Origin of the sequence: Massilia sp. IC2-278 (assembly GCF_020708045.1) — a bacterium.
Classification (GTDB): Bacteria; Pseudomonadota; Gammaproteobacteria; order Burkholderiales; family Burkholderiaceae_D; genus Telluria.
Genome location: NZ_JAJFES010000001.1, coordinates 1 through 57,030 on the forward strand (window position 1 = coordinate 1; position 57,030 = coordinate 57,030).

A 57,030-nucleotide genomic window follows, 5' to 3' on the forward strand; every position below is an offset into this window, starting at 1 on the left:
CAAACAGCGTGCGGCCAAGCATGAGCCGCAAGGGCAATTGTTGGGATAACGCTGTCGCAGAAAGTTTCTTCTCAAACCTCAAAAACGAAGTGATGTACGACCGCCTCTTTGCATCAAGGGACGAAGGCAAGGCCGTGGTCGGTGATTACATCGAGAAGTACTACAATACGCGGCGGTTACATCAGACCTTGGGCTACCAAACGCCTGCCGCCGTCGACGCTGCATACCGTGTGCCTAAATAACTGTCCAGGATATCCGGATCACCTCAGGTCTGACATTCGGACACGACCTCGGCTGTAGTCCTGTTTTTTCATTCCTATTAAGAAGCGACTGGGGCAGGCGTTACGTGGAGAATCGGTGGACAAGCTTCCGAAGGCAGAGCTCGTGTCCGAATGTCAGACCTGACCCTGGCTGTTTCACGCTTCAGCCCAGAGCCGTTCGCCGGTGTGCTCCATGTGCGTCAGGTAGAGGCGCAGGTCGAGCTCGAACTGGTGGTACTGCGGCTCCATCCAGCAGCACAGTTTATAGAAGGCCTTGTCGTGGTCCTTCTCCTTCAGGTGGGCCAGTTCGTGCACGGCGATCATGCGCAGGAATTCCAGTGGCGCGTCACGGAAGACGCTGGCGATGCGGATCTCGTGCTTGGCCTTCAGCTTGCTGCCCTGGACGCGCGAAATCTGCGTGTGCAGGCCGAGCGCATGCTGGACCACGTGGATCTTGCTGTCGTAGGCCACCCTCGACACCGGCTGGGCGTTGCGCAGGTACTCAATCTTCAATTCCTGCACGTAGTCGTAGAGCGCGCGGTCGGTGCGCAGGCCGTGGGCGCGCGGGTAGCGCGAGCGGAGCAGGGCGCCGAGGCGGTTTTCGCCGAGCAGGCCGGCTGCCTGCTGGCGCAGATGGTCGGGGTAGGCGGTGAGGTACTTGAGTGCTTGCATAGGGACGCGAATGTAGCACAGGCCGGCGCGGCGTGCCGGCCGTGGCCGGTTGGCCTGGAGCATGCGTGCGCCGCCGCGCACCGGCGGCTTTTATCCTTGTTCGTTCGATTACCAGCATCAGGAGAACAAGATGGAAACACTGGATTTTCAAAGCTGTATCGACGCCTGCAATGCCTGCGCGAATGCCTGCGACCATTGCGCGGCCTCGTGCCTGAAGGAAGAGGACGTCAAGATGATGGCCAGGTGCATTGCCACCGACATGGACTGCGCCCAGGTCTGCCGGCTGGCGGCGAGCCTGATGGCGCGCGGCAGCGAGCATGCGGCTGCGTTCTGCCGCCTGTGCGCCGAAGTGTGCCGGAACTGCGGCGACGAATGCGGAAAACACCAGATGGACCATTGCCAGCAATGCGCGGCAGCGTGCAAACGCTGTGCGGAGGCATGCGAGAAGATGGCCGCGTAATACCGTCGTAACGCTTGCAGACAAACCCGGCCGCATGAAGAACCCGGCCGTACGAAGAACCCGGCCGCATGAAGAACCCGGCCGCGCGGCCCGCCGAAGCAGCGAGACCGCGCGGGTACGTCAAGCGGGCAGACAAGGTCCGCCCGCCTTATTCCTCCTTGCTCCCCTGACGGTTGCCGGCTGCCTTGGCCGCGCTGGCGGCGCGGTTGGCGGACTGCCGGCTTTCGCCGCCCTTGCGGCCGATGTCGGCCATGTGTGCACGGTTGCGGCTGACTGCCTCACCGCCTTTCTGCCCCGCGCGGCGCGCTTCTTCGGAATCGAACTCGTGCGCCGTGCCCTTCTGGTGGGCGGCCTGGCCACCCTTGCTGGCAATTTCGCGCTGCTGGTTCTGGTCCATTGCCGCGAAGCCGCGCTTGGCCGGCCCGCTACCACTGCTGCTGCCGCTGCCGCTCTTCTGGGCGCTGCCGCCGGAGCTGCCCGCGCTCTTGCCGCTCTCCTTACTCGTCGCCATGTCGCTCTCCTGGTTGCCCTGCACGTGAATGGGAGTCAATCGCAAGCGCCGCATTGCCGCGCTCGTGCGGTTAGAGACACCACGGTCCCGTTAGTTCCTTCAGTCCGGCGCGCGCGGCGGCAGGCGCATGCCGGCGTGCGGTTCCATCGCGTCGATGACATCCGGCGCCTCGTTCAGGTCTTCGTCGAGCTCGCGCCGGCGCGCCTGCATCTTGCGCCCCAGCGCGGCCAGGTCGATGCCCGAGCTGCGCGCGGTGTCGAACATGTCGCTCTCTTCGATCGCCACGTGGTGCTCGACTTCCTCGGCCAGCACCGCGACCGTGGCCTCGAAGTGGTCGTCGCCGGGGTACATGACTTCCAGCTGGCTGATCAGCTCGCGCACGCCGGCGTGCTCGACCTCGGCCTCGTCCATCATCTCGTCGTCCTCGGCGGCGGCGCGCAGGAGCGGGTAGAACAGTTCTTCCTCGACGATAGCGTGCAGGGCCAGTTCGTAGCAAATCTCGTCGACCAGTTCGGCCTTGCGTTCGTCTTCGTCCTCGATGCCGCGCAGGCCCGCGAATTGCGCGAACAGCTGGCGGATCCTGTCGTGTTCGTGGCGCAGCAGCGCGAGCGCGTCTGCCGGCCGGTCCTGGCGTTTGCCGGATGGTGCCATGGGAGCCTCCGTTCGGTAGCAGTGGAAGGGGCGTCAGCGGACCGGCGCGTGCGCCGCCTTGCCGTCGGGTGCGGCGCCGCCACTACCGGCCTGCATGAAGCTCTCGGCGCCGCGCGCGGCCTGCCAGCTGCTGTTGTTGGCGTCGCGCGCCAGGGTCGCGGTGCCGGCGCCCAGCACTTTCATGAGTTCGCCCTGCCAGGCGCGCAGGTGCTCGACCGTCGGCTGCGTCTCGCGCATGGCGACGGCGCCCATCTGGAACGGGTCCTTGCAGGCGGCCAGGGCGCGGCCGAAGCGGATCGAATCGTCGAACATCTGGCGCATCATGCGCAGGTTGAGTTCGCCGATCTGGCCGGCGGCATCGACGGCGTGGCGCGACATTTGCGTGAACAGGTCGATCTGGGTGTCGAGCTGGGCCTGCAGGGCAGGATGATCGGTGGGGAAGGTTGGCATGCTGTCCTCGAAGTGAGCGGTGGGTTGGAAAGAGCGTCGAAGTAGACGCTCCCAGGCCGCACAAGTTCAAGGAGATTGCACGCGCCCTGAAATGGGTCAAGGCGCGTGCGGATACAGCGGTAAGGCTACAGCTTAGGCGTCCGCGACTTTCAGCACCAGCTTGCCGAGGTTCTTGCCCTCGAACAGCATCAGCAGGGCCGATGGGAAGTTCTCGAAGCCTTCGACCACGTGCTCGCGCGTCTTGAAGCTGCCTTCGCCCATCCAGCGCGCGATCGTCGCCACGCCTTCCGGGTAGCGCGCGGCGTAGTCGGTGACCAGCATGCCTTCCATGCGCGCACGGTTGACCAGCAGCGACAGGTAGTTGGCCGGGCCTTTCACGGCGCTGGTGGCGTTGTACTGCGAGATGGCGCCGCAGATCACGATGCGCGCCTTCATGTTGATGCGGGTGAGCACCGCGTCCAGGATGTCGCCGCCGACGTTGTCGAAGTAGACGTCCACGCCCTGCGGGCAGTGTTCCTTCAGCCCGGCGTGCACGGGGCCGGCCTTGTAGTCGATGCAGGCGTCGAAGCCCAGTTCCTCGACCACGAAGCGGCACTTGTCCTCGCCGCCGGCAATGCCGACCACGCGGCAGCCCATCTGGCGCGCTACCTGACCCACCGTCATGCCGACCGCGCCGGCCGCGCCCGACACCACCACGGTCTCGCCCGGCTTAGGCTGGCCGACGTCGAGCAGGCCGAAGTAGGCCGTCATGCCCGGCATGCCGAGCGCGTTCAGCCAGGTCGGCAGCGGCGCCATCGACGGGTCGACCTTTGCCAGCATCGCGCCCTTGTCGTCGGCCGGGCCGCTCCAGTAGCGCTGCACGCCCATCACGCCCATTACCGTGTCGCCGGCGCTGAATTTGCCCGACTTCGATTCCTCGACGATGCCGATGCCGCCGGCGCGCATGACTTCGCCGATGTTGACCGGGCGCACATAGGATTTGCCTTCGTTCATCCAGCCGCGCATGGCCGGGTCGAGCGAAATGTACAGGACCTTGATGCGTACTTCGCCATCCTGCAGTTCGGGCAGGGGCGGGGTGGCGCGCATCCAGTCGCTGTCCTTCGGCACGCCGACCGGGCGGGCGGCGAGGAGGAATTGGTCGTTCGCGGTGTGGGTCATCTTGTTGTCTCCGTTCAGGTTGGGTTGTCCGACGTGCTCGAAACACTATACCGAAAAAACAAACGGTCGTGCGTTTTCTCGCGTGGCCATTTTTGCAAGCACATGCGACAATCGAACGACCTTTGTCTTTATCTGCCAACTACTGCGAGCCGCCCACCATGACGCATCCGGAATACATCCTGACCCTGTCCTGCAACGACCAGCGCGGCATCGTGCTGCGCGTGGCAGGTTTCCTTGCCGAGCACGGCTGCAACATCATCGACTCGGCCCAGTTCGGCGATCCGGAGTCGCACCTGTTCTTCATGCGCATGCACTTCGCGGCCGAAGACCCGTCCGTGGGCGACGCCGATCTGCGCGGCGCCTTTGCCGCCCTGTGCGAGGAAACCGGCATGCGCGGCCAGCTGTACGATGCGCACGCCAAGCCGCGCGTGCTGATCATGGTCTCGAAGATCGGCCACTGCCTGAACGATCTGCTGTTCCGCTACAAGAGCGGCCTGCTGCCGGTGGAAATTTCGGCCATCGTCTCGAACCACATGGACTTCTACCAGCTCGCGGCAAGTTACAATATCCCGTTTCACCACTTGCCGCTGGCAACCGGCGCATCGGAAGACGCCAAGCTGGCCCAGGAAGCACGTGTGATCGAGCTGCTCGACATGCACAAGATCGACCTGGTGGTATTGGCGCGCTACATGCAGATCCTGTCGCCGGGGCTGTGCGAGGCCCTGAAGGGCAGGGCGATCAATATCCACCATTCCTTCCTGCCGAGCTTCAAGGGCGCGCGTCCGTATGCGCAGGCGCACCGCCGCGGCGTGAAGCTAATCGGCGCCACCGCCCACTTTGTCACCGGCGACCTGGACGAAGGCCCGATCATCGAGCAGGACGTCGAGCGTGTCGATCACGCGATGACGGTCGAGGAGCTGACGGCAATCGGTCGCGACGTCGAGTGCGTGGTGCTGGCGCGGGCGGTGAAATGGTTCGTGGAACATCGGGTTCTGCAGAATGGCGACAGGACCGTCGTCTTTAAATAATTTAAGTAGAGTATCAATGGCGCTGAAAGCAACGATTTACAAGGCAGACCTGCAAATCGCGGACATGGACCGCAACTACTATGCGGAGCACGGGCTGACCATCGCCCGCCACCCGTCGGAAACCGACGAGCGCGTGATGATCCGCGTGCTGGCCTTTGCCCTGCACGCGAGCGAATCGCTCACCTTCACCAAGGGCCTGTTCGACACCGACGAGCCGGACCTGTGGCAGAAGGACCTGACCGGCGCCATCGACACCTGGATCGAGATCGGCCAGCCCGACGACAAGCGCCTGCTGCGCGCCTGCGGCCGCGCCGAGCACGTGTTCGTGTACAGCTACAGCGCCACCAGCAGCATCTGGTGGAAGGGCATCGCCAACAAGGTGGATCGCGCGCGCAACCTCACCGTTATCAACATCCCGGCCGAGGCCAGCGCCGGCCTGGAAAAGCTGGCCAAGCGCGCGATGCAATTGCAGTGCACGATCCAGGACGGCCAGGTCTGGCTGACCGACAGCGTCGACACCGTGCTGGTCGAGCGCGAGACGCTCAAGGCCGGCGCCTGATTTATAATCGCCCGATTATCCCTTTCGTTAGCTGCCCATGAACCGACACCTGATTGCCTCCCTGGCCGCCGGCCTGTTCGCAACGAGCGCGCTGGCGCAAGTGACTGTCACCGAGCCCTGGGTGCGCGCCACCGTGCCGGCCGCGAAAAGCGCGGGCGCCTTCATGCACCTGCAGTCGGCCACCACCGCGCGCCTGGTGGGTGTGAGCACGCCGGTCGCCGACCGCGCCGAGATCCATGAGATGGCGATGGAAAACAACACCATGCGCATGCGCGCGGTGGAGGGGATCGACCTGCCGGCCGGCAAGCCGGTGCACCTGGCCTCGGGCGGCTACCATTTGATGTTCTTCGGGCTGAAGCGCCAGCTGAAGGAAGGCGAGACCGTGCCGGTGACCCTGACCGTGCAGGACGCGGCGAAGAAGCAGACCAGCGTGACGGTGCAGGCGCAGGTCAAGCCGCTGACGTATGTGGCGCCGGCGATGCAGGGGCATCACGGGCATTGATTTGACGCTGTTAATGTAACGGCGGTTTTCGCCCCTGCGGCAGCTTCAACCGTACGGTGGGCACCCCGTGCCCACGCGGAATGGCGCGTCATGTTGGCTTCTGTCTGGCCGTAAGCGACGAGGATCGGCGGCGCATCCCACAGCATCACGTTGGCTCCGCATCCACGCTCAGCGCTGCGGAGCGAGTATTCCCGGCCATGAACTCCCGGACCGGCACGTAACCGCGTGGGCACGGAGTGCCCACCGTACGGTTGCGGTTTCGACTCCGATCACCGTGCCGACGCACCCACCCGCCTGACTTCCCCCGACCCCGCCACCGACTTGCTCACCTGCGGATCGCCGTAATACTTCACATCCCCCGACCCCGCGATCGACACGCCCAGCCGGTTGCGTGCCGCCACCACCGCGTCGCCCGATCCCGCCACCGACACGCTGGCGCCTCCGGCCTGCACGCGCCCCAGGTCGACGTCGCCCGAACCCTTGATCGACACCGACAGCTTGTCCACGTTCCCGCCCGCAGCCTCGACGTCGCCGCTGCCGGCCAGCGATACCGACAGCGTCCCGGCGTCGACGCCTTTCAGCCGGATCGAACCCGAGCCGCCGACGTCGATGTCGAGCCCGCGCGTGCGCAGCGGGTCGGCGTGGATGCTGCCCGAGCCGCCCAGCGACAGGCGCTCGATGGAACGCGCCTGCACCACCACGCGGATCGTGGTGGCCTTCAGGGCGAGGTTGCGGCGCGCCGGACGGATCTTCAGCACGCCGTCCTCGACCACGGTCTCGATCAGCGGCAGCACGTTGTCGTCGGCTTCGACCGTCACGCTCTCGCTGTTCCCGATGCGCAGCTCGACCCGGCCCGGCGTGCCCAGCGACAGGCCGCTGAAGCCGCTCACCTGGCGGTCCTGTTTGACGATGCGCCCGCTGCCCTGGACCTGTTCGCCGCCCCAGGACCAGGACCCGGCCGTTGCCAGGCCGGGGCCGGCAAGGCAGGCGGCGATGCAGGCGCCGAGCAGGGCGCGGCGGGCGAAGGAAGATGCGGCGGGCTTGATCATGGTGTGCTCCTCATGGCTGTCGATGCTGTGACTGTAGCGAAGGACAGCCGGCCTGGCGCCCCCTTTGCGACGAACTGCAGGTGCGCGCGGCCAGGATGCAGCCGGACGCGCATGACCGGCGCCTGCGCCGATGGAACTCTGCGGCGCGCCGGGGTCTAACAAAAACCGGCACGCCCACGCGTTCTCGCTGCGGCGTACCGGCCAATCCAGGCCAATACCGGCCAAACGACAAACACGCGGAGGAAAGCATGGCGACCGTAGCGGGCGATCCCGGGCATGGCGGCAATAGCGGCAACAGCGGCGGCAACAGCATCGGCAATAGCGGCAGCGGCGCGATGACCGTGTCCGGCATGGCCAATGCCACCGATCCAGGCCCGTTCGACAACGATGCCACCCTCGATCTGGCGCGCCGGGTGCGCGCCGCCATGGCCAGGGAAAGCATCGACGTCGCGAGCGGGGCCGCCGAAGGTGCGCGCCTGAGTCCGGACGCCTACAAAGACAAGCTTGCCGCCGCCCTTGCCGATGCCGTCATGGGCTGGCTCGCGGCCGACGGCCGCAGCGCCGTTCCCGGCCTGCGCGCCGACTCGCCCGCACCTGCCAACCCGCGCGCTGCCCCGGAACGCAATGCCGGGAACGGCGCCGCGGCCAGCCAGCCGGGCGATGCCGGCAGCCGCCCACGCGGGGTAGAGGGCGCGGCGACGTCTCCGGCGGCCATCGGCGGCCACGTCGAACTGTCCGAAGCGGTCAAGTTCATCGGGGACCCGCAAGCACCCGCCGCCGGCGGCGCGGCCGGCGTCGGCAAGCTGGGCGAGATGCTGCGCGGCTGGCGCAAGGAACGCCTGCTGCCGGACGTGGAAAAGGCGGTGCGTCCGGAAATCGCCATCGGCCGCGACGAGTCGCTCGACGCCGCCTTTCTCGAACTGCTGGCGAGCCGCCGGCGGGCGGTCGGGATCGTCCGCACCCGAGGCACGGCCTACAACGGCAGCTACAGCGAGGCCTGGAGCGGCACCTGCTCGCTGGTCGCGCCGAATATCCTGATGACCAACCACCATGTCCTGAACTCGCCGGACGTCGCGGCCGCGGCCGAGGTGGCGTTCGACTTCGAGGTGAGCGCCCAGCAGCTCGCAAGCGGGAGCAACACGCCGCCGGCGCCCGGGCGCAGCTACCGGCTGCGTCCGGAGCAGCTGTTCGTCACCAGCCCGATCGACGGCGGGCTCGACTATACCTTCGTCTGGATCGACGAGGCCGCCGCGACGGGCGCCACGCCGCTGAGCATGGAGCGTGCGGCCTTTGCCATCGAACCGGGCGAGAAAGCCTTCATCATCCATCACCCGAACGGCAAGCCCAAGCGCGTGTCGCTCGACGACACCGACGTGGTGGCGGCGCATCCCGACGGCCCCCTGATCCACTACACGACCGATACCGAGCCCGGCTCGTCGGGCGCGCCGGTGCTCGACCGCAGCGGCCGCCTGATCGCCCTGCACCATGCTTCGCGCCGCAACCAGGAGGGCCTGCGCACGCCCGACGGCGTGGTGCCGGAATACGTTAACGAAGGCATCAAGCTGGCCGCCATCGCGCTCGATCTCGAGTCGCGCCGCGCCGGGGAGGCCAGCGCCATGATCGACATGGTGCTCGGTGAAATCTACGGCTCGGATACCCTGACCGGCTTTTTCGGCGCCGCCGGACGCGAAGTCGATTCAGCCCGGCCCGGGGCCGCGCGCGTGGCCGAACTGTACCGGGCGACCGGCCAGGACATCGACGTCGGCTTCTGGAACCTCGCCTGGTTTGCCGGCCGCTACGCGGACCTGGCAGGCGACGCCGCCGCCAAAATCGTCGACCTCGGCCTCGACGTCTGGGCGCTGGGCGGCAGCCCGCCGGCCGCCACCGCGGCGCTGGTGCAGGCGATCAAGGACAAGTTCGGTCTGGAGCTGAAATGCCTGTCGCTGCCGGCCGGGGCGCCTGACGCGGAGCAGACCGGCGCCGTGTTGTGGAATCCGGAAACCGTGGAGGGGCGGCAGCTTGCCTGGCCGGAGGATGTCGGCGCGCTGTTCCGGCTGCGCGGCGAAGACTTCGCCGGCGCGACGCAGCCGGCCCCGGCCCCGGGTAGCATCTTCATGCGCCAGCCGGCGCTGTTCCAGGTGCGCGGGCGTGGCCGCCTCGCCTTCAACCTGGTGCCGTTCGACCTCGGTGCGGCCGCCTCCGATGGCGCACGGCGCGGCATGGCCGCGCGCATCCTTGCCCGCGCGGTACAGGACATGATCGAACGCCACGGCGCCAGCCAGGACTGGCTGCTGGGCGGCGGCTTCGATGCCGAAGGCACGAACGCCAGCTTCGCGGCATGGGCCGGCAGCGGCTACACGCCGGCGTCGGCGCAGGACGAGGCGGGTGCGGCCCTGAGCTACCTGAAATGCCCGGGTTCGGGCGTTGGTCATGTTTTCCTGTCGCCCAACCTGTCGCGCCTCTATGGGCAGCAGGACGTGTTCCTCGTCGCCAGGGAGAAAAGCCAGGCCGACTACCTGAACCGATTCGGCGAGCACCGCCCGCTGCTGCTGCGCCTGTCCGCAAAGGGCGGCGGCGCGCCGGAAGCGAACATGGGGCAGGGGCCGGAATTCAACGCGCGCATCGACGCGGCGCTGCGGCGCGCACGCGCGTGAGTCAGCCAGCCCGTTCCACAACCGGTTCTGCCGCACCATGCACGCGTGCCGGCGGAGCTGCTCGAGGCACTGCTCGGCGATGCACCCGGCGTCAAGCGGCTGCTGCCGGGCCGTACGCTCGAATTTGTGCCCGATCCCAGGCCGCCGCCAACGGCCCCGGTGTTCAAGACCGACATCAGCACGCTGGGCGGAACCGGCGGCGGGCCGCTGGTCGAGCTGGTCAGCGGCCGGGTCATCGGCGTGCACTTCGCGGGCGAGTGGGACAACGAAAAAGGCAAGTTCAGCTCGTCCGAACTGATTACGCCGGAACTCGTCAAGGCAATCGCAGAGGCTCTCAAGCCGGCACCGGATGGGCCGGGTGTTCAGCCTGCCGCTGCGCCTGCCACTAGGCCTGGACCGGCGCCCCCACCGGCGCCACGCTGAATCTTGCAGCACACACGCTTGCCCGAATTGCACGCAGCACCGCGACATCCACTACAATCTCGCCCTTTTGACTCCGGCCCGGCCGGAAAGGAAGTGGAAGATGAATGCGGTCCTGTTTCTCCTGGCTTTTTGTGTCGGGCTCTTTATTTCGGTGCAGGCAGCCGTCAACAGCCAACTGGCCAGTGCGCTGCATGCCAACTCGGTGGTGGCGGCCTGGATCTCGTTCACGGTCGGCACCGTGGTGCTCGGCATTGCCGCCTTTGCCCGTGGCGGCGTGGGTGAAGCCCTGGGCGCCCTGGTGCACCAGCCGCTGTGGAAGATGAGCGGCGGCCTGCTCGGCGCGGCTTTTGTCTTCGGCACCGTATTCCTGGCGCCACGCATCGGTTTGCTGAACCTGGTGGTGCTGGTGATCGCCGGCCAGCTGATGATGTCGATGGCGATCGACAACTTTGGCTTGGTCAACATGGCTGTGCGCAAGGTCTCGGGCATCCGCCTGGCCGGCGCGCTGGTAGTGGTGGCCGGCGTGGCCCTGACCCTGTTCGGCGACCGGATCGTGGCAGCGTTGGAACGCTAAACAATTTCTAGCCAGCAGATGTATTTTCTGCGAGGCATGGTTTTATAATGGTCGAACTTGTCTGAACGACACTTCGATTGACCAAAGAGCCACGCCAGATGGAACATCACCAGTCCTCGCAAATCCCGACGCTGACCTATATCGAGAACGAAGACCACCCGGTCTTCGGCACGCTGGTCGAGCAGATCCTGCACCTGCTGAATTCCCGCCTGGTGTTTTCGGACATCATCATCCACCAGAACAGCCCGCTCATGCTGCGCCAGCCGAAGGGCCTGGTGGCGGTCACGGATTCGCCGATCACGCGCGAGGAACTGGAAGAATTCTTCGACGTCATCGAGCCGAACTGGGCCGAGCGCATCGCCGACCGCGCCTTCGATCGCTCGATCGACCTGCACACGGCGCGCATCCGCGCCAACTGCTTCAGCTTCCAGGGCAAGAAGCGCTGGGGCTGCGTGATCCGCCGCTTCCCGAAGGAACCGCTGCCCTTGGCCGAGCTGGGCCTGCCGCTCGACGCCCAGGAATTCGCGCAGCTCACCAGCGGCCTGGTGCTGATCATCGGCGACACCTGCCAGGGCAAGTCGACCACAATTGCTTCGATGATCGACGAAATCAACAAGCGCCGCTCGGGTCACATCATCACCATCGAAGACCCGGTCGAAACCCTGATCCCCCAGCGCAAATGCATCATCACCCAGCGCGAGGTTGGCAAGGACGGCGACGTCGAAAGTTATTACCTGGGCGCGCTGGACGCGCTGCGCGAGCGCCCGGACGTGATCGTGATCGGCGAAATCCGCGACGCCCAGACCGCGCAGGAAGCCCTGGCCCTGGCCGAATCCGGCCCGCTGGTGCTGGCTTCGCTGCACGCGCGCTCGACCGAAATGGGCCTGCAAAAGATGCTGCGCCTGCTCGGCAACGCCGAGTCGCAAGCCCAGGCGCTGGCGCATGCGCTGCGCGGCGTGCTGTGCCAGGCGCTGCTGCCTTCGCTCGACGCCAACCGCTACCACCTGGCCACCGAATGCCTGGGCAATACGCCGGCGGTGGCGCGCCTGATCGAGGCGGGCGACCTCGGCGCGCTGCGCGCCCACATGAACAGCGGCCGCGATCCCGGCTCGCACACGATGAACGCCTCGCTCGAGCGCCTGCTGGCCGGGCACAAGGTCAGCGTCGAGGATGCGCGCAACGCCACCACCGACCGCGTCGGGTTCGCCGAGCTGGTCTGAGTCCTAGTTCAAGCCCAGGTCGAAGTCGAAGTCGGTATCGGTATGGGTGTCGGAGGCCAGGCGTTTCGCGAGCAGGGCCGAAACCACGGCCTGGATCACGTGCACGGCCCAGCGCTCGGTCGCCTTGCGCGGGCCAGCCTTCACTTCGCCTTCGGTAATCCCGAGCACAGGCGCGATGCAGCCGATGTTCACCGCGTACAGGGCGGTGCCGTACAGCGTGCCCAGGGCGACCGGCGACAGCGAGGGCAGCAGTTCGCGCAGCTTGGGCAGGGCCGCCGCAAAGGCGGCCGAAGCGCCGAGGTGATTCGCGAATTCGACCACGCTGGTGCCGGTGTCGCCGATCATCGCGCGCGAACCGGTCAGGTCATCGATCCAGTCGACCGCATCGCGGTCCAGCGTCTTGTGCAGCACGCCGCTCTTGCGGCCGGCCACCATGACCGCCGTCGTTACCACGCCTGCAATCAGGCCGCCTACTATTGCTGCTTTATATCGTTGCATGAATACCCCGCTTGTCAGTGTAGAAGCAATGGGAGGCGGACAAGATCCACGGTCGCCATCGTCCTGGCAAATCCGCCTGATTCCATATAAACGCACACGGCGCCGCCTGTCGGCGAATGCAAACCTTACGCTGCCTTGTCAAATGCATCGGTTCGATATCGAACGAAATGCCACGCAACGACGTTATAAATGGCGTCCAACGCACGCGCAAACGTATTGATTGAATATGCGAAGCCGCGCTTCTCAAGCATGGGCAAATTGACAAAATAAAATTCCAAGATGACACATTTATTGCACCGCGTATGCTGGATGGTTATTATTGCTGAATTAGCAATGGTGACTTATGCGTGCGACCGACAAAACCTCTCCCCTCGACCAGACATTCTCGATTTATCTTGATTTGACCCGTTTTGTCGCCGCCGTAATGGTGGTGCTTGCCCACTATCTGCAATATGACATCGTCGAGGGAAAGCTGGCTGCTTTCGTTCCGAATATGGGCAGGGAGGCGGTTGTCGTTTTCTTCGTATTGTCCGGCTTCGTGATTGCGTATGTCACCGACAGCAAGAAAACCTCAGCACGGGAATATATCGCCGCCAGATGCGGGCGTATTTATTCCGTTGTGCTGCCGACCCTGCTGCTTGCCTGGGTGCTCGCCGAGGTGCTTGGCAAAGGAGGGGCCTACCAGTTGGCAAAGCCTTACATCTATATTCCCCTGCATTTGCTGTTTCTGGGTCAAAGCTGGAATCTATCCGAGGTCCCGCCTTTGCTGGCGCCGTTCTGGTCGCTGTGCTACGAAGTCTGGTACTACGTTCTGTTTGGCGTGGCGTATTACCTGAAAGGTTGGCGCAGATCGATTGCCATTGCCGGAGTACTGGCGGTGATGGGATTTAAGTTATGGCTGCTGTTGCCGGTATGGCTCAGCGGCGTGGCGCTCTACCATTTGCAGTCCCGATTGACCTTGGCCCGGTCGACGGCTCGCCTGGGCTTCGTGCTGTCGCTTTTGGCCTTAATCATTTACAACCTGGCCGGGATGGAGCTGTCATTGAGGAGCATTGCAGCATCCTCGTGGCCTTTTGCTTCGTTGCCGCTGGCCAGTGCAGAACGGTTCCTCGCGGATTACCTCGTGTGTTTGCTGGTGGTGGTGAATTTCCTTTGCGCCCGCTTTGCCGGACTGAGCGGATTGCGCCGGTATGCCGGCCAGATTCGCAGCGTCGCTTCCTGCACATTTACGCTGTATCTGTCGCATATGCTGGTAGTGCTGGCCTGGCTGCAGATCTATCCACACGAGAGCAAGAACGCATACGATGTGATCGGCGTGACGCTTGCCGTCGGGTTGGTAACACTCGCCCTGGCGCAGCTGACCGAGCGCCGGAAGGCGAGGTTCCGTCAGCCAATCGACTGGATACTGCGGCAGCGATCCACGAGCAAGGCATAAGAAGGAGCCGCCTCTGGCCCGATTGCGCGCGGTGATAGCACTGACGGCCATATCCAGCGGAACGTCGATGCCGTGTCGCGTGATGGAATCGAGGTGCAGGACAAGCCCACCCTGGCGCCGCTCAGTGTGCGGACAAGGAGGGCTGGTTGATGGATATCGTCAGATCCGTACCCTCGCCCAAGGCTCCGGGGGCGAACCGTAATGTGATTTCCGGCGACGCTGCCGCGTCCTGGGCCAGCACAGCCGTCACCTCGGCGACTTTCGTTTCCTCCGCGAGTTGACGCAGCATGTCGTCACGGGCCGCCGGCGCCAGACAGCGGGCCGCACGCCGCGCGTTGTGCACACCGTTTTCCCAGGAGCTGTGCGGTAAAAGGTAACTGCAGAATTCCTTGCCAGGCGCGCTGCCGGAATGAATGCATTCGTGTCTCATCAAGGGACGAGGCGGGACACCCCATCCCCCATGCAAAAGAACCGTGTGTTTTTCTCCCGGGGGAACCGCCCCTGCAAAATGCGCAAGATGCATGCACATCTCATCGCCCGCCCGGGCATCGGCAAAGCCGGAACAAAACAGCAAGGCGAAAGCGGCGGTCGCTACCAGGGCAGGTTTCATTGGTGTTGGATGTCCACGTTGATCAAGAACGGCTAATCGAGCGGCACGGCCCGATACCGGTTCACCTGCGCGCTCGACACCGGCGCCGCCGCATTGCCCCAGCTGGCGCGCAAGTAGGTCACCAGCGTTGCCACCTGCGCGTCGTCCAGCACGTGGCTAAACGGCGGCATGCCGTAAGGACGCGGATTGCCCGCGGTGGCCGGCGCAAAGCCGCCGTTCAGCACCACGCGGATCGCGTTCACCGGCTCCTCCAGGCTCAGCGCGCGGTTACCCGCCAGCGCAGGGTAGGGGCCGAGCCCCTCGCCGCGCTCGCCGTGGCAGGCGGCGCAATGCTGGCGGTACAGGCGGCTGCCTTCGTCCAGCACCTGCTGCGGCGCGCGCAGTGCCGGCTCGCGTGCTGGCGCCGGCCCGCCCGGCAGGGATTTCAGGTACACCGCCATCGCCCGCACGTCGGCTTCGTTCATGTGCTGCAGGCTCTGCGCCACCACCTCGGCCATCGGCCCGGTGACGCTGGCTCCCGGCGCCACGCCGGTACGCAGCAATTGCACGATGTGCTCTTCCTTCCACTTGCCCAGGCCCGCTTCGCTGTCTGATGTGAGCGAAGGCGCGTACCAGCCGATCGTCGGAATCAGGCCGCCTCCCAACGCATCGTCCGCGGCGCCGAAGCGGTTGCGCGTACTGTGGCAGGCGCTGCAATGGCCGAGGCCCTCGACCAGGTAGGCGCCGCGGTTCCATTGCGCATTGCGTTTCGCATCCCCCTCGAACACGCCCGGCTTGAAGTAGAGCAGGCGCCAGCCGGCCAGGGCGAGCTGGCTGTCGTAGGGGAAGCGCAGCGCATGCGCGCGGTTCTGCGCCTGGCGCGGCGGCAGGCTGCGCAGCCAGGCGAACAGCGCATCGGAATCGGCGCGCGAGACTTTCGTGTAGCTGGTGTAGGGGAAGGCCGGATACAGCAGGTGGCCGCCCCGCGACTTGCCATTGTGGAGGGCGTTCCAGAAATCGTCGGCGCTCCACTTGCCGATGCCGGTGGCGCGGTCCGGGGTGATGTTCGGCGTGTACAGGGTGCCGAAGGGCGTGTCCATGGCGCGCCCGCCGGCATAGGGGGCGCCGCCGCGTGCGGTGTGGCAGGCCATGCAGTCGCCGGCGCGGGCGAGATAGGCGCCGCGCGCGATGTTGGCCGAGGTGGGCGCCCAGGCCTCGGGCGAGGCGGCCGGCACGAACTGTTCGCGTGGCCAGGCGAGGGCGATGAGTATGGCCAGCGCGGCCAATGCGGCCAGCACGGCGCCGGAAATGAAACGCAGGCGCCGGCTCATGGCGCGCTGCCGCAGGCAATCGGGAGCGGGTGCTCGGGGCGGTCGAGCGGACGCAGGTCGGGCGGCGCCGGCTGGCCGGCCAGCCAGGCCGAGATGGCGGCCACGTCGCCCGGGCTCAGGCGCGCGGCGATCGTCGCCATGCAGTCCGGGGCATGCGCGCGGCGCACGCCGTTGCGCCAGGCGCCGAGCTGGGCGTTCACGTAATCGCGAGGCAGGTTTAGCAGGCCGGGGATGCCGGGCGCCACGCCGCCCAGGCGCGCGCCGTGGCAGGCCGCGCAGGCCGGCACCTTCAGCGCCGGGTCGCCGCGGCGCACCAGCTGCTCGCCGCGCGCCAGCACGGCGGCCGGTTCGCGGACCGGAGGAGGAGCCGGCACGGGCGGATGCTGGTGCGCGAAGTAGTCGGCGATCTCGTGCAGGTAAGGGTCGGACAGGTGGTTCACCATCCAGGTCATCAGCGGATACTGGCGCCGCCCTTCGCGGAAATTCACCAGCTGGTTGACCAGGTAGCCGGCCGGCTTGCCGGCGATGCGCGGGAAATACACGCCGCCGGCGCGGGTGCCGGCCGTGTCTTTTGGCGCGTGGCAGGTAATGCAAGCGGCAATGCGCTGCTCGAGGGTGTCGGGAATGGTACGGGGTGCCTGCGGCTGGGCGGGGGCGCCCACGGACAAGGAGGCCAGCACCGCGGCCGCCAGGCTTCGCGCCAAGGCTGCACGAGAGAGGGGAAAGCGGGGCCGGCTGGTCGTCAAATCGGTTTTCCTGTCGTTGCGGGGCCGGCTGCGCGCCGGCCCGGTGTCACGTCGAAACGTGCCTGTCAGCTTGCCAGGCAGAGCTCGTATTCTGCCCAGCAGTCGTAAAGGGTCTGGTCGCAGACCCGGTAGAACTTCCAGCATAGATCCGGGTTGGCGGCATGCGCCGCCGATGCGCCGAGGCTGAGGGCGAACAGAAACAGGGCAAATTTGCGCTTCATTTCATTTCTCCAGTCGGGCAGACGGATGACAGAATGATACCGCGCCGTCTGTTTGCGCGGCATCAATATTGCGAAAAAAATAAAGCGGAGCAGCCGGTCAGCGCGCCAGGCAGGCCAGCAGCTGCTCGTAGCAGAGGTCCGGGTCGTCGGTGCAGAGCTGGTACAGCTTGTTGCAGTGCGCCGGGTTGGCGGCGTGGGCAGCCGACAGGCCGAAGCTGAGGGCGAACAGGAACAATGCGACTTTGCGTTTCATGTATGTCTCCTGGGTACAGACGTGATGGGAGAACGATGCCGCGCCGTCTGGTCACGCGGCATCGCATTGCAGAAAGAGGGAAGTCATGCGCGTCCGAAACGCGCCTGTGGCCGGCGCCTTATTGCGACTGCGCCACCGTGCGCGGCGCGATGCCGGCGTTCTTCAGCGCGTCGTCGTAGACGGGGGCGTTGAAGCCGTCGATGCGGCGGTTGCCGATGAGGATCAGCGGCACACCCTTGCCGTCGAGCTTGCCAAAGGCTTCCCGGGCGGCCGGCGACTTCTGCACGTCGTAATCGGCATAGGCGATGCCGCGTTCGTTCAGGTACTCGCGCGCCTTGGCGCAGTAGGGGCAAGTGGAGGTGCCGTACATCACGACCTTGGTGCTCGGGTTCGGGAAGTAGGCGGCGTAGTTGCCTTCGGTGTAGTCACCCTTGAGCCATTGCGGCACGCGCGGCGCAATGGTGCCGATGGCGATGCCGGCGGCAATGATGAGGAGGTAGGAAAAGATGGTCTTCAGGTTTTTCAATGCGCTCTCCCGTGGTGACGTGGTCACTTGTTATCGACATACTGGCGTACGTATTTTGCGCAACGCCCTTGCGTGCTCAGGCGTTGTTGCCACGGGAATATTACCGCGCCGATTGTTAAACCGAAGCAGTCAACAATGATAGGTTTCTGCCAGGTTTTACGCGCCTGGGGCGGCGGGCGGCTGTGCGCGCCAGTGGCGGTAGATGCGCAGGGCGACATGGGCGTCGTCGGCCGCGTACAGGATCTGCTTCTCGGACAGGCGCGGCAACGCCCAGTTGGTGGTGGTGATGCGCTTCGATTTCGTCAGCGACTGGGCAAAGAAGCGCGCCACGGCGGTCTTCGCGCCCAGGGTGTTGCGCTCGCCGCGGCGGCGCAGCGCGGTCGACAAATCGATCACGTTCTGCGTGTCGATACCGAGCTTGCTGCGCAGGCGGCGCAGGTCGTCGCCCAGGCCGAAGCCGACCTTCAGGATGGCCGGCGACTCGAGCACGGTGCGCAGCAGGGCGTGCAGCTCCGCGCGCAGCGGCGCCGCGCCCACCTGCAGCAGGTAGGCGGTGTCGTCGGTGGCAAGCTGCACCAGGTGCGGACCGGTCGATTCCTCGCCCTTGGCGAAGGTCGGCTTGGATTCGGTATCGAAGCCGACCACGTCGGCCGCCGCCAGCGCCGCCAGGGCGGCGGCGGCGTCTTCGGGCGTTTTCACGAGCCGCACGTCAGCCAGGGCGATGCCGATGTAGGGAGGCAGCTCCTCCCCGGCCGGCATGTCCGTGCTGGTGCCCAGGTTCGCGCTCAACGACCGCTCAGCTGCGCGAGAACTTGGAGGCCAGCTGCTGCAGCTTTTCCTGGCGCAGGCGCGCCGCTTCGGCTTCGGCAGCGGCGGCTTTTTCCGCCTTCTTGCGCTCGGCTTCCTTCTTGAAGCGCTGCTGCAGCTGCTCCTTGGCGTGGCTGCGGTGGGTGTCGGTCACTTCGGCGCCGGCCGTACCGTCGAGGTCGTAGCGCACGGTGGCCTTTTCCATCGCGCGCAGGTAGCGCATCGAGCCGGTATGGATGCCGAGGGCGGCCCGCATGGTCTTGCGGTCCAGGCCAGGCATGCGCGCCAGCAGCTGCTTGTCGATGCCGATGGCCAGCGGCAGGCAGTCGCGGAAGGCGGGGAATTGCTGCTGCAATTGCTTGAGCAGGGTGCGGGCGGACGGGGCCGGCGCGCCAGCCGACGGGGCAGCCGCAGGGGCGGGCGTGTCGGACGCGGTTTCCGCCGGAGTGGCCGACGCGGTATCCGGCGCGGTAGCCGACGCGCTGTCCGATGCGGGACTCGACGTGGTCGCTTCCGTGCTGGTGTTCTCGGCGGGAGTGCTGGTGGTGACGTCGGCGGATTCGGCGGCAGGACTAATGGTGTTCATTGACTTCATGGTAATAGCAGGAAAGCGAAGGATAGCATGCGGGCTCGCACTAGTGCGGCAATCGTGTGACATTTGCGGGATGAACATTACCTGATGGAACCGGGCAAGCTCGCGCCGCGTGCCGCGAAATCGTGTATGATCCGCCCCTTGCCTTGCGCACGGCTTGCGCCGGCGCAGACGGACAGAAGAGTGGCTTGCTGACACTCTGGCAATATTATGTGGTTTGTTTATATCCATTATGGGATATTTCAATTGTCACCAATTCTTGCTTTAAGGCATAATGCCGACTGTCCCCTCTATTCTTCCTAACCGAGACTAGATACAAGCCCGTTTCAGCCGACGGGCTTTTTTTCGTTCCGACATGCACAGCGCCATCTTGATCACCGCCTTTCGACTCCCTGCCACCCGCGCATCCGGCCATGCCGCATGCTGCCGCAGGAAAAGGCGGGCTTGATTTGCGGCCAGTGCGCCCTTAGCTAGGGCCATTCCCGATTTCCCTTCCCCGGCCCCAGCGGGCCATGGTGAATTATTGACCTCGCAGGCATCCACCCGCCGCGACAGGAGAGTTTTTTTATGAAGAACACCGCCAAGACCCTGACACTGACAGCGAAAAAGGCGCCGGCAAAAACCACCACGGCCCAGTTGGCCGTGCCCAAAACCGCGACCTCCTACTTCCTCGAAACGGAAGCGGCGGCCAAGGTAACGGTGGTGAAGACCCGTTCGCGCCTGGCCTCGCTGAAGGCGCAGGCCGAGGCGGTGGAAGCTGCCGCCCTTGCGCCTGCCGCTGAAGCGCCTGCGGCCGAAGCACCGGTCGAGATGGCGCCGGCGGCTGTTGCGCCCGCCGCGGCTGCGCCGGCCGACACCGCGCCGGCCGTGGAAGCCGCAGCGCCTGCCGTCGAAGCCGCGCAGCCAGTGCAGCAGGCCGAACCGGCTGCCGCTCCTGTCGTGGCCGCCGCTCCTGCCGATGCCGACGCTCCCGAAGCCGACCTCGGCTACACCGTGCCGACCACCCCGGCGGTCGCCCCGGTCATCGTGCGCAAGCGCACCTCGAAGCTGGCTGCGCTGAAAGCCGCCGAAGAGCCGGCGCCGGCCGTGGCCGCCGTGGCCGTTCCCGTATCTGCATCCGCCTCTGCCGCTACTGCCGCCGCCGAAGCCGCGCCGAAAGTCGTGCGCACCCGCACCGCGCGCCGCATCGAACCGGCAGCGCCGACCGTGATCGCCACCGGCGGCAGCACCGTCAGCAAGACCACCGACGCCGCCACCCTGGCCGCCATCGACACCACCGGTTACCTGCTGCCGCAAGTCAAGGTGCCGGGCCGCCGTGGTCGCAAGCCGAGCGAATTCATGCCGGAGAACGACGAAGTCGCAGCGCTGAACGCCGTCGAGCGCGCCGAACTGAAGGCCGTGTCGAAGGCGCGCGAGCGCAAGGCCAAGGGCATCGCCGGCCTGAGCGAGGAAGGCTTCTCGGGCGAGGAACTGGAAAAGCGCCGCCAGCAGCTGCGCAACCTGATCAACATGGGCAAGGAGCGCGGCTACCTGACCCATGCGGAGATCAACGACCACCTGCCGGAAAACATCATCGATCCGGAAGCGATCGAAGGCATCATCGCCACCTTCAACGACATGGGCATCGCCGTCTACGAGCGCGCCCCTGAAGCGGAAATGATGCTGCTGTCGGATAACGCCGTCACGCCGACCAGCGAAGATGAAGTGGAAGCCGCTGCCGCGACCGCGCTGTCGACCGTCGACTCCGACTTCGGCCGCACCACCGACCCGGTCCGCATGTACATGCGCGAAATGGGCGCGGTGTCGCTGCTGACGCGCGAAGGCGAGATCGAGATCGCCAAGCGCATCGAGGGTGGCCTGAAGGACATGGTGCAAGCCATTTCGGCCTGCCCGATCACGATTTCGGAAATCATCGCGCTGTCGCACAAGATCGCCAGCGACGAACTGAAGATCGACGAAGTCGTGGACGGCTTCGTCGACCTGAACGAAAACGCCGCCGCGACGACCCCGCCGCCTGCCGCCGCCTCGGACGACGAGGATGAGGAAGAAGTGGAAGACGAGGAAGAAGAGGGCGAATCGGCCAGCGGCGGCGCGGCCGGCTATTCGGCCGAGCAGCTGGCGCAGCTGAAGAAGAGCGCGCTGGAGAAGTTCAAGCTGATCGAAGAGCAATTCGACCGCATGGGCCACGCCTTCAAGAGCACCGGCTACGGTTCGGCTGCGTATGTGAAGGCGCAGGACATCATCTCGAACGAGCTGCTGGGCATCCGCTTCACCGCCAAGGTCGTGGAAAAGCTGTGCGATTCGCTGCGCGGCCAGATGGACGAAGTGCGTTCGATCGAGCGCGCCGTGCTGGACATCTGCGTGAACCGCTGCGGCATGCCGCGCGCCCACTTCATCAAGGTCTTCCCGGGCAACGAAACCGACCTGGAATGGGGCGACCGCGAAGTCGACTGCGCCTACCCGTACAGCGCGGTGCTGAGCCGTAACCTGCCGGCGATCAAGGAACTGCAGCAGCGCATGATCGACCTGCAGGCGCGCGTGGCGCTGCCGCTGGCCGACCTGCGCAAGATCAACAAGCAGATGGCTGCCGGCGAAAAGCGTGCGCGTACCGCGAAGCGCGAAATGACTGTGGCTAACCTGCGCCTGGTGATCTCGATCGCTAAGAAGTACATCAACCGCGGCCTGCAATTCCTGGATCTGATCCAGGAAGGCAACATCGGCCTGCTGAAGGCGGTGGACAAGTTCGAGTACCGTCGTGGCTATAAGTTCTCGACCTACGCCACCTGGTGGATTCGCCAGGCGATCACGCGTTCGATCGCCGACATGGCCCGTACCATCCGCGTGCCGGTGCACATGATCGAGACCATCAACAAGATGAACCGCATCTCGCGCCAGATCATGCAGGAAACCGGCAGCGAGCCGGACCTGGCCACCCTGGCCGAGAAGATGGAAATGCCGGAGAACAAGGTCCGCGAGATCATGAAGATCGCCAAGGAACCGATTTCGATGGAAACCCCGATGGGCGAGGACGGCGATTCGCAGCTGGGCGACTTCATCGAAGACAACACGACCCTGGCACCGCTCGACGCCGCGCTGCACGCGTCGATGCGCAACGTGATCAAGGAAGTGCTGGACTCGCTGACCCCGCGCGAAGCCAAGGTGCTGCGCATGCGTTACGGCGTCGAGATGTCGAACGACCACACGCTGGAAGAAGTCGGCAAGCAGTTCGACGTGACCCGCGAGCGGATTCGCCAGATCGAAGCCAAGGCCATGAGCAAGCTGCGCCAGCCTTCGCGTTCGGACAAGCTGAAGACCTTCCTGCACGAGAAGTAATCCGACTTCAGTCGAATGACAATGCCGCCCCGTTTCGACCGGGCGGCATTTTTTATTGGCGGCTTGCGGTTGTGGTGAACGGTGATCTGCGGCCTCCGTCAACAGCGGCCTGCGGCCAGGATCGTAGGGTGGGCACTCCGTGCCCACGCGGTACGCACGTGTCCGTAGTCACGGGCAGTGAGGTGTCGCTCGTACAGCATGAGACGGACATGGCCAGGGTTTGGGTTTGCGGGCGACTGGCCACGGCCGCGGGCAAAAGGATACGCACGTAACCGCGTGGGCACGGAGTGCCCACCGTACGGGTGGCGCCACGGGCTTGCGGTTACGCTGTCATTAACCACGTCTGCGCAAACACCTCCGCCGGCACTGGCTTCCCGAAATAGTAGCCCTGCGCTTCGCCGCAGCCGAGCGAGCGCAGCGCCTGCGCCTGCGCGCCTTCTTCCACGCCCTCGGCAATCACGTCCAGCCCCAGGTTGCGCGCCATGCCGATGATGGTGGTGACAATCGTGTAGTCGTGGCGGTCGGTCAGCATTTCGCGCACGAACGACATGTCGATCTTCAGTTTGTCCGCCGGCAGCCGCTTCAGGTAGGCCAGCGACGAATAACCCGTGCCGAAGTCGTCGATGGCAATCGCGAACCCGTCCTCGCGCAGGGTGGCCATGGTGCGGATCGAGCCCTCGACGTCGGCCATCAGCCCGCTCTCGGTCAGTTCCAGCGCCAGGCAGCCAGGGGCGATGCCGGCGGCGCCGGTGATGCCGCGGATGCTGGCCACGAGATCGGGTTCTTCCAGCTGCTGGGCCGCGAGGTTGATCCACAGCCGGCCCGGGAAGCGCAGGCCGGCGTCGTTCCAGGCGCGCATCTGGCGGCAGGCTTCGCCCAGCACCCAGCGCCCCAGCGCGCAGATCATGCCGCGGCTCTCGGCAATCGGGATGAACACGCCGGGACTGACCCAGCCGCGCCGCGGGTCGTGCCAGCGCAGCAGGGCTTCGGCGCCGATGGCGCGGCCGCTGGCCAGGTCGACCTGCGGCTGGTAGTGGAGCGACAGCGCATTGGCGGCCAGCGCGCCGGATAAATCCTTGGCCAGCTCGATGCGCTCGAGCAGGCCCACGCTCATCTCGGGCTGGTAGAACATGAAGCCACCGCCGGCCGCCTTGGCGCGGTACATGGCGATGTCGGCGCGTTTCAGCAGGTCGTCCATGCACAGGCCGTCGCGCGGGAAGGTGGCGATGCCGATCGACAAACCGACCGGGAAGGTCTGGCCGTGGGTCGCCACCGGGTCCTGCATGGCGTCGACCAGGCGCTGGGCGATGCGCGCGGCCACCGCGGCGTCGGCGCGCTCGGCCACCACCACGAATTCGTCGCCGGCCAGGCGCGCCAGCACTTCTTCCTCGCGCAGCGCGGCCTGGAAGCGCCGCGCCACCTTCACCAGCACCTGGTCGCCCACGCCGTGACCCTGCGTGTCGTTGATCTCCTTGAAGCGGTTCAGGTCGAGGAACAGCACCGCCAGGGGATCGTCGGCCTGTCCCGCGCGTTCGAGCGCGCTGGCCATGCGGTCGGTGAGCAGGGTGCGGTTGGCCAGGCCGGTGAGGGTGTCGTACAAGGCCAGGTTGCGGATCTTCTCGTCGCTGGCCTTGCGCTGGGTGATGTCGGTATTGATGACCAGGAAGGCCTTGGGACGCTCCGCGTCGTCGCGCACCAGGGTCCAGTAACCTTCGACCGTGAGCAGGGCGCCGTCCTTGCGCCGCTGGGCGATCTCGCCGCTCCACTCGCCGGCCTCCAGCGTGACCTTCACCACTGCGGCGGAGGCGGCCGGGCCGTCGCGGTACAGCCAGTGGTCGATGCGGTGGCCCAGCACTTCCTCGCTGCTCCAGCCGTACAGGCGCTGGGCGCCCTTGTTCCAGAACTGCACGCGGCCGTCGATGCCGCGCACGATGATGGCGTCGCGCGCCTTGTCCAGCAGCGAAGCCTGGTCGCGGTAGCGCGCGGCGTTGTGGCGGGCTTCGTCGCGCAGGCGCTGCTCCTCGGTCACGTCTTCGGCCATCACCAGCAGGCGCCGTTCGCCCTCGGCCAGCACGATCGCCGCCATCGCCACGCGCAGGTGTTTGTCTCCGAGGTCGACCACGATGCCGTGGCGGGTGTCGCCGGCGGCCAGCAGGGCGGCGGCCAGGTCGCGGATCTCCGATTTCGGGATCACCGCGCCGAAGTCCTGGCCGCGCATCTGCGCTTCGTCGGCCAGGCCGACGATGTCGCAAAAGGCGCGGTTCATGCTCTGGATGTACAGCTCGCCGTCGAGCACCATCAGCCCGGTCGGCAGGCTGGCGACGATGGCCTCGGCATAGCGCTTCAGGGCCAGCATGGCGCGCCGGTCGGTGATGTCGGTGAGGGCGCCGGCCACGCGGATCGCATGGCCGGCCGCGTTGCGCTGGGCGTGGCTGAGGGCGCGGAACCAGCGGTATTCGCCGCTCTTGCAGCGCAGGCGGTAGGTCACGTCGTAGGGCGTCTGGCCGCTGCGGTCGTGGATGTGGGCGGTGAAGGCAGTGACCGTCGGCAACACGTCGTCGGGGTGCAGCAGTTTCAGGAGGCTGGACAGTCCGTTCGGCAGTTCGCCCGTATCGCCATAGCCGACCATGCGCCGCACCTGCTCGGACCAGATGAATTCGTTGGCCGGGTCCATGAGTTTACGCTCGCCCAGTTCGACGTCCCACAGACCGTCGCTGGTCGACTCGCGCAGCAGCGCGAAGCGGGCCTGCAGGCGGTCGTGGGCATCGCGCAGGGTGGCCAGTTCGGTGCGTGCTGTGCTGCCCGCGCGCCGCGCGAGGTCGAGGCGTTGGCGCAGGCGCACACCAAGCGGGTTACCTGGTCGTTTTGAAAGAGGACGCACTGGTCACCTCGTGATGGTGGTGGGCTGATTGGCGGAAGCGGGAAGTATGAGCGCCGCGCCCGGTATTGTCTTGGTGCAATTAGCTCAACATCGAGGAATGCTGATGTTGGTCAAAATGCACCGTTGCGGCGCATGTGCAACGTTTCTTTATCACCCTGCAAATACCCGGATTGAATAAGGTTGACCAGCCAGATGCGCTCGGGAGACCATGCAATTGAGCAATTTTCCTTTTTCTAACAGATTTATTTCCATGTTTGCCCGACTCCTACGCCGCCGGTCGATCAAGACCAAGCTCATGCTCGGCATGGCCGCCTGCCTGCTGCTCTTCATCGCGATTTCCGCTGCCCTCAGCGTCAGCCTGACCGGACGCGGCATGCGTGCGCGCGTCGTCAACCACGAGCTGCCGGCCGTGGTCGGCGAGATCCGCAACGATGTGCTGCGCCAGATCACCGGCCCCTTGAGCGCCTCGCTCGGCGTTGCCGGCAATACCTATGTGCAGGCCTGGGAACGCGCCGGCCTGGACCCAAGACCGGCGAACTGAAACTCTTCATCAATACCCGTGCCGATGCCGGCGACGGCAAGCTGGCGGTGGCCGGCCTTGGTTTGTCGATCAATGCGCTTGGCGAAGCGGTGCGCGCCTACAAGGTCGGCGCGTCGGGCTACGTGTACCTGGTGCGCGAGGACGGTACCATCCTGCTGCACCGCGACGCCGCCCTGGCCGACGGCGCGCACAACATGAAGGACTTGCCGGGCTTCGGGCCGGACCTGATGGCCGGCCTGCTCGGCAAAGCGAAGTTCGCGCATGCCGCCCATGCCTCGGCGCAGGGCGAGATGATCGTGGCCTCGTCGTATATCCCCGAGCTGGGCCTGTACGTCATCGCCGAAGTGCCGGAAAGCGAAGTGCTGGGCGAACTGACCCGCTCGACCCTGCTGGCGAGCCTGGCGGCCGGCGTGATCGGTGGCGGCATTGGCCTGGTGCTGATCTTCCTGATCAGCCGCGCGATCGCCGCGCCGGTCTCGCGCGCCGCCGCCATGCTGGACGAGATCGCCGATGGCAAGGGCGACCTGACGCGCCGCATGCCGGTCGAGAGCGAGGATGAAGTCGGCCGGCTGGCCGACGCCTTCAACCGCTTCGTCTCGTCGCTGAACCGCACCATGAGCGAAGTGCGCGACAGCACCCACGCGATTGCCGGCGCCTCGGCCGAAATCGCGGCCGGCAACCTGAACCTGTCGAGCCGTACCGAAGCACAGGCGTCGAGCCTGGAAGAGACGGCCGCCGCGATGGAAGAGTTGACATCGACCGTGCGCCAGAATGCCGACAATGCGCGCCAGGCCAACGGGCTGGTGATGTCGGCCAGCGAGCAGGCGCGCGCAGGCGGCACGGTGGTGGGCGACGTGGTGGCGAAGATGGGGGCCATCTCCGACAGCTCGCGCAAAATCGCCGACATCATCGGCGTGATCGACGGCATCGCCTTCCAGACCAATATCCTGGCGCTGAACGCGGCGGTGGAAGCGGCCCGCGCCGGCGAACAGGGACGCGGCTTCGCGGTCGTCGCTTCCGAGGTGCGCAACCTGGCCCAGCGCTCGGCGGCGGCGGCCAAGGAGATCAAGGATTTGATCGGCGCATCGAGCGCGCAGGTGGAAGCGGGCGCGCGCCTGGTCGACACGGCCGGCGCCACCATGACCGGCATCGTCCAGGCGGTGCAGCGCGTGGCCGACCTGATGAGCGAGATCGACGCCGCCAGCAGCGAGCAGAGCCAGGGCATCGGCCAGGTGAACGTGTCGATCGCGGCCATGGACGACGTGACCCAGCAGAATGCGGCGCTGGTCGAGGAAGCGGCGGCGGCAGCAGGCGCGCTGGAAGAGCAGGCGGCCAGGCTGGCGCAGGTAGTGAGCGGCTTCAAGCTCGAGGACGAGGGCGGGGCGGTGATGGTGTCGAAGGCGCCGGTGCGCATGCTGCTCGGCCGTTAATAAGCATTGCAGCGCGCAGCCGAACAACCGCATGGACACAGGTGCCTTGCGCGGCCTGGTCCACCCTACAATTACCGAGTATTTCGTAGGGTGGACACCTGTGTCCACGCTGTAGAGCACACGCATACCGACAGCGCAACCGCGCCAGCCCGTTAGCGGCTCTGCCTTTCCGGACATTCCTGTCCACATTCTCCCGCCCACCGCCGCGATTTAACAATCCTCGCGGCTCGCGTGCGCGCCTTTTCGCTGCATCTGTCTATGATGCAGCGATGCGCGAAGACTATTCCCAGGTAGTATTTACCTGCACAAAAGCCCGCTGTCCTGGGGGATTGTGTATCGGGGTCGCGCACGATTGCCCTGCCTATTGTGGATTACCCGTAATCCGTCGCAGCTCTGCAACTGTTACATGGCCGTTTTGTATCAGCCGTGTATCCGCCTCCCGTGCGCGCGTATTTCCGTGTAGCATCGCCCCCTTTTTGAAAGTTCCCCACGCACGCCCGGCCGGGCGTGACGTCATTACCGAGAACTGTTATGTCTGACGAAACCAAATCCCCCTCCCGCCGGAGCCTGATCAAGAGTCTCGTCTTCGTGCCGATGGGCGTCGGCGTTGCCGGCGCCATCCAGGGCGTCACCGGCGCCACCGCCAGCACGACGACCACGGCCGAAGGCAAGCCCGACGACTACAAGCCGACCTTCTTCAGTGCCGACGAATGGCGCTTCCTCGGCGCCGCCGTCGACCGCCTGATCCCGCACGACGAGCACGGTCCGGGCGCCGTCGAATCCGGCGTGCTGGAATTCCTCGACCGCCACATGCAGACCCCGTACGCCAATGGCGGCGTGTGGTACATGCAGGGCCCGTTCCTGGAAGCGGCGCCCGAGTTCGGCTACCAGGGCAAGCTGCCGCTGCGCGACATCCTGCGCGTCGGCATCAAGGCCATGGACGCCCACTGCACCGCGAACTTCTCGGGCAAGCGTTTCGCCGACCTGGGCGTGGCCAAGCAGGAAGCCCTGCTGAAGGATGCCGAAGCCGGCAAGATCAAGCTGGAAAACATTTCGTCGAAGCTCTTCTTCAGCAATTTGCTGAACGAAACCCGCAACGGCTACTTCGCCGACCCGCGCCACGGCGGCAACAAGAACATGGGCGCCTGGAAAATGATCGGCTACCCGGGCATGCGCGCCGATTACCTCGACTGGGTCGAGGTGCGCGACAAACCGTATCCGATCGGACCGGTGGACCTGGCAGGACGCAGAGGATAAAAACAACATGGCAATCGTAAAAAACAAAGTAGACGTCGTTATCGTCGGCATGGGCTGGACCGGCGCCATCATGGCCAAGGAACTCACCGACGCCGGCCTGAACGTGGTCGCACTCGAGCGCGGCCCGGACCGCGACACGCAAACCGATTTCTCGTACCCGCGCGTGGTCGACGAACTCGAAGGCTCGGTGCACCGCAAGTACCTGCAGTCGCTGAACCAGGAAACCGTGACCATCCGCCACGGCATCAACGACACCGCCGTGCCTTACCGCCAGATGGGTTCGTTCAAGCCGGGCACCGGCGTCGGCGGCGCCGGCAGCCACTGGTCGGGCGCCCACTTCCGCGCACTGCCGGAAGACTTCAAGGTGCGTTCCAATCTGGAGCAGCGCTTCGGCAAGAACTTCATCCCGGCCAACATGACGGTGCAGGATTTCCCGGTCACGTATGAAGACCTGGAACCGCACTTCGACCACTTCGAATATGTGTGCGGCACCTCGGGCAAGGGCGGCGTCATCAACGGCCAGATCGTCGAAGGCGGCAATCCGTTCGAAGGCTCGCGCAAGCGCGACTACCCGCTCGGTCCGAACCCGAGCTACCTGGGCGCCGAATGGTTCTACAAGGCCGCGCGCGAAATGGGCTACCACCCGTTCCCGATCCCGGCATCGAACGCCTCGGCTCCGTACATCAACCCGTACGGCTGCCAGATGGGCCCGTGCAACGCCTGCGGCTTCTGCTCGGACTACGGCTGCCTGAACTACTCCAAGGCCAGCCCGAACGTCAACATCCTGCCGGTGCTGCGCACCCGCGAGAACTTCACCCTGCGCACCCACGCCCAGGTGCTGAAGGTGAACCTGACCGCCGACAAGAAGATGGCGACCGGTGTTTCGTACCTGGACGCGGAAGGCCGCGAAACCGAACAGCCGGCCGACCTGGTCCTGCTGTGCGCGTTCTCGCTGTTCAACGTGCACATGATGCTGGTGTCGGGCATCGGTACCCCATACGACCCGGTATCGAAAACCGGTAACGTCGGCAACAACTACTCGTATCAGAACCTGAATCGCGTTTCGCTGTTCTTCGACGAGACCGTGCAGGCCAACCAGTTCATCGGTATCGGCGGCGCCGGCACCACCTTCGACGATTTGAACGGCAACCGCAACGATTCGTCCAAGACCGGCTACATCGGCGGCGGCATCATCTGGGCGCGCCAGCCTGGCGCCGGTCCGGTGCGCGGCATCGCCACCCCGCCGGGCGTGCCGGCCTGGGGCAGCGAATGGAAGAAGGGAGTGAAGGAAGCCTTCCGCCACTCGTTCTACTACGAAGTGCAGGGTTCCTGCATGTCGTACGACGACGCTTACCTGAGCCTGGACCCGACGTATAAAGATGCCTTTGGCCGTCCGCTGCTGCGCATGACCTTCGACTGGCACGACAACGAGATCAAGGCCTCGCAGTACCTGGTCGAGAAAGCCACCGATATGTGCAAGGTCCTGGGACCGAAGGCGATGAAGGGCGACGCCAAGAAGGACGGCTCGCACTACAACATCACCCAGTACCAGTCGACCCACACCTGCGGCGGCGCGATCATGGGCACGAACCCGAAGACCTCGGCCCTGAACAAGTACCTGCAATCGTGGGACGTGGCCAACGTGTTCGCACCGGGCGCCAACGCCTTCCCGCAGAACAACGGCTACAACCCGACCGGCATGGTCGGCGCACTGACCTACTGGTGCGCCAAGGCGGTACGCGAGCTGTACTTGAAAAACCCGGGCCCGCTGGTGCAGGCATAAGACGCAAGGATGAGCATGAGTTCCAAGAAAAAAATCCTCGCCGGCGTCGTCGGCGCAGGCGCCCTGGTATTCGTCGGCGCACTGGCCTACGCGCTGATCCCGACCGATACCCGTGACATCGGCCCAGGCCAGCAAGTGGCGGCCGGCAGCGCCGAAGAAAAGCAGCTGATCGAAGCGGGCCGCTACGTGGCCGTGGCGTCGGACTGTATCGCCTGCCACACCGCGGGCAACGGCAAGCAGTACGCCGGCGGACGCGGCATCGAGTCGCCGATCGGCACGATGTACGCCACCAACATCACGCCCGACAAGAACACCGGTATCGGCAACTACTCGCTGAACGACTTCGACCGCGCTGTCCGCCACGGCATCAAGCCGGGCGGCGGCACGCTGTACCCGTCGATGCCTTACCCGTCGTACGCGAAGATGAGCGACCAGGACCTGCGCGCCCTGTACGTCTACTTCATGAAGGGCGTGGCGCCGGTGGCGGCGGAAAACCGCGCCAGCGATATCCCGTGGCCGCTGTCGATCCGCTGGCCGCTGTCGATCTGGCGCAAGCAGTTCGCGCCGGAAGTGGCACCGATCAACGCCGGCAAGTACGCCGACGCCAACATCGCACGCGGCGCCTACCTGGTGCAGAGCCTGGGCCACTGCGGCAGCTGCCACACGCCTCGCTCGGCTACCATGAGCGAACTGGCGCTGGACGAATCCGGTCCGGAATACCTGTCGGGCGGTCCGCTGATCGACGGCTGGCTGGCGGTCAACCTGCGCGGCGACAAGGTCGGCGGCATGGGCGACTGGAGCCAGAAGGACATCGTCGACACCCTCAAGAGCGCGCGCAACAGCCACACGGCTGTGGTGGGCGGTCCGATGAACGACGTGGTCTCGCACAGCACCCAGCACATGACGGACGCCGACCTGAACGCGATGGCCGCTTACCTGAAGACGCTGCCGGCAACGGGCAAGACCAAGTCGACCTTCGCGGCGAACGACACCACGGCCAAGGAACTGTTCGTCGGTATCGAGAAGAACCGCGGCGCCCAGCTCTACCTGGACAACTGCGCGGCCTGCCACCGTACCGACGGCAAGTCGAACCGCATCGTGTTCCCGGCACTGCCAGGCAATCCGACCGTGCTGTCGGACGATCCGACCTCGCTGATCCGCGTGGTCCTGGCCGGCAGCCGCCTGCCATCGACCAAGACCGCACCGTCGGACCTCGGCATGCCGGGCTTCGCATGGCGCCTGTCGGATGACGAGACGGCGCAACTGGTGACCTTCGTGCGCCAGAGCTGGGGCAACAACGCCGCAGCCGCCACCGCTTCGGACGTCAAGAAGGTACGTGGCAGCATCGACGAGCAGGAGCTGAAAGCCGGTAACGTGACCTCGCTGGAAGAAATGCGCAAGATCACGGGCGCGGAGCAGAAGGTGCACTAAGCCTTCGCCGCTGACGCGATACAGGAATGCCGCCAGGGTGCAAGCCCGGCGGCATTTTTTTCGACTGTTCGTTACCGTTAAGTACCGAACGCTGAGCTTGCCAGCTGTTGCGTAGAATCTGAATGAACCGGTGTGCACGACGATCAGCGCTGCCTCAGCGTGTCGCAGGTGCCCGCCGTTCAATCACGCATTCAACACAGGAGTACAAAGATGGAAATCCGCAGCCTGCTTTCGTCCATTTTGATCGGCGCCGTCGCCAGTGCGCGCTCGATGACGCCGATGGCCACCATTGCAACGGCACGCCTGGCGGGCCGCGATACGACCGGCGACATCTTTCTCCTGAACCGTCCGGTCTTCAAGTACGGCGCCCTGGCCATGGGCGTGGGCGAGCTGTTCGGCGACAAGATGAAGTCGGCGCCGGACCGCACCGTCGCCCTGGGCTTGCTGGCGCGCGTCATGAGCGCCGGGATTGCCGGCGCGGCGCTGGCGCCGAAGGGCCGCGAAAAGGCCGGCGCCGCGGTTGCCGTTGCCACCGCCGTGCCGCTCGCGTATGCCACGCTGGCCTGCCGCAAGCAGGCGATGGCGCGCATGGGCCAGACCCGCAGCGGACTGATCGAAGATGCGCTGGTGGTGGCCGCCAGCACGGCGATCGTGGCGCTGTCGACGCGCAATCAGCCCGGGGAATAAGCTTTCACCTGCTGCTGCGGGGGAGGGCGTGGCGGCCAAAGCCGAGGCCGTGTCCGGATGTCGGCCCCGACCCGGGCTGTTGCCGTCAGAAGGTGTGGACCATGCCCAGGCCATAGGTCGATGCGGTCCGCGTCGGGTAGGCCTTGCGCGCGAAGTCGGCATACAAACTGGTGCGTTTTGAGAGCGCCTGCTTAATGCCGAGTCCCAGCATCTTCTGCCCCATGACGCCGTCGACGTTCAGACGGCCGATGCCGGCGCGGAAGGTGGTCCGGCGCACGTCCATGCTGGCGCCGAGCGACCAGGCTTTGGCGGTCGACGCCCCCGACTTGCTGAGATCAACCCCGCCCATCACGCTGAACCCGGACGCGATCAGCTTCAAGCCGACGAAACTGTCCGTATCGCCCGCGCTGTTGCGGCCGTGCGCGAGCATCGCCGCGCCATGTTCGTGCTGGTAGCGCAGCGCCGTCATCAGCGCCTTCTCGCGGTCCCCGGGGGACGATTCGGGCGAGCCGCTCAGGTGCAGCGTGAAGCCGGCAAGGCTGGGCGAATCGTAGAAGATGCCGTTGTTCAGCCGTCCCCAGTCCGGCGTGCCGCCGCGGTTGGCGCTTGGGTCGGAGGCGAAGTGATAACGCCACAGGTCCCAGGCCGGGGAGGCGATGCGGTCGTAGTAATTCCAGGGATCGAAGATCCAGTCGTTCGCGTACAGCGCATCCATGCGCCGGCCCACCTGCAGCGTGCCGTACTTGCCGCTGATGCCGATCGTGGCTTCGTCGTGCCACAGCGGCTTGTTCGATTCCTCGAGGGTGCCGGTGTCGGTCTCGAAGCGTGTGCTGAGCCGGAAGATGAAGGCGGTGCCGCCGCCCAGGTCTTCCTTGCCGCTGAAGGCGAGATGGCTGCGCTGGATGGGGCCGATCTTCCAGTCCTGGTCGATGTCGCGGTAGATGCCGGCGTCGATGAAGCCGGATACCGCCACGCTGCCCTGGCACCATGCCGCGGGCGGCGCCAGCGTGCAGGAGACGAGAAAGGTCCAGGCGAGCGCCGACCGCGAACGCCGCTGCTGATTCGCTTGCATGCTGAAGTCTCCGTTGTTGCGAAGGGCGAAAGCGATGCGCCTTGGTGGGTTCGAGAACCCACCCTGCGTGGCAGGCCGCCTCAGTTGTTTGCTGCGGGCGCCCCTGCGGATGCTGGTGCGGTGCGCCTGGTGCCGGCGCGCGTGGCCAGCCAGCACAGGATGGCGCCGCCGCAAACCATGGCCGCGCCCTGCCAGAACGACAGCGGCAGCGGTGCGCGCAGCAGCAGCGTCGAGAGCGCCGCCGAGAACACCGGGATGAAGTAGGACGCCCCGGCCAGCACGGTCACGTTACCGTGCAGGATGCCCACGTTCCAGGCGCCGTAGCCGAAGCCCATGGCGCCGGCCGCCAGCAACAGGTAGACAATCGCCTCCAGGCTGAAGTCCATCGCGCCGCCGCCCTCGAGCAGGTATTTCACCCACAGGCTGATCGAGACCAGGATGAAGAACAGCGTCACGCCGTTCTTGCCGCCGGCGATGCGCGCGGTCACGGTGCAGTAGGCGGCCCAGATCAGCGCGCCGGCAAAGGCCAGGCCGTAGCTGAGCGGGTTGTCGCGCACGTTGGCCAGCATGCCGCCGACGTCGATACCCTGATCGCTGCCCAGCACCCAGCAGATGCCGACGATCGACAGCACGAAGCCGGGCACGATCAGCCAGTTGGCCTTCTGGCGGTTGAACAGGATCGCGGCAAGGACGGTGAAGGTGGGCCACAGGTAGTTGACCATGCCGACCTCGATGGCCTGGCGCGCGGTGTTGGCATAGCCGATCGACAGCGACAGGCAGAGTTCATACACCACGAACAGCAGGCTGCCCCAGACCAGGTAGCGGCGCGGGAACTCGCCCAGCCTGACCCAGCCCACCGACAGCAGCAAGAACACCGAGGCCACGCTGTACATCATGGCCGCGCCGCCGGTGGGGCCCAGGTGCTCGCTGACGCTGCGGATCAGGCCGACGATGGCACTCCACAGCAGTACCGCCACCAACCCGATCAGGGTTGCCTTGTTCGTGTTTTTCATGGTTCTGTCTTTCGAATTATGCCGGCGCGTCGATCCAGACGGTCTTGATCTCGGTGTACTGGTCGTGCGCCCATTGCGACTTGTCGCGCCCGCCGAAACCGGACTCCTTGTAGCCGCCGAAAGGCGTGCTGATGTCGCCTTCGCCGAAGCAGTTCACCGTGACCACGCCGGCGCGGATCGCGCGCGCGACCTTGATGGCGCTGCGCAGGTCGTCGGTGTAGACCGAGGCTGCAAGACCATACACGGAGTCGTTGGCCAGGGCAATCGCCTCGTCGATGCTCGTGAAGGTGGTGACCGCGAGCACGGGGCCGAAGATCTCTTCCTGGAACAGGCGGCTGCCGCTGCCCACGCCGTCGAACACGGTCGGCTGCACGAAGGCGCCATGTTCGGTGTCGCCGCCGAAGACCAGGTCCAGCTTTTCCTCCGCGGCCTGCGCGAGGTAGGAACGCACTTTCTCGAAATGGGCCTTGCTGACCATGGCGCCGAGGCGGTTGTCGGGGTCGAGCGGGTCGCCCATCTTCCAGTCGCGCAGGTGCACGCCGATGCGCTCCAGCAGCGCCGCCTTGACCTCGGCATGGACGATCAGGCGCGACGAAGCCGAGCAGTTCTCGCCCATGTTCCAGAAAGCGCCGTTGACCACGTGCCGGGCCACGCTGTCGAGGTCCTGCACGTCGTTCAACACCACGGCCGGGTTCTTGCCGCCGCATTCGAGCACCACGCGCTTCAGGTTCGATTCGGCCGCGTAGTGCAGGAAGCGGCGCCCGGTGGCGGTGGAGCCGGTGAAGCTGACCATGGCCACGTCCGGGTGGCGGCCAATCGGTTCGCCGACTTCCTTGCCGCCGCCGGGCAGCACGTTGAAGACGCCGGCCGGCACGCCGGCCCGGTGCGCCAGCTCGGCCACGCGCAGGGCGGTGAGGGTGGTTTCCTGGGCCGGTTTGACCACCACCGAGCAGCCGGCCGCCAGCGCAGGGCCGATCTTCCAGGCCAGCATCAGCAGCGGGAAGTTCCAGGGCAGGACCAGGCCGACCACGCCGATCGCTTCGCGCACGACCAGGGCCAGCGCATTCGACCCGACCGGCGCCGTGTGGTCGTAGATCTTGTCGATCAGTTCGGCGTGCCAGCGTATCGTGTGGATGGCCTCGGGCAGGTCGGTGTTCTGGCATTCGCGGATGGGCTTGCCGCTATCGAGGCTTTCCATCACGGCCAGCTCGTGCCCGTGTTGTTCCAGCAGGTCGGCAAAGCGCAGCAGCGTGTGCTTGCGCTCGTTCGGCGAAAGGCGGCTCCAGCGGCCGTCGTCGAAGGCGGCCCTGGCGGCTGCCACGGCCAGGTCGACATCCTCGGCCGCGCAGGCGGCGATCCGGGCCAGCACCTTGCCCGTGGCTGGATCGGTGGTCTCGAAGGTCCGGCCGGAGAGGGCAGGGCGGAAGGCGCCGTCGACAAAGGCCTGGGTCGGGAAGGCCAAGCTTTCAGCCAGGGCAGCGTACTCGGCTTTGTTCAGGAGTGCGGCGGTCATCACGCGGTCCCTCCAACGATGGCGGCCACGTCGCTTTTCAGCTTGGCCACGACCGCCTGCAAGGCCTGCTGCTCGCTTTCCTCCAGGCCCTGCAGCGGTGCGCGCACGCCGCCCGGACGCAAGCCGGCCAGGGCGCAGCCGTGCTTGATCGCCTGGACGAACTTGCCGCCTTCCAGGTAATCCATCAGCGGCAGCATGGCGGCCATGATGCGGCGGCCCTTGTCGAAGTCCTTCTCGACGGCGCAGGCCTGGTACAGCGCGATGTGCTCGCGCGGCAGGAAGTTCGAGCCGGCGCAGACCCAGCTGCGCGCGCCCCAGGCAAAGAATTCCAGCGCCTGGTCGTCCCAGCCGCAGGACAGGCCGATCTGCGGGAAGTCGCGCGCCAGCATGTGCAGCTGGTTCGTCTGGCCCGAGCTTTCCTTGATGGCGGCGACGTTCTTCGATTCGCGCGTGACGGTCTCGAAGAACTCGCGGCCCATGGACATGCCCATGCGGCCCGGGTAGTTGTAGAGCATGATGGGCAGGCCGGCGGCGGCGTCGATGGCCAGCGCGTGCGCCGCATTCTCGCGCTCGGTCGGCAGGGCGTAGGGCGGGGTGCCGACCAGGATGGCGTCGGCCTTGATGTCTTTCGCCAGCCTTGCGTACTCGACGGATTCCTCGGTGCGGATGGCGCCGGTGCCGATGATCAGCTGCGTGCGGGTGCCGATCACTTCCCTGGCCAGCTTCGCCAGCGCCAGGCGCTCCTGGGTGGTGTGGGCGTAGTACTCGCCGGTGGAGCCGGCGATGATGATGCCGTGTACGCCTTGCTCGACCAGGTATTCCAGCACCTCGGCGAATGCCGTGTTGTCGATCGTGCCGTCGGCCGCCAGGGGCGTGATCGCGGGGGTGTAAATGCCTTCGAATTTCATGATGGACCTCTCGTGGATAATCAGTGTTAGCGTTTCAATGAGGCGGCCTGCTCCAGGCTCATGCCGCGCGTTTCGGGCGCCAGCAGCACCGAGGCGAGCAGGCCGATCGCGGACACCGCCGCGGCCGCGTACATCGTGGTGCCGATGCCATAGTTGTGCAGCGAGATCGGCACCAGCCAGGTGCCGGCGGCGGACCCGACCCGCGTCATGGACGAGCCGATGCCGACCGCGAATGCGCGCACCTCGGTGGGAAAGAGTTCGTTCGGATAGACCAGTTCCAGCACCTGGGCGCCGCCGATGAAAAGGGCGTAGGCACCGAACATCAGCAATACCGGCAGCTCCGAGCCGCTTGAGAACAGGCCCAGCCCCAGCAAGGCCAGGCTCGACCACAGGAAGCTGTGGATCACGAGCGGGCGGCGTCCCATGGAGTCGATCAGGCGGGTGGCGACCACGCAGCCGACCACGAACAGCAGGGTGATCATCACCGAGCCGTAGGCGGCCCAGTCGCCCTTGAGCTTCAATGCGTCCAGCACCACGGGGGCGAAGGAGTACACGGCGAACATCGGCACCACGGCCGCGGTCCAGAAGACGATCACGAACAACATGCGCTTGCCGTAGCCGGAGTGCAGCAGGTCGCCGAGGCCGATTTTCCTTTCGCATTCCTGGCGCGGCATGTTGGCCAGCGAGAACGCGGGGCCATACACCTGCTTGATGACGCGGTCGGCTTCGTCGAAGCGGCCCTTGCTGATCAGCCAGCGCGGCGATTCAGGCGTTCCCAGGCGCACCAGGAACAGCAGCACGCCGAGCACCGCGGAGCTGGCCAGGACGGTGCGCCAGGCGTCGTCGCCGCCTTGCGCCAGGATCGCATTCCCGACCATGTACGACAGGGCGGCGCCGATGAACCACATGATGGTCAGCCCGGCCAGGCGCGGGCCGCGGTGTTTTTGCGGCAGGAATTCGGTGAGCAGCGAGCCCGCCACCGGGTATTCGAGACCGACGCCGACCCCGACCAGGAAGCGCAGGATCAGCAGCGCCGTGCCCGACTCGACCCAGTAGGTGCCGAGCGAACCGGCGATGAACAGGATGGGGCCGACGAAGAACAGGCGCCGGCGTCCCAGCTTGTCGGTCAGCCAGCCGCCGAGGAAGCCGCTGCAGAAGGTGCCGAGCATGGCCGAGGCTGCCACCATGCCTTGCCAGAACGAGTTCAGTTTCAGGACATCCGAAAACTGGACGATGGCGACGCCGATAATACTCAGGATATAACCGTCGAGTATCCATCCGCCGCCCGCGCGGATGGTCATGAGCTGGTGAAAGCGATTGAGCGGGACGTCTTCGATTGATGTCTTGTTTAATCCGGCATCATCGAATGCGAGGGTAGGGTTATTCATGGCAGATTGTCTCCTGGTATATTTAATGGATCTGCGACTAGTTAATGTCCGAATTAAAAAGCGGTTCGGGAATTGCGGTAATCGTTACGGCGTTAAAAACACTCCGGATTGAATAAAATAGGTCGATGAATCGAATCAGCTTTCCCGGCCGGCCTTGCGCTGGCCCCACCACAGCGTGGCATTCACGCCCACCGACAGGAAGGGTTCCGGCGGCAAAACGTTCGGGCTGGAGGTGGACAGCAGGAAGTCGGTCAGTTCATGGCGCTGCCCGGCGATCATGTCGGCCAGCAGGGTGCCGGTGACGGTGCCGCGGGTGATTCCCAGTCCGTTGCAGAACAGCGCGCCGTACACGTTCGGCGCCAGCTGGCCGAAGAAGCTCTGGTGGTTCTGCGTCAGGGCCAGCGAGCCGCTCCAGGTGTAGTCGAAATCGACCTCCGGCAGCATCGGGAAGCGCCTTGCGAACGATTCGCGGTGCTTGTGCACGAAGCGCGCCAGGCAGTCCGGCCGCGATTGCTGGTCGGGATTGAAGCTGAAGCTGTTGCGGATCAGGATGCGGTTGTCGTGCGTGCGGCGCACGGTGCTGCCGTAGGGATCGGCAGGAATCACGCCCCAGAATGGCTTGCCACCCAGGCTGGCTTGCTCGGCCTCGGTAAGCGGACGCGTCAGGCTGGCGTACAGATACATCGGCAGCACGGTGCGCTGCAGGAAGCCGAAGCGCGCGCCGAAGGCATTGTTGGCGAGGATCAGCTTGTCGCTCACAATGCGCCCTTTGGTGTGCGTCAGCGTGACCTTGTCGCCGTAGTCGACCTCGGTGATCGGCGTGTTTTCGTACAGGGTGACGTTCGGCGGCAGGGTGTCGGCCAGGCCCTTGACCAGGGCCGAGGGCTGCACCAGCATGGTGCCCGGCGTGAACAGGGCCTGGCGGTAGAATGCGGTGCCCAGGTGCCCGGGCAAGTCCTTGCCGGGGATGACTTCGTAGGGTTCGCCCAGCTTGTCCAGCCCGCGCCGGTAAGCCTCCAGCACGGCGATGCCGCGCGGCTCGACGGCGGCCTGGTATTTGCCGCTGGCGCGCAACTGGCAATCGATGCCGTGCTGTTCGACCAGGCCGTGCAGGATGGTCTGGCCGAGCCGGTTCAGTTTCAGGGTGGTTTTCGCGATACCGATGTCGCCGATGTAATCCTCGGCGCCGATATCGTGCGGCAGGTCGATGGCAAAGCCGGCATTCCGGCCCGAGGTGCCGAAACCGACTTCCTGGGCGTCGACCAGCACGATTTCCTGGTCCGGATAATGCGCGGCCAATTGGCGGGCAGCGGCGAGGCCGGTGAATCCGGCGCCGAGGACGGTCCAGCGGGTGGTTGTATTTCCCATGTGGGCAGGCCTGGCCTGGCGCGCAGGGGCGGTGTGATACCAGCCGCACATCGCATCGTCTTTGGGCGTGGCGCGAATCTTCATTTGTCGTCTCCATTTTCTGCGGCGCCGTAAATCGGCATGCCTGTTTGCAGAAAGTCGAGGCGCGTCGTCGAATCATTATTCCCGCTCTTATTTGCATCTACTCAGAAATAGATGGAAATAAATAATTGCCGGATAATGCGTGCGGGCCGCTGCCTCTGTCGTGTTTTATTTGTAATGAAGTCTAGATAGTCGGCGTGCTCCCCACAATCGACTTTTTGTCCGGACTATTGATAACATGGCGTTATGAATAAACACCCCTCCACCGACGAGACCCTGCTCAAGATGCCTTCGCTGCGGGCGGTGAAGTGCTTCGTGGTGGCGGCGCGCTACCAGAGCTTCACCCGCGCCGCCGAAGCGCTGTGCGTGACCCAGGCCGCAATCAGCCGCCAGATCCGCGAGCTCGAAGAGCACCTCGGCACCATCCTGTTCGAGCGCACCGGGCGTTCGGTGAAGCTGACCAATGCGGGCTCGATCTTCTTCGAGGCGGCCCAGCTGTCGTTCCTGAACATCGCCCAGGCCGCCACCCGCATCCGCAAGGACTACGGCGAACATGCCAGGCGCACGCTGGTGCTGTGCTGTTCGCCGGCGTTCTCGGCCCTGTGGATGGCGCACCGGCTGCCTGACTTCTTCAGCGCCAATCCCGACATCGACCTCGACCTGATCACCACGCAGAATTTCCTGGCGCTGGAGCCGGGCATGTACCCCGATGTCTTCATCACCAAGATGCCGCGCGTGCGCGAGGGCTATGTCAGCGTGCCGCTGTTCCACGATCGGATCTATCCGGTGTGTACGCCGGCCTATCTCGAGGCGCACCCCGGGATCCGCAGCCTGGAGGGACTACGGAATGGCGTGCTGCTGAACCTGAGTCCGCACGGACGGTCGCAGATTGCCGAGCATGTGGATTGGGGCGTATGGCTGGCGATCCATCACCTGGATATCGAAGAGCGCCTGAAGACCGGGGCGCACTACTTCAATGCCAACGACTACAACCTCTTGATCCAGATGGTGCTGACGGGGCAGGGCGTGGCGCTGGGCTTCGACCACCTGGTGGCGCCATTGATCGACAAGGGGTTGTTGATTCGGCCGGTGGAAGAGGAACTGGTGCTGGAAGAGACGCACCATTACTTTGCCTACCGCGAGGACAAGGCGCAGGACAGCGCCCTGGAACGCTTTCGCGGCTGGTTCTTCGGGCAAACCGGTGCGGCTGCCGCGCCCTCAGGGCCTGTTCAGGCGTAAAAAAACCCACGCGAGGTGGGTTGCTGGCGCCGTCCGGTTGCCGGAGCGGCGCGTCGTGGCGGAAGTGCTCAGGCCTTCTTGCCAGCCTTGCGGCGGCTCGCGCCGAGTGCCAGCATGCCCAGGCCCATCAGGCTCAGGCTGAGTGGCTCGGGAACGGCGTTGATCGACACGTTGTCGATGAACGAGGTTACGTCGCCGTTGCCGCCGATGCCGACGAAGCGCAGGGTGTGGGTGCCGGCGCTGAGGGCGATGAAGTCGCTGGTGTAGGTCGTGAACGACGAGTTCGAACCCGGGAGCAGGGTGGTCGCGCCGGTGAAGCTCAGGGCGACGCCGTCGACCAGGACCTGGATGACGTTGCCGCCCCAGCCCCAGCCGCGTGCTTCCGCATCGAACGACAGGGACAGCAGGCTCTTGGTGAAGTTGAAGACTTGCGAAATCTCCGCTTCCTGCTGCAGGAAGGCAGCCTGGGCGCCGGTGGCGTTCGAGACATTGAAGCCCGAGTTGTTCGCGGCGACGCCGGCGTTGCCGCTAAAGGTCCAGCCGTCGACCGTCTGGCCACCCAGGTAGGTGTAGTGGCCGTTCGTGCTCGGCCCTTCGAAACCGCCGTTGACGACACTGTTGACCGGTGTAGCGAATGCGCTGGCCGAAGCCATGGCGAGTGCGGCGGCGATGACGATGCTGCGACCGGTTTGTTTCATGCTTTTCATATACTCTCCTGGAATCAATAATTATGTATATGCAAGATTGATGCCAGGAAAAATATTCCCAGTAGAATCAATGTGTTGACTGTTGGGTACGCTTTTTCATGAGGCGGGCTGTAAAATTTCTCGACAGGCTAGCCGCGTGGGAGCGGACTGGCCGGCGTCATTCCAGGCGGATCGCCATGTCGAAGATCCAGGTGCGGCGAATCTCGATCACGTCGTACTGGCGTGCCAGGGCCGGCGGAAATTTGCCGTAGGGCGCCTGGCTGGTTACGACGTGCTCGATTGCGGCGTCCAGCGCACGCACGCCGCTCGACACCACGAAGGTCACTTTCTCGACCGTGCCGTCGGCGCGCACCGCGACCGTGACGACTGGCTGCGCATGCGGCTGTTTCACCAGTTCGCGCACGGTGTCGAAGGTCTGGTTCATTTCGATCTTCTGGCTCATCGCTTGCGCGTACTGGATCATCTCGGCGTTCGGGTCGCTGCGGCCGAACAGCCAGCCGCGGCGCAGGCCGCTGGTGGTGGGCGGGAGCTTGGCGGCGGCGTCACGCTTTGCGGCTTCTTCGTTCAGCTGGCGGCCGATGGCGCGCAGGCGCTCTTCGCGCTGCGCTTCACGCTCGGCTTTCTCGCGCTGGGCCAGGTCCAGTTTTTTCTGGGCCTGCCTTGCCGCGTCCTGGCGGGCCTGCTCCTGCCTGCCGGCTTCCTGGCGTGCAGCCTCCTGACGCGCCAGTTCCTGCTGCGCCGCTTGCTGGCGGGCGGCTTCTCGCTCGGCGGCTTCCTGGCGGGCGGCTTCCTGCCTGTCTGCTTCGCGTTGCGCCAGGCGTGCCTGTTCCTGGCGTGCGGCCTCGCGCGCGATGGCGTCCTGGCGGGCTGCTTCGCGTTGGGCGGCTTCGCGTCGCGCAGCTTCCTGCTTCTCCGCTTCGCGCTGTGCCAGGCGTGCCTGTTCCTGCTTTGCCTGTTCCAGGCCCGCAGCTTCCTGACGTACAGCTTCCTGACGTACGGCTTCCCGGGCGATGACTTCCTGTCTTGCGGCTTCGCGCCGGGCGGCTTCCTGCCTCTGGGCCTCAAGCTGCGCCTGTCTCGCACCTTCCTCGCGTTCGGCTTCGCGGCGTGCGGCCTCCATGCGCTCGGCGTCCTGGCGCGCCTGCTCGGCAAGCCGCGCCTGTTCCTGCGCTGCTTTCTGGTCCTGTGCCGCGCGGCGTTGCGCTTCCTGCTGCGCCAGTTCCCGGCGCTCGGCTTCCTGGCGTTCGGCCTCCCGCCGCGCGGCATCGGCCTGCGCTGCCTGCTCGGCGCGCGCCTGCGCCTGCAGGATGGCTTCGCGCTGGCGGGTTTCGTCCTGGACGAGTGCGATGCGTTCCGCCTCCCGCTGCGCTGCCTCGCGCGCGGCCGTTTGCTCGGCCTGGGCGGCGTCCTGGCGGCGTTGTTCTTCGTCTGCGGCCTGGGTGTCGGCGATGCTCGGCAGGGTCACGGCGGGACGATCGGCCAGCGGTGCCGGCGGTGCGGGACGCGGAGCAGGGGAAGGGGCAGGTGGTGCGGCAGCGGGCGCCGCTTCCTGCGCGGCTGGTGCCGGCAACGTCATCGTTGCGGGTTTGCCCGACTCGGTGCGCCTGGCTGCGAGGACCGGTGTCGCCTGGACGTCTGGCGATGGTGCGGGAGGTGTTGTCTCGGGCGCCTTCTCGGGCGCCGCTGCGGGCGCGGCGGGCTTCTGCCGGGCCGGCGCCAGCGAAATACGCAGGTCATTCGCGGCGAAGCGCCGTTCTTCCCAGGGGAAGTGCAGGCCGGGGAGGCCGAAGGCTTCACCACCGAGCGTGAGACTCAATAGCAGCGCGTGCGCGAGCACGGAGATTGCGATCGCAATCTGCAGGCGCCTGGGGCCGGGAGGAGTGAAGACGGCAGTTCTCAAATGCGGTAATCGTTGGGTAAACGACAGGATATTAGCAGGCGCGCGGCAAGCACCGCGAATATGGCCGGTCATCGCACGGCGATCGACGCGTGGAGTGATTCAGTCCGGGGACTAAAGTGATCCAGGCTGGGGGCCTGGATCACGAGCCATCCACGCTACGAAACCCTCAGCCCGTGTTACGCAGCCCGGCGGCGACACCATTGATCGACAGGTGAATCCCGCGGTGCACGCGCGGGTCCATTTCGCCGCCTCCGTCTTCGCCCGCCTTGCGCGACATCGCGCGGTGGCGGTGGATCAGCTCGACCTGCAAGTGGTTCAGCGGGTCGAGGTAGGCGAAGCGGTTCTGGATCGAGCGCGCCAGCAGCGGGTTGCCGGCTAGGCGTTCATCGGCGCCGGTGATCGCTTCCAGGCGGCGGATGGTTTCGCCGTGCTCCGCTGCGATGCGCTTGAAGATGCGCTCGCGCAGCGCCGCATCCGGCACCAGTTCGGCGTAGCGCGAGGCAATCGCCAGGTCGGTCTTGGCCAGCACCATGTCCATGTTCGACAGCAGCGTCGCAAAGAAGGGCCACTCCTTGAACATCTCCTGCAGCGTGGCCAGGCGCTCTTCCTGCGGGCCGTCCTGCAGCCAGCCCGCCACCGCCGACCCGAAGCCATACCAGCCCGGCAGCAGCAGGCGGCACTGGCCCCAGGAGAAGCCCCAGGGAATCGCGCGCAGGTCTTCGATGCGGCGCGTCGACTTGCGCGAGGCCGGGCGCGAACCGAGGTTCAGTTCCGCGATCTCGGCAATCGGCGTGGCGGCGAAGAAGTAGTCGGTGAAGCCCGGCGTTTCGTAGACCAGGTTGCGGTAAGCCTTGTATGCACGCTCGGACAGCTCCGCCATCACGCCCTCGAAGCGCGCCAGGCGCTCGGCCTTGGCGCCTTCGGTCGAGTGCGGCGTCAGGCTGGCTTCCAGCGTGGCTGCGACCAGCAGTTCCAGGTTGCGGCGGCCGATCTCGGGGTTCGAGAACTTCGAGGCGATGATCTCGCCCTGTTCGGTCAGGCGGATCTGGCCGTTCACCGTGCCCGGCGGCTGCGCCAGGATCGCCTGGTAGCTCGGGCCGCCGCCGCGGCCGACAGTGCCGCCGCGGCCGTGGAACAGGCGCAGTTTCACTTTCGCGCGCTCGAAGACTTCCACCAGCTTCAGCTCGGCCTGGTACAGCTCCCAGTTCGAGGTGAGGAAGCCCCCGTCCTTGTTCGAGTCCGAGTAGCCGAGCATGACTTCCTGCAGCCGCCCCTGGTGCTCGATCACGCGCGCCACCGGCGCCAAGGCCATCCATTCTTCCATGATGGCGCCCGCGCGCTGCAAGTCCGGGATGGTCTCGAACAGCGGGATCACCATCACGTCCGACTTGCCCTGGGCAACGTGGAGCAGGCCGCCTTCCTTCTGCAGCAGCAGCACTTCCAGCAGGTCGGACACCGCCTCGGTATGCGAAATGATGTAGTTGCGGATCGCGCGCGTGCCGTAGCGCTCGCGGATCTCGCGCGCGGCGCGCACGATGGCCAGCTCGGATTCGGTCTCGTCGGAATAGCGCTCGTACGGCGTGTAGAGCAGGCGTGGCTGCGCCAGTTCGGCCAGCAGCAGTTTCACCTTGTCGTCTTCCGACAGCGCCGCGTAGTCGGCTTCGACGCCGCCTTTTTCGAACAGTTCGGCCAGCACGCGCTCGTGCACGTCCGAAGTCTGGCGCATGTCGAGCGAGGCGAGGTGGAAGCCGAAGATGCGCGCCGCCCGCATCAGGCCCGCCAGGCGCGGGAGGATCAGCATGGCGCCGTGGTTTGCCGTGAGCGAGTCGGCGATGATCTGCAGGTCTTGCGCGAATTCGTTCGCGTCGGCGTAGGGCTCGGCGTGGCCGACTTCCTTGCGCAGGATATTGGTGGCGCCCAGTTCGCGCGCGCTGGCGGCCAGGCGCGCATACATGCCGATCAGGGCGCGGCGGTAGGGTTCGTCCTCGCGGTGCGGCGACTGGTCGGTCGAGCGCTCGGCCAGCGACTGCATGGCGGGCGTGATGTCGACCATCAGCGTGGAGGTCGACAGTTCGGCGCCGAGCGTGTGCACTTCGTCCAGGTACCAGTCGAGGATGGTGGTGGCGTGGCGCATCACGGCGTGGCGCATGGTGCCGGCGTTCACGTTCGGGTTGCCGTCGCGGTCGCCGCCGATCCAGCTGCCCATCTGCACGTAGGCGGCGTCGCCCAGCTGGGCCGGCGCGCCGTGGTATTGCACGCCGATCTCGTCCTCGATGTCGTCGTACAGGGCGGGCAGCTCGCGCAGGAAGGTGATGCGGTAGTAGGAGAGGGCGTTCTCGATTTCGTCGGCCACCGTCAGCTTGGTGTAGCGCAGCATGCGCGTTTGCCACAGGGTGGCGATGCGGGCATGCATCAGCTGCAGGTTGCGCACCTGCTCCTTGGGCGTGAGCGGCAAATCGCGTTCGGCCAGCAGGCGCGCGATGTCGTGCTCGGCGTCGAGGATGCTTTTCCGTTGCACCTCGGTCGGGTGGGCGGTCAGCACCGGCGAGATCAGGGCGTCCTTGAAGAAGCGCTCGACCGTGGTTTGCTCGACGCCGGCGGCGCGCAGCTTGCCGAGCGCGTAGCCGACGCTGCCTTCGCGCGGCGGCGAACCGTTCAGCAGGTGGGTGCGGCGCCGGCGGTTGTGGTGCTGGTCTTCGGCGATGTTCGCCAGGTGCGAAAAGTACGAGAATGCGCGCACCACTGAGATGGTCTGGTTGCGCGTCAGCTTGTGCAGCAGGCTTGTCAACTCCTGGCCGGCCTCGGGATCGGCATCGCGGCGAAAGCGCACGGCGGTCTGGCGGATGGTCTCGACGACGTCAAAGACGGCGTCGCCTTCCTGGTCGCGCAGTACGTCGCCGAGCAGGCGGCCGAGCAGGCGGATATCTTCTTTCAGCGGGGCGTCCTTGTCGGCGCCGGCGAGGGTGTCAGGTACAACTTGTTTGTCCATAGCGACCACTAATCTTCTTAAGTTAGAAACTTAGAGCGTGTGAAAAAACTTCAGGGCAAGGCGCATCGGCGACAGTACACTTGTACGGCGAGACGATGCAACGCAGCCATGGAGGATTTTTTCACGCGCTCGCCGGTTGGTACGTGGCGGTCGGCCACGATCTGCAATGAAGCCCCATGCTAAAATTTATGGTCCTTTGCAAGGGCCTTTACTGGCATCGGCTGGTGAGCAACGACAGTGAAAGAATTTGTTTTGAAAGCATCCGACATGACGCAGCAGGTGGAAGTGCCATCGCAACTGATTATCGCATCGCGCGAGAGCCGCCTCGCCATGTGGCAGGCGGAGCACGTGCGCGACCGTCTCGCCGCATTATATCCAGATTGCCAAATTAGCATCCTCGGGATGACGACGCGTGGCGACCAGATCCTCGACCGCACGCTCTCGAAGGTGGGCGGCAAGGGCCTGTTCGTGAAGGAACTGGAAGTGGCGATGGCCGAGGGCCGCGCCGACCTGGCCGTGCACTCGCTGAAAGACGTGCCGATGGACCTGCCCGAAGGGTTCGAGCTGGCCGCCGTGCTCGAACGCGAAGACCCGCGCGACGCGTTCGTCTCGAACGACTACGCCAGCCTGGATGCACTCCCGCCCGGCGCCGTGGTCGGCACCAGCAGCCTGCGCCGCCAGGCCCTGATCGCCGCGCGCTACCCGCACCTGGTCATTCAGCCGCTGCGCGGCAACCTCGACACCCGCCTGGGCAAGCTCGACCGTGGCGACTACGCCGCCATCATCCTGGCTGCCGCCGGCCTGATCCGCCTCGGATTGCCGCAGCGTATCCGCAGCGTGCTGGACCCGGAGATGAGCCTGCCGGCCGCCGGCCAGGGCGCGATGGCGATCGAGATCGCCAGCAACGAGCGCACCGATGGCGTCGACCTGCGCGCGCTGCTGGCGCCGCTGAACCACGTGGACACCGCCCATGCCGTCATGGCCGAGCGCAAGGTGTCGAAGATCTTCGGCGGCAGCTGCCAGATTCCGCTGGCCGCGCACGCCACGGTCGACGGCGCCAACATGCACCTGCGCGCGATGGTCGCCACGCCCGACGGCAAGCGCAGCGCGTTTGCCGAACTGACCGGCACCGCGAATCAGCCCGAGCTGCTGGGCGAGCGCGTGTCGGCACTGCTGGCACAGCAGGACGCGCAGGCGATCGTCGATGCGGTCAAGCAGGACGCCGCTGCCGATGCCTGACAAGGTCGTCATCACGCGGCCGCGCGCCCAGGCCGATGGCCTGGCGCAAGCCGTTGCCGCGCTGGGACGCACGCCGGTGCTGCTGCCGCTGCTGGAGATCGCGCCGCTGGCCGACCCCTCGGCGCTGCGCGCTGCCCTGGACGAGCTCGACAGCTTTGCCCTGGTCGCTTTCGTTTCGCCGAACGCCATCGACGCCGCATTCGCCCATGTGCCGCATCGGCTGAATGCCTGGCCGCGCCAGGTGGCGCTGGCCGTGCTGGGCGAGGGAAGCCGCGCCGCGCTGGCGCGCCATGGCCTGACCGAGGCCAATGCCACTATCCTCGGGCCGCAGGACCCGACCCGCAGCGACTCCGAGAACCTGCTGGAATCGCTCGACCTGGCGGCCTTGCGCGGCAAGCGCGTGCTGATCGTGCGCGGCGAGTCCGGGCGCGAACTGATGGCCGACGGCTTTCGCGCCGCCGGCGCCGAGGTCAGCGTGGTGCCGGCCTACCGGCGCAGCGTGCCGGTCCTGACGCCGGAACTGGCCGCGGCCTTGCGCGCATTGCTGGCCGAATCGAACGACTGGATACTCACCAGTTCCGAGGCGCTGCGCGGTCTTTTCGGCCTGCTGGCGATGGCCGATCCGTCTTTAGTGGCAAAAATGCAACAGCAGCATGCGATCGTTCCCCATGCGCGCATCGCGGAAACGGCCGCGGCGCTGGGAATGGCGCACGTCACGCTCACCGGCTCGGGCGACGAGCGCCTGCTTGCCGCGTTACAATCTAGAACATGAACGAATTGCCGAATCATCCAGAGCTGCCGCCGACGCAGCCCACCGTTGCGCCCCCGGCGCCGGCTCCCGATTACTCGCGCGCGCCGGTACGCGGCCCGAGCCTGGCCGACACGCTGATGCGTCCGCTGCCGCTGGCCGTGATCGCGCTGGCGGTGCTGCTGGCCGCCCAGACCTGGTCGAGCCACAGCCGCATCAACACGCTGCGCAAGGAGATGGCGCTCAGCCTGCAGAAGGGCAATGAGATCAACGCCGAGACCGCTTCGCTGGCGCGCGACGTTGCCGAGCAGTCGAAGGCCCTGCAGTTGAAGGTCGGGGTGCTGGAAAGCCGCCAGATGGAGAGCCAGAGCCAGCAGCTGGCGCTCGAGCAGCTCTACCAGGACCTGTCGAAGAGCCGCGACGAATGGGCGCTGTCGGAAGTCGAGCAGGTGCTGTCGACGGCCAGCCAGCAGCTGCAATTGGCCGGCAACGTGCAGGGCGCGCTGATCGCGCTGCAGAACGCCGACCGTTCGCTGTCGCGTTCCGACAAGCCGCAGTTCATCACCGTGCGCCGCGCGATTGCCAGCGACATGGAAAAACTCAAGGCCCTGCCGGCGGTGGACCTGGCCGGCGTGGCCGTGCGCCTCGACAGCGTGATCGCCCAGGTCGACACGCTGCCGCTGGTGTCCGACGAAAAGCCGCTGCTGCCGGCCGTGCCGGTGCGCGAAGCGCGCGTGCAGGAGAAAAGCGCCGCGGCATCCGCCCCGGCCGGAGCGGCTGCGCCGGCGCCGCTGGGCGTGGGCGAGCGCATGGTGCAAACCTGGCGCAACTGGACCCAGGAAATGTGGGACGACATCCGCCAGCTGATCCGCGTGCGCAGCGTGAACACGCCGGACGCGCTGATGCTGTCGCCAGACCAGCGTTATTTCGTGCGCGAGAACCTGAAACTGCGCCTGCTAAACGCGCGCATGGCGCTGCTCTCGCGCGACGAAGGCACCTTCGGCGACGACCTGACCGCCGCGCGCCAGACCCTGGACAAGTATTTCGACACGCGGGCCCGTACGACCCAGCAGGCGCAGGCGGCGCTGCGCCAGGTGCAGGCGAACAACCTGTCGATCGAGATGCCGACGCTGGCCGACAGCCTGAACGCCGTGCGCAACTACAAGACGAAGCCCTGATCCATGCGTTTACTCCTCTGGTTAGTCGCCCTGATGGCTGCCGCCATCGGCATCGCCGTGACGGCGCGCTTCAATCCGGGCAACGTGGTGCTGTTCTACCCGCCGCACCGGATCGACATGTCGCTGAACCTGTTCGTGGTGCTGCTGGCGCTGCTGTTCCTGATGCTCTACGGCCTGGTGCGCGCGGTGCGCTCGACGCTGCGCATGCCGCAGCGCGTGGCCGCCTACCGCCTGCGCAAGCGCGAGCGCGAAGGCAACAAGGGCCTGCGCGACGCCCTGAAGGCCTTGCTGGAAGGACGCTTCGGCCACGCCGAAAAGGCGGCCATGCGCGCCGCCGAGCTGCCCGAGAACGCCGGCCTGGCGGCCCTGATCGGCGCCCGCGCCGCGCACCGCATGCGCGAGCCGGCGCGGCGCGACGCCTGGCTGGCCGGCATCGCGGGCGACAACAGCATGAAAACGGCGCGCCTGATGACCGTCATCGAGCTGCTGGTCGACGACCACCAGCCGGAGGCGGCGCTGCAGGCGGCCGATGAACTGAACGCCAGCGGCCAGCGCCACATCCACGCGCTGCAATGGTCGATGAAGGCGCACCAGCAGGCGCGCAACTGGCCGGAAGTGCTGCGCCTGGTGCGCATCCTGGATAAACGCAAGGCGCTGCACCCCGCGCTGGCAGCGCGGCTGCGCGAGCTGGCCTACGAGGCGCTGCTGTCGGAAGAGGGCCACGATCCGGAGGCGATCCGCCGCGTGTGGGCCGAGGTGCCGGCGGCGGACCGTACCCAGCCCTACATCGCGGCGCGCGCCGCCACCGCTTTCAATGCCAGCGGCCTGCACGACGAGGCGCGCGTGATTGCCGAGGAGGCACTGCGCGCGGGCTGGGACGAGCGGGTGGTGCGGGCTTACCGCGATGCGGCCGGGCCGGCGGGATCGGCCACGCTGCTGGCGCAGATCGAGAACTGCGAAGGCTGGCTGCGCGAGCGTCCGAACGATGCGGAACTGGCGTTCGCGCTGGGCTCGCTGTGCCTGCGCCAGAAGCTGTGGGGCAAGGCGCAGCGCTACCTGGAGCAGGCATTGTCGGATGCGACGGATTCGGCGATGGTGCGCGACGTGCACCTGAAGCTGGCCCAGCTGCACGAGGCGCTGGGGCAGGATGCGAAGGCAGCGGGGCATTATCGGCATAGTGCGTTGGCGAATATTCTTTGATCGGTTTTTGGGACACCGATTGCTGCTGGTAATGGGGCTGTTGCCTGTACCGTTATCGGTACGTTGAATCCGCGTGGGCACGGAGTGCCCACCCTACGGGAAAGGTTCCGGGCCACAAAGCATTACGCTAACGTCGGGGTTTCCTTTTCGAGGCACGCAGTGCCGAACCCGCGGCCTCATCCGTAGGGTGGGCACTCCGTGCCCACGCGGATCAAACACACCACGAACGGCACAGGCAACAGCCCCACTACCGCTCGCGCACCGCCTTTCAAACCGCAATGCCGCACGGCACCCCACCGCACCGCACAAGCCCATGCCTATTCGATATAATGCTTCCCTTTATTGAATCTTCAGCAACCAAGGAACACTCCATGAGCTTGAACAACGTCCCAGCCGGCCGCGATGTGCCGAACGATTTCAACGTCATCATCGAAATCCCGATGAACGCCGATCCGATCAAGTACGAAGTGGACAAGGACACCGGCGCGATCTTCGTCGATCGCTTCATGGGCACCGCGATGCACTACCCGTGCAACTACGGCTACGTGCCGCAAACCCTGTCGGACGACGGCGACCCATGCGACGTGCTGGTCATCACCCCGTTCCCGCTGATTCCTGGCGTGGTCGTGCGTTGCCGCGCGATCGGCGTGCTGAAGATGACCGACGAAGGCGGCGGTGACGCCAAGGTCCTGGCTGTGCCGGTCGACAAGATCCTGCCGATCTACAGCCACTGGCAAAAGCCGGAAGACCTGCAAGACCTGCGCCTGCAGCAGATCCAGCACTTCTTCGAGCACTACAAGGACCTCGAAAAAGGCAAGTGGGTCAAGGTCGAGGGCTGGGCTGGTCCAGACGAAGCGAAAGCCGAGATCGTCAATGGCGTCAAGGCTTACAACGCCAAGCAGCAACAGCAGTAATACCCATAGGCGCCTCATCGGCGCCGTGAAAAAAGGCCGGCACCCTCGGGTGGCCGGCCTTTTGTTTTGCTACCGCCTGTCGGCTGCCGCTTCGGCGACCGCGTTTCACCTTCGCCGAACAACCGAACCCAGCGGTTACAGTCTTCAGCAGCTACAGCCTCCAGCAGCCACAGCCTCCAGCAATATCACCAGCCAATGTCCTGCAGCAGCGGATACGTCAGGTCGCGCGGCGGCGTGACCGTGTGCGACAGGTCCGAGTTGATCGACGGCTCCATCAACTGGTTCGGCTTGGCATCGGTCGTGTAGTGCGAGGTCGACGAGCCCGGTGCGTTGGTGGTTGGCGTGTACATCAGGATGCGGCGCTGGGCGTCGGTGCCGGCCAGGCGGGTCGGGTCGATGCCGAGGCTGGCCGTCACGCCGGAACGGGTGCGCGAACGCGAAGCCAGCGCGGCGCGCAGGGTGTTGCCGGCTTCCTGGGTAACGCGTACCGACGGAATCGTGATGCTCGGATCGTCTCCGCTCATGCCGACCGCTTCGCCCGGCGCGTTATCCGCCACGATCATGCCGATCGCACCGGCAGCCTGGACGTTGCGCGCCTTGGCGACGAAGTCGCAGCTGCCGCGCGAGACCAGGGCGATATTGCCGCGTACCGCCAGCGCATTCACCTCGTTCAGGGCGGTACAGGCCAGGCCGGTGCCGTCGGGCTGCTCGACCACCGGCATCAGCTGGCCGGTGACGGCCGTGGCGCCCAGCGGCGGGCCGAAGGAGGCGTCGCCCACTTCGTAATTGCCGGCGGCGTTGCCGGCGGCGCTGCCAGCGACTGTCAGGCGCGATTTCGGATCGAGCACCTGGGGCACGGCCGCGGTGACGATCGGGCCGTTCCACGACAGGCCGTCGCCGCTGATGGCCGAGGCCACGCGCTCGGCAGGCGTCATGTCGACCCACAGGCGCTCGGTACGGTTGTCGACTAGGTAGTGGTCCCAGATCGAGGGGATGTCCTGGATCTCGGCGCCGGTTTCGTCGTCGGTGAAGGTCTGGAAGCCGAGACCGTGCGCCATTTCGTGCAGTAGCACGGTGACCAGGTCGATCTGGCCGGCGGCGTTGTTGTCGGTGCCGAGGTAGAAGCCGGAGCCGGGCAGGCAGTCGGCGAACAGGCCAAGGCGCGAATTGAAGCGCGCAATGATGTGCGGCTCGCCCGGCGTGGCGACGTCGACCCCGGCCAGCTTGCTGGCCAGCGCGCTCGGGTACCAGGTGTTCTGGCGCGGCGCGTTGGTGAAGTCGGACCAGATCTCGTTGGCGCCGGCCGAGCCGAGCACGGCGCTGTTGGCGGTGCACGAGAGCGGCACGAAGGAGGCGCCGATGCGGATCGGCACGTTGCTGGTGAGCGTGGCGCCCCAGATGTTGGCGGCGTACTGGAAGGCGTACAGGCGCTGCTGGCCGAGCGTGGTGCCCGGGTTGCCGCCGACCGGGGTGGCCGGCGTGGGGTCGTTGAAGCCGATGCCGGCGGCGTTCTGGTTGACGATGGTGATGGTGGCCGCCTGCACGGGCGCGGCGAATGCCGCAAAGGCGAGGGCGAGGGCAGCTGAAAATGCGGCGGCCGGGCGCTGCAGGGAATTAGCGGACTTCATGGCGACCCTCCTTGTCATCGTGTGCCTGCGTGGCTTGCCCGGTTTGCCCGTCTTGCCGGCTGTGCTTGGCATGGTCGTGCACGGCCTGCTCGGCCGCCTGCGCGCCATGGACGCACTGGTCGCTCAGCTTGCCGTCGCCGTCGCGCGTGACTACCGAATACACGAGGCCGCGCTCGCCCAGGCGTACCTGGCGCGCGCCGCCCGGGTGGGTGACCATGGCCGGGCGCGCCGGCGCCGCCATCGCGGCAGTCGACTTGGGCGCGAGGGCGCGGCTTTCGGCCGCGGTGGGGGCGCGCAGCTGGCCGGTCTGGGCGTCGCGGACGACGACCATGCCTTGCTGGTCCTGGGCTGAGGCGTGATGCGGCATGAGGCAGATGGCGGCCAGGGGCAGCGCCGCTAACATTTTTTTGGATGACATGGTGGGTCTCCGGAACGCGTTGAATTGCTCGGTTTGCTTCAGTCAGCCTGCCTGCGGCGCATGAAAGTCAGGGCGCCCAGGCCAAGGGCCAGCATTGCGTACAGCGAAGGTTCCGGCACCGCCGTGACTACTCGGACCGTATCGAGGCCGACATAGTTCAGGCTATCGGCGGAGCCGACGTAGCGGAACGCGAACCGGCCTTCGCCCTGGAGGTTGAGGTTGAGGTTGCTGCTCCAGGCGGTCCAGTTGGTGGGGTAGGGCGAGCCCACGCCGCCGAAGGTGGCCAGCAGGGTGTTGAAGGCGGTGGTGCCGCCGTTGCTGCCGGCCGCCCAGCGCACTTCCAGGAAGTCGGAGAAGCCGGGCGTCGCTTCGTGCGCGGTGTAGAACGAGAAGCTGGTCAGGCCGGTGAGGTTCAGCAGCGGCGTGATCAGCCAGTTGTCGACCACGCCCTGGCCGTTGGCGGCGCCGAGGTAGTTGGCGGCGGCATAGGCGTTCGGCGCGCCGGACTGGGCGCCGAACACGTCGGCATTGCCCTGGAACCAGTTGGTGCCGGGCGGCACGCTGTTGTTGACCAGGGTCCAGCCGGGGAGGGAGGCGACGTTGTCGAAGCCTTCGTTGAGGATTTCCACGCCCGCGGCACTGGCGGCCCCGGGCGCGAATGCCGCCAGCGCAAGCGCGCCGGCCGCTGCGTACGACTTGAGAGAGTTCATGGGTGAGCTTTCATGCGAAGCCAGAGGGATGGCATCGAACTCGCGCCTGGCTGACACGAGGCCATGGTTCAGTTCATCATATGAGCTGAACAAGAGCGAACCTTGATCTTTATTCAAGGTGTGCTGTAACTCGGCGGTTTGGGGGGAGGGGTGGTAGGGTGGGTGCAAGTGCCCACCCTACGAAAACCGGAGATGTTCAGCGGGGAGTGGCAAGCGCGGACAGAGGTGTCCGCGCCTCTGAAAGAACGTTCAGCGTTTCGCGAAATAGCTGCGCAGCCGCAGCTTGCCCACGATCCCGACCGGGAAGAAATAGATCGACAGCACGAACAACACGCCCAGCCACAGCATCCAGCGGTCTGGATGCAGGGCCGCCGCCAGCAGCGGCACGCCTTCCAGCGCGCTCGAGCCGTGCGCCATCAGTTCTTTCAAATAGTTCTGCGCCAGGATGAACAGCGCGGCCCCCACCACCGCGCCGTACATCGTGCCCATGCCGCCGATGACGACGATCAGCAGGATATCGGTCATCACCTCGAAACCGAGCGAGGTCTTCGGCCCGACATAGCGCAGCCACAGCGCCATCAGCGCGCCGGCCAGGGCCGCCACCAGCGCCGCCAGGCAGTTGGCCCAGATGCGGTAGACGACGGTGCGGTAGCCCAGCGCCTCGGCGCGGAATTCATTTTCGCGGATCGCCTGCAGCACCCGCCCGAACGGCGAATTCACCAGCCGCAGCAGGAACAGGAAGAGCAGCAGGCAGCCGAAGAACACCAGGTAATAGGTGAGCAGCTTGCCGTCGATGGCGCGCCCGAACACCTCGTTTTCCACCAGCGTGAAGCCGGGCGTCAACACTTCCGGCACGCTGAAGGTCTTGCCGTCCTCGCCGCCGGTCAAATCCGACAGTTGCGACGCCAGCACGGCAAACGAAGAAGCCACGGCCAGCGTGATCATGGCGTAGAAAATCGCCCGCACGCGCAGCGCGAACAGGCCGACGACAAAGGCCAGCACCAGGGCCAGCAGCAGCGCCAGGCCCAGGCCTTTCAAGGCCACGCCCCAGGTCGGTTCATCGACGGACGCCAGCCCCAGCCCGATGCCGTAGGCGCCGATCCCGTAGAACATGGTGTGCGCGAACGAGACGATGCCGGTATAGCCGAGCAGCAGGTCGTAGGAGGCCACCAGCACGATGTAGACGCAGATGGTGGCCGCCATGTTCAGCGGACGCGCGCCGCTGGTTAGAAAGGGCGCGAACGCCAGCGCGAGCAGGATCAGGACCAGCACGGCGGACAGGATGCGGCTGCGCGGCAGGTCGCCGGAAAGAAGTCGGTTCATCATGCTCAGCTCCGCATCTTCGAATACAGCCCGGCTGGGCGCCACAGCAGGATCGCGATCATCAGGATGATGTTCGACACCAGTGCGATTTTTGGGGCCAGGAAGCCGGCGTAGTTGGCCACCAGCGCCATCAGCAGCGCGCCGATGAAGCAGCCGCCCACCGACCCCAGGCCGCCGATGATGATGACGATGAAGATCATGATCATGATCTCGCCGCCCATGGCCGCCGACAGGGTTTCCTTGTACAGGCCCCACATCACGCCGCCCAGGCCGGCCAGCGCGGAACCGGCCGCGAACACGCCGACGAACAGGCGGCGGATGCGGTAGCCCAGGCTCTCGACCATCTCGCCGTTTTCCACGCCGGCGCGGATCAGGAGGCCGATCTTGGTGCGGTTCAGGACCAGGAACATGCCGGCGAAGACCACCAGCCCGACGATCACTGCCACCAGCCGGTATTTTTCGATGGCCGCGTCGCCGAGGAAGATGGCGCCGCGCAGGCTGGTGGGCAGCGGCAGCGGAATGGTTTCGGCGCCCCAGATCACGTTGATCAATTGTTCGGCGACGATCATGCCGCCCATGGTGATCAGGATCTGTTTCAAATGCTGGCCGTAGACAGGCATGATGATCACGCGCTCGAAGGCCCAGCCGAGCAGGGCGGTGACCAGCATCGCCACCGTCACCGCCAGGGCCAGCACGCCGAGGTTCACCAATAGCGAATCCATTTCGAGCCAGCCGCGCATCGGCAGCAGCACGAGGGTGGCGGCAAAGGCCCCCACGGAGACAAAGGCGCCATGGCCGAAGTTCAGCACGTTCATCAAACCGAACACCAGGGTCAGGCCGCTGGCCATGATGAAGATCATCATGCCCATGGCGAGGCCGGCGACGGTCAGCGTGACCCAGGTCGGGAAGCTGCCGACCAGCGGCAGCATGAGCAGGGCCAGTACAGGCACCAGCAGCACCGGCGCGATGTCGCGCGGCGCGC

The 57,030-nt window shown here is 66.0% G+C and carries 51 protein-coding genes and 1 pseudogene (1 of these 52 only partly in view); 22 read left to right on the plus strand and 30 right to left on the minus strand.

The window, feature by feature from the left end:
• The coding region (locus tag LK540_RS00005; protein WP_374041300.1) for an integrase core domain-containing protein at window positions 1–242 on the plus strand (242 nt) is incomplete at its 5' end.
• Between the two features lie 174 nt (window positions 243–416).
• On the opposite strand, the gene LK540_RS00010 is transcribed toward LK540_RS00005, so the two are convergent.
• Window positions 417–932 carry a M48 family metallopeptidase gene (locus LK540_RS00010; RefSeq protein WP_229434804.1) on the minus strand — a complete coding sequence of 172 codons (516 nt, stop codon included), beginning with the start codon at window positions 930–932 and terminating at the stop codon, window positions 417–419.
• Window positions 933–1,062: 130 nt separating this feature from the next.
• Between LK540_RS00010 and LK540_RS00015 the strand changes: the two genes are divergently transcribed.
• A complete protein-coding gene (locus tag LK540_RS00015; RefSeq protein WP_229434806.1) occupies window positions 1,063–1,392 on the plus strand; it encodes a four-helix bundle copper-binding protein in 330 nt (109 codons plus the stop codon).
• 148 nt (window positions 1,393–1,540) lie between these two features.
• Here the strand turns inward: LK540_RS00015 and LK540_RS00020 are convergent, their stop codons facing one another.
• The 4 genes from LK540_RS00020 to LK540_RS00035 form a co-directional block, all read right to left on the minus strand.
• A complete protein-coding gene (locus LK540_RS00020) occupies window positions 1,541–1,903 on the minus strand; it encodes a KGG domain-containing protein (protein WP_229434808.1) in 363 nt (120 codons plus the stop codon).
• A 99-nt stretch (window positions 1,904–2,002) separates the two neighbouring features.
• Complete coding sequence (locus LK540_RS00025) at window positions 2,003–2,554, minus strand: hemerythrin domain-containing protein (protein ID WP_229434809.1); 552 nt, start codon at window positions 2,552–2,554, stop codon at window positions 2,003–2,005.
• A gap of 33 nt (window positions 2,555–2,587) precedes the next feature.
• Window positions 2,588–3,004, minus strand: coding sequence for a phasin family protein (locus LK540_RS00030; protein ID WP_229434811.1), 417 nt, complete (start codon window positions 3,002–3,004; stop codon window positions 2,588–2,590).
• 132 nt (window positions 3,005–3,136) lie between these two features.
• The gene (locus tag LK540_RS00035) at window positions 3,137–4,162 is read right to left on the minus strand and encodes an NADP-dependent oxidoreductase (protein WP_229434813.1); all 1,026 of its coding nucleotides are present in this window, start codon (window positions 4,160–4,162) and stop codon (window positions 3,137–3,139) included.
• Window positions 4,163–4,320: 158 nt separating this feature from the next.
• Here LK540_RS00035 and purU point away from each other — a divergent pair, with 158 nt between their 5' ends.
• From purU to LK540_RS00050, 3 genes are read left to right on the plus strand one after another with little or no spacing between them, the layout of a single operon-like run.
• Entirely contained in the window at window positions 4,321–5,190 is an 870-nt protein-coding gene (gene purU, locus LK540_RS00040; protein ID WP_229434815.1) for a formyltetrahydrofolate deformylase, read from the plus strand.
• 16 nt (window positions 5,191–5,206) lie between these two features.
• Window positions 5,207–5,749 carry a YaeQ family protein gene (locus LK540_RS00045; protein WP_229434817.1) on the plus strand — a complete coding sequence of 181 codons (543 nt, stop codon included), beginning with the start codon at window positions 5,207–5,209 and terminating at the stop codon, window positions 5,747–5,749.
• A 37-nt stretch (window positions 5,750–5,786) separates the two neighbouring features.
• Complete coding sequence (locus tag LK540_RS00050; RefSeq protein ID WP_229434819.1) at window positions 5,787–6,251, plus strand: copper chaperone PCu(A)C; 465 nt, start codon at window positions 5,787–5,789, stop codon at window positions 6,249–6,251.
• A gap of 269 nt (window positions 6,252–6,520) precedes the next feature.
• Here the strand turns inward: LK540_RS00050 and LK540_RS00055 are convergent, their stop codons facing one another.
• Complete coding sequence (locus tag LK540_RS00055; protein ID WP_229434821.1) at window positions 6,521–7,300, minus strand: head GIN domain-containing protein; 780 nt, start codon at window positions 7,298–7,300, stop codon at window positions 6,521–6,523.
• Between the two features lie 248 nt (window positions 7,301–7,548).
• Between LK540_RS00055 and LK540_RS00060 the strand changes: the two genes are divergently transcribed.
• From LK540_RS00060 to LK540_RS00075, 4 genes are all read left to right on the plus strand, one after another.
• Window positions 7,549–9,954, plus strand: coding sequence for a trypsin-like peptidase domain-containing protein (locus tag LK540_RS00060; protein ID WP_229434823.1), 2,406 nt, complete (start codon window positions 7,549–7,551; stop codon window positions 9,952–9,954).
• Between the two features lie 45 nt (window positions 9,955–9,999).
• Window positions 10,000–10,377, plus strand: a complete 378-nt coding sequence (locus LK540_RS00065; RefSeq protein WP_229434825.1) for a hypothetical protein — start codon at window positions 10,000–10,002, stop codon at window positions 10,375–10,377.
• 100 nt (window positions 10,378–10,477) lie between these two features.
• Window positions 10,478–10,951, plus strand: coding sequence for a DMT family transporter (locus LK540_RS00070; RefSeq protein ID WP_229434827.1), 474 nt, complete (start codon window positions 10,478–10,480; stop codon window positions 10,949–10,951).
• A 98-nt stretch (window positions 10,952–11,049) separates the two neighbouring features.
• Entirely contained in the window at window positions 11,050–12,171 is a 1,122-nt protein-coding gene (locus tag LK540_RS00075; RefSeq protein ID WP_229435897.1) for a type IV pilus twitching motility protein PilT, read from the plus strand.
• A gap of 3 nt (window positions 12,172–12,174) precedes the next feature.
• Here the strand turns inward: LK540_RS00075 and LK540_RS00080 are convergent, their stop codons facing one another.
• Window positions 12,175–12,669, minus strand: a complete 495-nt coding sequence (locus tag LK540_RS00080) for a hypothetical protein (RefSeq protein WP_229434829.1) — start codon at window positions 12,667–12,669, stop codon at window positions 12,175–12,177.
• 343 nt (window positions 12,670–13,012) lie between these two features.
• On the opposite strand from LK540_RS00080, the gene LK540_RS00085 reads away from it, so the two are divergent.
• Window positions 13,013–14,104 carry an acyltransferase gene (locus LK540_RS00085; protein ID WP_229434831.1) on the plus strand — a complete coding sequence of 364 codons (1,092 nt, stop codon included), beginning with the start codon at window positions 13,013–13,015 and terminating at the stop codon, window positions 14,102–14,104.
• Between the two features lie 121 nt (window positions 14,105–14,225).
• Here LK540_RS00085 and LK540_RS00090 read toward each other — a convergent pair whose 3' ends face one another.
• From LK540_RS00090 to LK540_RS00125, 8 genes are all read right to left on the minus strand, one after another.
• Window positions 14,226–14,714 (minus strand): hypothetical protein, encoded by a 489-nt coding sequence (locus LK540_RS00090; protein ID WP_229434833.1) that lies wholly within the window; start codon window positions 14,712–14,714, stop codon window positions 14,226–14,228.
• 32 nt (window positions 14,715–14,746) lie between these two features.
• The gene (locus LK540_RS00095; protein ID WP_229434835.1) at window positions 14,747–16,024 is read right to left on the minus strand and encodes a cytochrome c; all 1,278 of its coding nucleotides are present in this window, start codon (window positions 16,022–16,024) and stop codon (window positions 14,747–14,749) included.
• Window positions 16,021–16,728 carry a c-type cytochrome gene (locus LK540_RS00100; protein WP_229434837.1) on the minus strand — a complete coding sequence of 236 codons (708 nt, stop codon included), beginning with the start codon at window positions 16,726–16,728 and terminating at the stop codon, window positions 16,021–16,023. The genes LK540_RS00095 and LK540_RS00100 overlap by 4 nt, the downstream gene beginning before the upstream one ends.
• Before the next feature lie 107 nt (window positions 16,729–16,835).
• Window positions 16,836–16,991 (minus strand): hypothetical protein, encoded by a 156-nt coding sequence (locus tag LK540_RS00105; protein ID WP_229434839.1) that lies wholly within the window; start codon window positions 16,989–16,991, stop codon window positions 16,836–16,838.
• 97 nt (window positions 16,992–17,088) lie between these two features.
• Window positions 17,089–17,244 (minus strand): hypothetical protein, encoded by a 156-nt coding sequence (locus tag LK540_RS00110; RefSeq protein ID WP_229434841.1) that lies wholly within the window; start codon window positions 17,242–17,244, stop codon window positions 17,089–17,091.
• 118 nt (window positions 17,245–17,362) lie between these two features.
• Window positions 17,363–17,770, minus strand: coding sequence for a glutaredoxin family protein (locus tag LK540_RS00115; protein WP_229434843.1), 408 nt, complete (start codon window positions 17,768–17,770; stop codon window positions 17,363–17,365).
• A gap of 156 nt (window positions 17,771–17,926) precedes the next feature.
• Window positions 17,927–18,529, minus strand: a complete 603-nt coding sequence (locus LK540_RS00120) for a 3'-5' exonuclease (RefSeq protein WP_229435898.1) — start codon at window positions 18,527–18,529, stop codon at window positions 17,927–17,929.
• 37 nt (window positions 18,530–18,566) lie between these two features.
• Window positions 18,567–18,944 carry a ProQ/FINO family protein gene (locus LK540_RS00125; RefSeq protein ID WP_229435899.1) on the minus strand — a complete coding sequence of 126 codons (378 nt, stop codon included), beginning with the start codon at window positions 18,942–18,944 and terminating at the stop codon, window positions 18,567–18,569.
• A 792-nt stretch (window positions 18,945–19,736) separates the two neighbouring features.
• Here LK540_RS00125 and rpoD point away from each other — a divergent pair.
• Window positions 19,737–22,502: an RNA polymerase sigma factor RpoD gene (gene rpoD, locus LK540_RS00130; protein ID WP_229434844.1), complete on the plus strand. Its 2,766-nt coding sequence runs from the start codon at window positions 19,737–19,739 to the stop codon at window positions 22,500–22,502.
• Between the two features lie 322 nt (window positions 22,503–22,824).
• Here rpoD and LK540_RS00135 read toward each other — a convergent pair whose 3' ends face one another.
• Complete coding sequence (locus LK540_RS00135) at window positions 22,825–25,344, minus strand: EAL domain-containing protein (RefSeq protein WP_229434846.1); 2,520 nt, start codon at window positions 25,342–25,344, stop codon at window positions 22,825–22,827.
• A gap of 289 nt (window positions 25,345–25,633) precedes the next feature.
• Here LK540_RS00135 and LK540_RS00145 point away from each other — a divergent pair.
• The 5 genes and pseudogenes from LK540_RS00145 (at window position 25,634) to LK540_RS00165 (ending at window position 32,512) form a co-directional block, all read left to right on the plus strand.
• Window positions 25,634–27,354 (plus strand): annotated as a pseudogene (locus LK540_RS00145) (methyl-accepting chemotaxis protein).
• Between the two features lie 531 nt (window positions 27,355–27,885).
• Window positions 27,886–28,611, plus strand: coding sequence for a gluconate 2-dehydrogenase subunit 3 family protein (locus tag LK540_RS00150; protein WP_229434849.1), 726 nt, complete (start codon window positions 27,886–27,888; stop codon window positions 28,609–28,611).
• Window positions 28,612–28,618: 7 nt separating this feature from the next.
• Window positions 28,619–30,394, plus strand: a complete 1,776-nt coding sequence (locus LK540_RS00155) for a GMC family oxidoreductase (protein WP_229434851.1) — start codon at window positions 28,619–28,621, stop codon at window positions 30,392–30,394.
• Between the two features lie 15 nt (window positions 30,395–30,409).
• On the plus strand, window positions 30,410–31,825 hold the full coding sequence (locus LK540_RS00160) for a cytochrome c (RefSeq protein WP_229434853.1): 1,416 nt from the start codon (window positions 30,410–30,412) through the stop codon (window positions 31,823–31,825).
• 210 nt (window positions 31,826–32,035) lie between these two features.
• A complete protein-coding gene (locus tag LK540_RS00165) occupies window positions 32,036–32,512 on the plus strand; it encodes a hypothetical protein (protein WP_229434855.1) in 477 nt (158 codons plus the stop codon).
• A gap of 85 nt (window positions 32,513–32,597) precedes the next feature.
• Here the strand turns inward: LK540_RS00165 and LK540_RS00170 are convergent, their stop codons facing one another.
• The 6 genes from LK540_RS00170 to LK540_RS00195 form a co-directional block, all read right to left on the minus strand.
• Window positions 32,598–33,584, minus strand: coding sequence for a porin (locus tag LK540_RS00170; RefSeq protein WP_229434857.1), 987 nt, complete (start codon window positions 33,582–33,584; stop codon window positions 32,598–32,600).
• Between the two features lie 80 nt (window positions 33,585–33,664).
• A complete protein-coding gene (gene yddG / locus LK540_RS00175) occupies window positions 33,665–34,597 on the minus strand; it encodes an aromatic amino acid DMT transporter YddG (RefSeq protein WP_229434859.1) in 933 nt (310 codons plus the stop codon).
• A 16-nt stretch (window positions 34,598–34,613) separates the two neighbouring features.
• The gene (locus LK540_RS00180; protein ID WP_229434861.1) at window positions 34,614–36,110 is read right to left on the minus strand and encodes an aldehyde dehydrogenase; all 1,497 of its coding nucleotides are present in this window, start codon (window positions 36,108–36,110) and stop codon (window positions 34,614–34,616) included.
• Window positions 36,110–37,018: a dihydrodipicolinate synthase family protein gene (locus LK540_RS00185; protein WP_229434862.1), complete on the minus strand. Its 909-nt coding sequence runs from the start codon at window positions 37,016–37,018 to the stop codon at window positions 36,110–36,112. The genes LK540_RS00180 and LK540_RS00185 overlap by 1 nt, the downstream gene beginning before the upstream one ends.
• A 26-nt stretch (window positions 37,019–37,044) precedes the next feature.
• Window positions 37,045–38,406: an MFS transporter gene (locus LK540_RS00190; protein WP_229434864.1), complete on the minus strand. Its 1,362-nt coding sequence runs from the start codon at window positions 38,404–38,406 to the stop codon at window positions 37,045–37,047.
• Window positions 38,407–38,541: 135 nt separating this feature from the next.
• Complete coding sequence (locus LK540_RS00195) at window positions 38,542–39,858, minus strand: FAD-binding oxidoreductase (protein ID WP_229434866.1); 1,317 nt, start codon at window positions 39,856–39,858, stop codon at window positions 38,542–38,544.
• A 243-nt stretch (window positions 39,859–40,101) separates the two neighbouring features.
• Between LK540_RS00195 and LK540_RS00200 the strand changes: the two genes are divergently transcribed.
• Entirely contained in the window at window positions 40,102–41,094 is a 993-nt protein-coding gene (locus LK540_RS00200) for a LysR substrate-binding domain-containing protein (RefSeq protein ID WP_229434868.1), read from the plus strand.
• A 68-nt stretch (window positions 41,095–41,162) separates the two neighbouring features.
• Here LK540_RS00200 and LK540_RS00205 read toward each other — a convergent pair whose 3' ends face one another.
• The 3 genes from LK540_RS00205 to ppc form a co-directional block, all read right to left on the minus strand.
• Window positions 41,163–41,792 (minus strand): PEP-CTERM sorting domain-containing protein, encoded by a 630-nt coding sequence (locus tag LK540_RS00205; protein ID WP_229434870.1) that lies wholly within the window; start codon window positions 41,790–41,792, stop codon window positions 41,163–41,165.
• Window positions 41,793–41,958: 166 nt separating this feature from the next.
• On the minus strand, window positions 41,959–43,617 hold the full coding sequence (locus LK540_RS00210) for a TonB C-terminal domain-containing protein (protein WP_229434871.1): 1,659 nt from the start codon (window positions 43,615–43,617) through the stop codon (window positions 41,959–41,961).
• Window positions 43,618–43,867: 250 nt separating this feature from the next.
• Entirely contained in the window at window positions 43,868–46,690 is a 2,823-nt protein-coding gene (ppc, locus tag LK540_RS00215) for a phosphoenolpyruvate carboxylase (RefSeq protein ID WP_229434873.1), read from the minus strand.
• A 267-nt stretch (window positions 46,691–46,957) separates the two neighbouring features.
• Between ppc and hemC the strand changes: the two genes are divergently transcribed.
• The 5 genes from hemC to ppa all read left to right on the plus strand — a co-directional run bounded on the left by hemC (window position 46,958) and on the right by ppa (window position 51,969).
• Window positions 46,958–47,929, plus strand: a complete 972-nt coding sequence (hemC, locus tag LK540_RS00220) for a hydroxymethylbilane synthase (RefSeq protein WP_229435900.1) — start codon at window positions 46,958–46,960, stop codon at window positions 47,927–47,929.
• Window positions 47,922–48,701 (plus strand): uroporphyrinogen-III synthase, encoded by a 780-nt coding sequence (locus LK540_RS00225; protein ID WP_229434875.1) that lies wholly within the window; start codon window positions 47,922–47,924, stop codon window positions 48,699–48,701. Before hemC ends, LK540_RS00225 begins: the two co-directional genes overlap by 8 nt.
• Entirely contained in the window at window positions 48,698–49,855 is a 1,158-nt protein-coding gene (locus tag LK540_RS00230) for a uroporphyrinogen-III C-methyltransferase (protein WP_229434877.1), read from the plus strand. Before LK540_RS00225 ends, LK540_RS00230 begins: the two co-directional genes overlap by 4 nt.
• Window positions 49,856–49,858: 3 nt before the next feature.
• Window positions 49,859–51,055, plus strand: coding sequence for a heme biosynthesis HemY N-terminal domain-containing protein (locus tag LK540_RS00235; protein WP_267498620.1), 1,197 nt, complete (start codon window positions 49,859–49,861; stop codon window positions 51,053–51,055).
• Between the two features lie 371 nt (window positions 51,056–51,426).
• Complete coding sequence (gene ppa, locus LK540_RS00240) at window positions 51,427–51,969, plus strand: inorganic diphosphatase (RefSeq protein ID WP_229434879.1); 543 nt, start codon at window positions 51,427–51,429, stop codon at window positions 51,967–51,969.
• 185 nt (window positions 51,970–52,154) lie between these two features.
• On the opposite strand, the gene LK540_RS00245 is transcribed toward ppa, so the two are convergent.
• The 5 genes from LK540_RS00245 to LK540_RS00265 form a co-directional block, all read right to left on the minus strand.
• Window positions 52,155–53,597 carry a PA domain-containing protein gene (locus LK540_RS00245; protein ID WP_229434881.1) on the minus strand — a complete coding sequence of 481 codons (1,443 nt, stop codon included), beginning with the start codon at window positions 53,595–53,597 and terminating at the stop codon, window positions 52,155–52,157.
• Window positions 53,584–54,015: a post-PEP-CTERM-1 domain-containing protein gene (locus LK540_RS00250; RefSeq protein WP_229434882.1), complete on the minus strand. Its 432-nt coding sequence runs from the start codon at window positions 54,013–54,015 to the stop codon at window positions 53,584–53,586. The genes LK540_RS00245 and LK540_RS00250 overlap by 14 nt, the downstream gene beginning before the upstream one ends.
• A gap of 38 nt (window positions 54,016–54,053) precedes the next feature.
• On the minus strand, window positions 54,054–54,725 hold the full coding sequence (locus LK540_RS00255) for a choice-of-anchor J family PEP-CTERM protein (RefSeq protein WP_229434884.1): 672 nt from the start codon (window positions 54,723–54,725) through the stop codon (window positions 54,054–54,056).
• 249 nt (window positions 54,726–54,974) lie between these two features.
• Window positions 54,975–56,048: a branched-chain amino acid ABC transporter permease gene (locus LK540_RS00260; protein WP_229435902.1), complete on the minus strand. Its 1,074-nt coding sequence runs from the start codon at window positions 56,046–56,048 to the stop codon at window positions 54,975–54,977.
• 5 nt (window positions 56,049–56,053) lie between these two features.
• Window positions 56,054–57,030, minus strand: partial view of a branched-chain amino acid ABC transporter permease gene (locus LK540_RS00265; RefSeq protein WP_374041301.1) — the 3' portion only. Its footprint extends 76 nt past the window's final position; 977 of the gene's 1,053 nt are visible here — the last part of the coding sequence; the start codon falls outside the window, past its right edge — the gene reads right to left on this strand; the stop codon is at window positions 56,054–56,056.

Bases quoted from the DNA above. Each gene is read 5' to 3' on its own strand.
- LK540_RS00050 (WP_229434819.1), top strand. From the start codon at position 5,787: ATGAACCGACACCTGATTGCCTCCCTGGCCGCCGGCCTGTTCGCAACG.
- LK540_RS00010 (WP_229434804.1), bottom strand. From the start codon at position 932: ATGCAAGCACTCAAGTACCTCACCGCCTACCCCGACCATCTGCGCCAG.
- LK540_RS00025 (WP_229434809.1), bottom strand. From the start codon at position 2,554: ATGGCACCATCCGGCAAACGCCAGGACCGGCCGGCAGACGCGCTCGCG.
- LK540_RS00015 (WP_229434806.1), top strand. From the start codon at position 1,063: ATGGAAACACTGGATTTTCAAAGCTGTATCGACGCCTGCAATGCCTGC.
- LK540_RS00255 (WP_229434884.1), bottom strand. From the start codon at position 54,725: ATGAACTCTCTCAAGTCGTACGCAGCGGCCGGCGCGCTTGCGCTGGCG.
- LK540_RS00120 (WP_229435898.1), bottom strand. From the start codon at position 18,529: ATGCCGGCCGGGGAGGAGCTGCCTCCCTACATCGGCATCGCCCTGGCT.
- LK540_RS00185 (WP_229434862.1), bottom strand. From the start codon at position 37,018: ATGAAATTCGAAGGCATTTACACCCCCGCGATCACGCCCCTGGCGGCC.
- LK540_RS00170 (WP_229434857.1), bottom strand. From the start codon at position 33,584: ATGCAAGCGAATCAGCAGCGGCGTTCGCGGTCGGCGCTCGCCTGGACC.
- purU (WP_229434815.1), top strand. From the start codon at position 4,321: ATGACGCATCCGGAATACATCCTGACCCTGTCCTGCAACGACCAGCGC.
- LK540_RS00030 (WP_229434811.1), bottom strand. From the start codon at position 3,004: ATGCCAACCTTCCCCACCGATCATCCTGCCCTGCAGGCCCAGCTCGAC.
- LK540_RS00165 (WP_229434855.1), top strand. From the start codon at position 32,036: ATGGAAATCCGCAGCCTGCTTTCGTCCATTTTGATCGGCGCCGTCGCC.
- LK540_RS00080 (WP_229434829.1), bottom strand. From the start codon at position 12,669: ATGCAACGATATAAAGCAGCAATAGTAGGCGGCCTGATTGCAGGCGTG.
- LK540_RS00200 (WP_229434868.1), top strand. From the start codon at position 40,102: ATGAATAAACACCCCTCCACCGACGAGACCCTGCTCAAGATGCCTTCG.
- LK540_RS00150 (WP_229434849.1), top strand. From the start codon at position 27,886: ATGTCTGACGAAACCAAATCCCCCTCCCGCCGGAGCCTGATCAAGAGT.
- LK540_RS00075 (WP_229435897.1), top strand. From the start codon at position 11,050: ATGGAACATCACCAGTCCTCGCAAATCCCGACGCTGACCTATATCGAG.
- LK540_RS00180 (WP_229434861.1), bottom strand. From the start codon at position 36,110: ATGACCGCCGCACTCCTGAACAAAGCCGAGTACGCTGCCCTGGCTGAA.
- LK540_RS00070 (WP_229434827.1), top strand. From the start codon at position 10,478: ATGAATGCGGTCCTGTTTCTCCTGGCTTTTTGTGTCGGGCTCTTTATT.
- LK540_RS00105 (WP_229434839.1), bottom strand. From the start codon at position 16,991: ATGAAGCGCAAATTTGCCCTGTTTCTGTTCGCCCTCAGCCTCGGCGCA.
- LK540_RS00235 (WP_267498620.1), top strand. From the start codon at position 49,859: ATGCGTTTACTCCTCTGGTTAGTCGCCCTGATGGCTGCCGCCATCGGC.
- LK540_RS00090 (WP_229434833.1), bottom strand. From the start codon at position 14,714: ATGAAACCTGCCCTGGTAGCGACCGCCGCTTTCGCCTTGCTGTTTTGT.
- LK540_RS00205 (WP_229434870.1), bottom strand. From the start codon at position 41,792: ATGAAACAAACCGGTCGCAGCATCGTCATCGCCGCCGCACTCGCCATG.
- LK540_RS00020 (WP_229434808.1), bottom strand. From the start codon at position 1,903: ATGGCGACGAGTAAGGAGAGCGGCAAGAGCGCGGGCAGCTCCGGCGGC.
- LK540_RS00230 (WP_229434877.1), top strand. From the start codon at position 48,698: ATGAACGAATTGCCGAATCATCCAGAGCTGCCGCCGACGCAGCCCACC.
- LK540_RS00060 (WP_229434823.1), top strand. From the start codon at position 7,549: ATGGCGACCGTAGCGGGCGATCCCGGGCATGGCGGCAATAGCGGCAAC.
- LK540_RS00190 (WP_229434864.1), bottom strand. From the start codon at position 38,406: ATGAATAACCCTACCCTCGCATTCGATGATGCCGGATTAAACAAGACA.
- LK540_RS00045 (WP_229434817.1), top strand. From the start codon at position 5,207: ATGGCGCTGAAAGCAACGATTTACAAGGCAGACCTGCAAATCGCGGAC.
- LK540_RS00035 (WP_229434813.1), bottom strand. From the start codon at position 4,162: ATGACCCACACCGCGAACGACCAATTCCTCCTCGCCGCCCGCCCGGTC.
- ppc (WP_229434873.1), bottom strand. From the start codon at position 46,690: ATGGACAAACAAGTTGTACCTGACACCCTCGCCGGCGCCGACAAGGAC.
- LK540_RS00195 (WP_229434866.1), bottom strand. From the start codon at position 39,858: ATGAAGATTCGCGCCACGCCCAAAGACGATGCGATGTGCGGCTGGTAT.
- LK540_RS00085 (WP_229434831.1), top strand. From the start codon at position 13,013: ATGCGTGCGACCGACAAAACCTCTCCCCTCGACCAGACATTCTCGATT.
- hemC (WP_229435900.1), top strand. From the start codon at position 46,958: ATGACGCAGCAGGTGGAAGTGCCATCGCAACTGATTATCGCATCGCGC.
- LK540_RS00225 (WP_229434875.1), top strand. From the start codon at position 47,922: ATGCCTGACAAGGTCGTCATCACGCGGCCGCGCGCCCAGGCCGATGGC.
- yddG (WP_229434859.1), bottom strand. From the start codon at position 34,597: ATGAAAAACACGAACAAGGCAACCCTGATCGGGTTGGTGGCGGTACTG.
- ppa (WP_229434879.1), top strand. From the start codon at position 51,427: ATGAGCTTGAACAACGTCCCAGCCGGCCGCGATGTGCCGAACGATTTC.
- LK540_RS00095 (WP_229434835.1), bottom strand. From the start codon at position 16,024: ATGAGCCGGCGCCTGCGTTTCATTTCCGGCGCCGTGCTGGCCGCATTG.
- LK540_RS00245 (WP_229434881.1), bottom strand. From the start codon at position 53,597: ATGAAGTCCGCTAATTCCCTGCAGCGCCCGGCCGCCGCATTTTCAGCT.
- LK540_RS00155 (WP_229434851.1), top strand. From the start codon at position 28,619: ATGGCAATCGTAAAAAACAAAGTAGACGTCGTTATCGTCGGCATGGGC.
- LK540_RS00250 (WP_229434882.1), bottom strand. From the start codon at position 54,015: ATGTCATCCAAAAAAATGTTAGCGGCGCTGCCCCTGGCCGCCATCTGC.
- LK540_RS00160 (WP_229434853.1), top strand. From the start codon at position 30,410: ATGAGTTCCAAGAAAAAAATCCTCGCCGGCGTCGTCGGCGCAGGCGCC.
- LK540_RS00055 (WP_229434821.1), bottom strand. From the start codon at position 7,300: ATGATCAAGCCCGCCGCATCTTCCTTCGCCCGCCGCGCCCTGCTCGGC.
- LK540_RS00110 (WP_229434841.1), bottom strand. From the start codon at position 17,244: ATGAAACGCAAAGTCGCATTGTTCCTGTTCGCCCTCAGCTTCGGCCTG.
- rpoD (WP_229434844.1), top strand. From the start codon at position 19,737: ATGAAGAACACCGCCAAGACCCTGACACTGACAGCGAAAAAGGCGCCG.
- LK540_RS00260 (WP_229435902.1), bottom strand. From the start codon at position 56,048: ATGAACCGACTTCTTTCCGGCGACCTGCCGCGCAGCCGCATCCTGTCC.